The 57,671-nt window shown below is 52.7% G+C and carries 51 protein-coding genes, 5 tRNA genes and 1 other annotated feature (2 of these 57 only partly in view); of the genes, 31 read left to right on the top strand and 25 right to left on the bottom strand.

The window, feature by feature from the left end:
• The 11 genes from rfbA to ugd all read left to right on the top strand — a co-directional run.
• Positions 1-786, top strand: the 3' portion of a protein-coding gene (rfbA, locus tag BN3796_RS17595; RefSeq protein ID WP_061709646.1) for a glucose-1-phosphate thymidylyltransferase RfbA. The gene continues 93 nt to the left of window position 1, outside the view; 786 of the gene's 879 nt are visible here — the last part of the coding sequence; its start codon lies off the left edge, out of view; it ends in the stop codon at positions 784-786.
• 1 nt (position 787) lies between these two features.
• Entirely contained in the window at positions 788-1,327 is a 540-nt protein-coding gene (gene rfbC, locus BN3796_RS17590) for a dTDP-4-dehydrorhamnose 3,5-epimerase (protein ID WP_061709645.1), read from the top strand.
• Positions 1,328-1,409: 82 nt separating this feature from the next.
• Positions 1,410-2,936 (top strand): lipopolysaccharide biosynthesis protein, encoded by a 1,527-nt coding sequence (locus BN3796_RS17585; RefSeq protein ID WP_061709644.1) that lies wholly within the window; start codon positions 1,410-1,412, stop codon positions 2,934-2,936.
• A gap of 1 nt (position 2,937) precedes the next feature.
• A complete protein-coding gene (locus tag BN3796_RS17580) occupies positions 2,938-3,801 on the top strand; it encodes a glycosyltransferase family A protein (protein ID WP_061709643.1) in 864 nt (287 codons plus the stop codon).
• 9 nt (positions 3,802-3,810) lie between these two features.
• Complete coding sequence (locus BN3796_RS21215) at positions 3,811-4,848, top strand: EpsG family protein (protein WP_061709642.1); 1,038 nt, start codon at positions 3,811-3,813, stop codon at positions 4,846-4,848.
• 2 nt (positions 4,849-4,850) lie between these two features.
• Positions 4,851-5,702: a glycosyltransferase gene (locus BN3796_RS17570; RefSeq protein ID WP_061709641.1), complete on the top strand. Its 852-nt coding sequence runs from the start codon at positions 4,851-4,853 to the stop codon at positions 5,700-5,702.
• Complete coding sequence (locus tag BN3796_RS20415; protein ID WP_073885271.1) at positions 5,699-6,439, top strand: glycosyltransferase; 741 nt, start codon at positions 5,699-5,701, stop codon at positions 6,437-6,439. Before BN3796_RS17570 ends, BN3796_RS20415 begins: the two co-directional genes overlap by 4 nt.
• 27 nt (positions 6,440-6,466) lie before the next feature.
• Complete coding sequence (locus BN3796_RS17565; RefSeq protein ID WP_061709640.1) at positions 6,467-7,573, top strand: glycosyltransferase family 4 protein; 1,107 nt, start codon at positions 6,467-6,469, stop codon at positions 7,571-7,573.
• Positions 7,574-7,610: 37 nt separating this feature from the next.
• Positions 7,611-9,230: an LTA synthase family protein gene (locus BN3796_RS17560; RefSeq protein ID WP_061709639.1), complete on the top strand. Its 1,620-nt coding sequence runs from the start codon at positions 7,611-7,613 to the stop codon at positions 9,228-9,230.
• A gap of 197 nt (positions 9,231-9,427) precedes the next feature.
• On the top strand, positions 9,428-10,834 hold the full coding sequence (gndA, locus tag BN3796_RS17555) for an NADP-dependent phosphogluconate dehydrogenase (protein WP_061709638.1): 1,407 nt from the start codon (positions 9,428-9,430) through the stop codon (positions 10,832-10,834).
• 252 nt (positions 10,835-11,086) lie between these two features.
• Positions 11,087-12,253: a UDP-glucose 6-dehydrogenase gene (ugd, locus tag BN3796_RS17550; RefSeq protein ID WP_061709637.1), complete on the top strand. Its 1,167-nt coding sequence runs from the start codon at positions 11,087-11,089 to the stop codon at positions 12,251-12,253.
• 54 nt (positions 12,254-12,307) lie between these two features.
• On the opposite strand, the gene BN3796_RS17545 is transcribed toward ugd, so the two are convergent.
• Positions 12,308-13,312, bottom strand: coding sequence for an NAD-dependent epimerase (locus tag BN3796_RS17545; RefSeq protein ID WP_061709636.1), 1,005 nt, complete (start codon positions 13,310-13,312; stop codon positions 12,308-12,310).
• Between the two features lie 192 nt (positions 13,313-13,504).
• On the opposite strand from BN3796_RS17545, the gene wzzB reads away from it, so the two are divergent.
• Positions 13,505-14,482, top strand: coding sequence for an LPS O-antigen chain length determinant protein WzzB (gene wzzB / locus BN3796_RS17540; RefSeq protein ID WP_061709635.1), 978 nt, complete (start codon positions 13,505-13,507; stop codon positions 14,480-14,482).
• 84 nt (positions 14,483-14,566) lie between these two features.
• Here wzzB and hisIE read toward each other — a convergent pair whose 3' ends face one another.
• From hisIE to hisL, 9 genes are all read right to left on the bottom strand, one after another.
• Positions 14,567-15,178 carry a bifunctional phosphoribosyl-AMP cyclohydrolase/phosphoribosyl-ATP diphosphatase HisIE gene (gene hisIE, locus BN3796_RS17535; RefSeq protein ID WP_061709634.1) on the bottom strand — a complete coding sequence of 204 codons (612 nt, stop codon included), beginning with the start codon at positions 15,176-15,178 and terminating at the stop codon, positions 14,567-14,569.
• Positions 15,172-15,948, bottom strand: coding sequence for an imidazole glycerol phosphate synthase subunit HisF (hisF, locus tag BN3796_RS17530; protein ID WP_061709633.1), 777 nt, complete (start codon positions 15,946-15,948; stop codon positions 15,172-15,174). The genes hisIE and hisF overlap by 7 nt, the downstream gene beginning before the upstream one ends.
• Entirely contained in the window at positions 15,930-16,667 is a 738-nt protein-coding gene (gene hisA, locus BN3796_RS17525; RefSeq protein ID WP_061709632.1) for a 1-(5-phosphoribosyl)-5-[(5-phosphoribosylamino)methylideneamino]imidazole-4-carboxamide isomerase, read from the bottom strand. The genes hisF and hisA overlap by 19 nt, the downstream gene beginning before the upstream one ends.
• Positions 16,667-17,257, bottom strand: coding sequence for an imidazole glycerol phosphate synthase subunit HisH (gene hisH, locus BN3796_RS17520; RefSeq protein ID WP_061709631.1), 591 nt, complete (start codon positions 17,255-17,257; stop codon positions 16,667-16,669). Before hisH ends, hisA begins: the two co-directional genes overlap by 1 nt.
• A complete protein-coding gene (hisB, locus tag BN3796_RS17515) occupies positions 17,257-18,324 on the bottom strand; it encodes a bifunctional histidinol-phosphatase/imidazoleglycerol-phosphate dehydratase HisB (RefSeq protein WP_061709630.1) in 1,068 nt (355 codons plus the stop codon). The genes hisH and hisB overlap by 1 nt, the downstream gene beginning before the upstream one ends.
• Positions 18,321-19,382 carry a histidinol-phosphate transaminase gene (hisC, locus tag BN3796_RS17510; protein WP_061709629.1) on the bottom strand — a complete coding sequence of 354 codons (1,062 nt, stop codon included), beginning with the start codon at positions 19,380-19,382 and terminating at the stop codon, positions 18,321-18,323. Before hisC ends, hisB begins: the two co-directional genes overlap by 4 nt.
• Positions 19,379-20,683 (bottom strand): histidinol dehydrogenase, encoded by a 1,305-nt coding sequence (gene hisD, locus BN3796_RS17505; protein ID WP_061710053.1) that lies wholly within the window; start codon positions 20,681-20,683, stop codon positions 19,379-19,381. Before hisD ends, hisC begins: the two co-directional genes overlap by 4 nt.
• A 5-nt stretch (positions 20,684-20,688) precedes the next feature.
• Entirely contained in the window at positions 20,689-21,588 is a 900-nt protein-coding gene (gene hisG / locus BN3796_RS17500) for an ATP phosphoribosyltransferase (RefSeq protein ID WP_061709628.1), read from the bottom strand.
• Positions 21,589-21,632: 44 nt separating this feature from the next.
• Positions 21,633-21,756 (bottom strand) — a sequence feature (His leader region).
• Positions 21,732-21,782, bottom strand: coding sequence for a his operon leader peptide (gene hisL, locus BN3796_RS20785; RefSeq protein ID WP_001364200.1), 51 nt, complete (start codon positions 21,780-21,782; stop codon positions 21,732-21,734). It overlaps the preceding feature by 25 nt.
• Positions 21,783-21,957: 175 nt before the next feature.
• Here hisL and BN3796_RS17495 point away from each other — a divergent pair, with 175 nt between their 5' ends.
• From BN3796_RS17495 to tsuB, 6 genes are all read left to right on the top strand, one after another.
• The gene (locus tag BN3796_RS17495; RefSeq protein WP_061709627.1) at positions 21,958-22,782 is read left to right on the top strand and encodes an SDR family oxidoreductase; all 825 of its coding nucleotides are present in this window, start codon (positions 21,958-21,960) and stop codon (positions 22,780-22,782) included.
• A 41-nt stretch (positions 22,783-22,823) separates the two neighbouring features.
• Complete coding sequence (locus tag BN3796_RS17490; protein WP_061709626.1) at positions 22,824-23,741, top strand: LysR substrate-binding domain-containing protein; 918 nt, start codon at positions 22,824-22,826, stop codon at positions 23,739-23,741.
• A 230-nt stretch (positions 23,742-23,971) separates the two neighbouring features.
• Positions 23,972-24,034, top strand: a complete 63-nt coding sequence (gene yoeI, locus BN3796_RS21210; RefSeq protein ID WP_148381825.1) for a membrane protein YoeI — start codon at positions 23,972-23,974, stop codon at positions 24,032-24,034.
• On the top strand, positions 24,024-25,382 hold the full coding sequence (locus tag BN3796_RS17485; protein WP_061709625.1) for an APC family permease: 1,359 nt from the start codon (positions 24,024-24,026) through the stop codon (positions 25,380-25,382). Before yoeI ends, BN3796_RS17485 begins: the two co-directional genes overlap by 11 nt.
• 182 nt (positions 25,383-25,564) lie before the next feature.
• Complete coding sequence (tsuA, locus tag BN3796_RS17480; protein ID WP_061710052.1) at positions 25,565-26,620, top strand: thiosulfate utilization transporter TsuA/YeeE; 1,056 nt, start codon at positions 25,565-25,567, stop codon at positions 26,618-26,620.
• Positions 26,621-26,638: 18 nt separating this feature from the next.
• Positions 26,639-26,866 carry a thiosulfate utilization sulfurtransferase TsuB/YeeD gene (tsuB, locus tag BN3796_RS17475; protein WP_049848280.1) on the top strand — a complete coding sequence of 76 codons (228 nt, stop codon included), beginning with the start codon at positions 26,639-26,641 and terminating at the stop codon, positions 26,864-26,866.
• 28 nt (positions 26,867-26,894) lie between these two features.
• Here the strand turns inward: tsuB and sbcB are convergent, their stop codons facing one another.
• Positions 26,895-28,331 carry an exodeoxyribonuclease I gene (gene sbcB / locus BN3796_RS17470; protein WP_187374043.1) on the bottom strand — a complete coding sequence of 479 codons (1,437 nt, stop codon included), beginning with the start codon at positions 28,329-28,331 and terminating at the stop codon, positions 26,895-26,897.
• Between the two features lie 198 nt (positions 28,332-28,529).
• Here sbcB and dacD point away from each other — a divergent pair, with 198 nt between their 5' ends.
• From dacD to BN3796_RS17450, 4 genes are all read left to right on the top strand, one after another.
• Complete coding sequence (gene dacD / locus BN3796_RS17465; RefSeq protein ID WP_061709623.1) at positions 28,530-29,696, top strand: serine-type D-Ala-D-Ala carboxypeptidase DacD; 1,167 nt, start codon at positions 28,530-28,532, stop codon at positions 29,694-29,696.
• A 124-nt stretch (positions 29,697-29,820) separates the two neighbouring features.
• Positions 29,821-30,294: a DNA gyrase inhibitor SbmC gene (gene sbmC, locus BN3796_RS17460; RefSeq protein WP_061709622.1), complete on the top strand. Its 474-nt coding sequence runs from the start codon at positions 29,821-29,823 to the stop codon at positions 30,292-30,294.
• Positions 30,295-30,394: 100 nt separating this feature from the next.
• Positions 30,395-31,453 (top strand): FUSC family protein, encoded by a 1,059-nt coding sequence (locus BN3796_RS17455; protein ID WP_061709621.1) that lies wholly within the window; start codon positions 30,395-30,397, stop codon positions 31,451-31,453.
• Positions 31,454-31,622: 169 nt separating this feature from the next.
• Complete coding sequence (locus tag BN3796_RS17450; RefSeq protein ID WP_061709620.1) at positions 31,623-31,958, top strand: DUF496 family protein; 336 nt, start codon at positions 31,623-31,625, stop codon at positions 31,956-31,958.
• A 107-nt stretch (positions 31,959-32,065) separates the two neighbouring features.
• On the opposite strand, the gene BN3796_RS17445 is transcribed toward BN3796_RS17450, so the two are convergent.
• Positions 32,066-32,141: transfer RNA gene (locus BN3796_RS17445), tRNA-Asn, on the bottom strand.
• A 193-nt stretch (positions 32,142-32,334) separates the two neighbouring features.
• Between BN3796_RS17445 and BN3796_RS17440 the strand changes: the two genes are divergently transcribed.
• Together BN3796_RS17440 and BN3796_RS17435 are read left to right on the top strand one after the other, a co-directional pair.
• Positions 32,335-33,810 (top strand): EmmdR/YeeO family multidrug/toxin efflux MATE transporter, encoded by a 1,476-nt coding sequence (locus tag BN3796_RS17440; protein ID WP_061709619.1) that lies wholly within the window; start codon positions 32,335-32,337, stop codon positions 33,808-33,810.
• 80 nt (positions 33,811-33,890) lie between these two features.
• Positions 33,891-33,966 (top strand) — tRNA-Asn (locus BN3796_RS17435).
• A gap of 77 nt (positions 33,967-34,043) precedes the next feature.
• Here BN3796_RS17435 and BN3796_RS17430 read toward each other — a convergent pair.
• The 3 genes from BN3796_RS17430 to shiA form a co-directional block, all read right to left on the bottom strand.
• Positions 34,044-35,819, bottom strand: coding sequence for an aminopeptidase P family protein (locus tag BN3796_RS17430; protein ID WP_061709618.1), 1,776 nt, complete (start codon positions 35,817-35,819; stop codon positions 34,044-34,046).
• Between the two features lie 15 nt (positions 35,820-35,834).
• Positions 35,835-37,289, bottom strand: coding sequence for an AMP nucleosidase (locus BN3796_RS17425; RefSeq protein WP_061709617.1), 1,455 nt, complete (start codon positions 37,287-37,289; stop codon positions 35,835-35,837).
• A gap of 74 nt (positions 37,290-37,363) precedes the next feature.
• Positions 37,364-38,665, bottom strand: a complete 1,302-nt coding sequence (gene shiA / locus BN3796_RS17420) for a shikimate transporter (protein ID WP_061709616.1) — start codon at positions 38,663-38,665, stop codon at positions 37,364-37,366.
• A 237-nt stretch (positions 38,666-38,902) separates the two neighbouring features.
• Between shiA and BN3796_RS17415 the strand changes: the two genes are divergently transcribed.
• Entirely contained in the window at positions 38,903-39,289 is a 387-nt protein-coding gene (locus BN3796_RS17415) for a VOC family protein (RefSeq protein ID WP_061709615.1), read from the top strand.
• A 154-nt stretch (positions 39,290-39,443) separates the two neighbouring features.
• Here the strand turns inward: BN3796_RS17415 and BN3796_RS17410 are convergent.
• Positions 39,444-39,519 (bottom strand) — tRNA-Asn (locus tag BN3796_RS17410).
• 319 nt (positions 39,520-39,838) lie between these two features.
• On the opposite strand from BN3796_RS17410, the gene nac reads away from it, so the two are divergent.
• Together nac and cbl are read left to right on the top strand one after the other, a co-directional pair.
• Positions 39,839-40,756, top strand: a complete 918-nt coding sequence (gene nac, locus BN3796_RS17405) for a nitrogen assimilation transcriptional regulator NAC (protein ID WP_061709614.1) — start codon at positions 39,839-39,841, stop codon at positions 40,754-40,756.
• A 96-nt stretch (positions 40,757-40,852) separates the two neighbouring features.
• On the top strand, positions 40,853-41,803 hold the full coding sequence (gene cbl / locus BN3796_RS17400) for an HTH-type transcriptional regulator Cbl (protein WP_061709613.1): 951 nt from the start codon (positions 40,853-40,855) through the stop codon (positions 41,801-41,803).
• Positions 41,804-41,834: 31 nt separating this feature from the next.
• Here the strand turns inward: cbl and BN3796_RS17395 are convergent, their stop codons facing one another.
• The 3 genes from BN3796_RS17395 to mtfA form a co-directional block, all read right to left on the bottom strand.
• The gene (locus BN3796_RS17395) at positions 41,835-44,024 is read right to left on the bottom strand and encodes a TonB-dependent siderophore receptor (RefSeq protein WP_061709612.1); all 2,190 of its coding nucleotides are present in this window, start codon (positions 44,022-44,024) and stop codon (positions 41,835-41,837) included.
• 439 nt (positions 44,025-44,463) lie between these two features.
• Positions 44,464-44,539 (bottom strand) — tRNA-Asn (locus tag BN3796_RS17390).
• Positions 44,540-44,639: 100 nt separating this feature from the next.
• Positions 44,640-45,437: a DgsA anti-repressor MtfA gene (mtfA, locus tag BN3796_RS17385; RefSeq protein WP_061709611.1), complete on the bottom strand. Its 798-nt coding sequence runs from the start codon at positions 45,435-45,437 to the stop codon at positions 44,640-44,642.
• 92 nt (positions 45,438-45,529) lie between these two features.
• On the opposite strand from mtfA, the gene BN3796_RS17380 reads away from it, so the two are divergent.
• Positions 45,530-45,619: transfer RNA gene (locus BN3796_RS17380), tRNA-Ser, on the top strand.
• Positions 45,620-45,701: 82 nt separating this feature from the next.
• Here the strand turns inward: BN3796_RS17380 and iraM are convergent.
• The 4 genes from iraM to BN3796_RS17360 all read right to left on the bottom strand — a co-directional run bounded on the left by iraM (position 45,702) and on the right by BN3796_RS17360 (position 50,595).
• Positions 45,702-46,073, bottom strand: coding sequence for an anti-adapter protein IraM (gene iraM / locus BN3796_RS20405; protein ID WP_073885270.1), 372 nt, complete (start codon positions 46,071-46,073; stop codon positions 45,702-45,704).
• Positions 46,074-46,583: 510 nt separating this feature from the next.
• A complete protein-coding gene (locus BN3796_RS17370) occupies positions 46,584-47,255 on the bottom strand; it encodes an SOS response-associated peptidase family protein (protein ID WP_061709609.1) in 672 nt (223 codons plus the stop codon).
• Between the two features lie 127 nt (positions 47,256-47,382).
• Positions 47,383-49,032: a class I fumarate hydratase FumA gene (gene fumA / locus BN3796_RS17365; RefSeq protein WP_061709608.1), complete on the bottom strand. Its 1,650-nt coding sequence runs from the start codon at positions 49,030-49,032 to the stop codon at positions 47,383-47,385.
• A 54-nt stretch (positions 49,033-49,086) separates the two neighbouring features.
• Positions 49,087-50,595: an anion permease gene (locus tag BN3796_RS17360; RefSeq protein ID WP_061709607.1), complete on the bottom strand. Its 1,509-nt coding sequence runs from the start codon at positions 50,593-50,595 to the stop codon at positions 49,087-49,089.
• 612 nt (positions 50,596-51,207) lie between these two features.
• Here BN3796_RS17360 and BN3796_RS17355 point away from each other — a divergent pair.
• Both BN3796_RS17355 and BN3796_RS17350 read left to right on the top strand, forming a co-directional pair.
• Positions 51,208-53,985: a flavocytochrome c gene (locus tag BN3796_RS17355; RefSeq protein ID WP_061709606.1), complete on the top strand. Its 2,778-nt coding sequence runs from the start codon at positions 51,208-51,210 to the stop codon at positions 53,983-53,985.
• A gap of 96 nt (positions 53,986-54,081) precedes the next feature.
• A complete protein-coding gene (locus BN3796_RS17350) occupies positions 54,082-55,047 on the top strand; it encodes an FAD:protein FMN transferase (protein WP_061709605.1) in 966 nt (321 codons plus the stop codon).
• On the opposite strand, the gene dcuR is transcribed toward BN3796_RS17350, so the two are convergent.
• The gene (gene dcuR, locus BN3796_RS17345; protein WP_061709604.1) at positions 55,028-55,747 is read right to left on the bottom strand and encodes a two-component system response regulator DcuR; all 720 of its coding nucleotides are present in this window, start codon (positions 55,745-55,747) and stop codon (positions 55,028-55,030) included. The genes BN3796_RS17350 and dcuR overlap by 20 nt on opposite strands.
• Positions 55,744-57,351 carry a sensor histidine kinase gene (locus tag BN3796_RS17340; protein WP_061709603.1) on the bottom strand — a complete coding sequence of 536 codons (1,608 nt, stop codon included), beginning with the start codon at positions 57,349-57,351 and terminating at the stop codon, positions 55,744-55,746. Before BN3796_RS17340 ends, dcuR begins: the two co-directional genes overlap by 4 nt.
• 165 nt (positions 57,352-57,516) lie before the next feature.
• Here BN3796_RS17340 and BN3796_RS17335 point away from each other — a divergent pair, with 165 nt between their 5' ends.
• Positions 57,517-57,671 carry the 5' portion of an N-acetylmuramic acid 6-phosphate etherase gene (locus BN3796_RS17335; RefSeq protein WP_061709602.1) on the top strand. 709 nt of this gene lie beyond the right edge of the window, so 155 of the gene's 864 nt are visible here — the first part of the coding sequence; its start codon is at positions 57,517-57,519; its stop codon lies off the right edge, out of view.

Below are 57,671 nucleotides of genomic sequence, written 5' to 3'. Positions count from 1 at the left end.
TACGACAAACCAATGATTTACTATCCATTGTCTACGCTGATGCTGGCGGGGATTAAAGACATTCTGATCATCAGTACACCTCAGGATACGCCGCGTTTTGAACAGCTTCTGGGTGACGGCAGCCAGTGGGGGCTGAATCTGCATTATAAAGTGCAGCCTAGTCCGGATGGTCTGGCACAGGCATTTATTATTGGCGAAGAGTTCATTGGTGAAGATAACTGCGCTTTGGTACTGGGCGATAATATTTTCTACGGGCATGATCTGCCTAAACAGCTTGAAGCCGCAGTTAACAAAGGCGATGGTGCTACGGTATTTGCTTACCACGTCAACGACCCTGAGCGTTATGGCGTCGTGGAATTTGATAAGAACGGTACCGCAATCAGTCTGGAAGAAAAACCTTTAGATCCGAAGAGTAATTACGCCGTTACTGGTCTGTACTTCTATGATAAAGATGTGGTAGAAATGGCGAAAAATCTGAAGCCTTCTTCACGTGGTGAATTAGAAATTACAGATATAAATCGTATATATCTTGACCGAGGCCTTTTGTCTGTGGCAATGATGGGGCGTGGATATGCGTGGCTGGATACGGGTACTCATCAGAGTTTGATAGAAGCAAGTAATTTTATTGCGACTATTGAAGAGCGCCAAGGGTTAAAGGTTTCGTGCCCTGAAGAGATAGCTTTTCGTAAAGGTTTTATCGATGCAGAACAAGTTAATCGCTTAGCACAGCCATTATCTAAAAATGCTTACGGTCAATATTTATTAAAAATGATTAAAGGTTATTGAAATGAACGTTCTGGAAACTGAAATTAGTGACTTATTAATCTTTGAACCCAAAGTTTTTGGCGATGATCGTGGCTTTTTTATGGAGAGCTTCAACCAAAAAGTGTTCGAGGAAGCAGTAGGGCGGAAAGTTGATTTCGTTCAAGATAATCATTCTAAATCAGTAAAAGCAGTACTACGGGGATTACACTTACAAGTTCCTCCGTTTGCGCAAGCTAAACTCGTACGTTGCATTGTAGGGGAAGTATTTGATGTTGCAGTAGATGTTCGTAAAAACTCTCAAACTTTCGGGAAGTGGGTCGGTGTTAATCTTTCAGCTGATAATAAACGCCAATTTTGGATACCTGAGGGTTTTGCTCATGGATTCCTAGTTTTAAGCGAAACGGCTGAGTTTGTTTATAAAACTACAAATTATTATTCGCCAAAACATGAGCGTAGCGTTTTATGGTGTGATCCCGACATTAATATATTATGGCCAAATTTAGAGCAGGATTTTATACTTTCTGATAAAGATCGATTGGGTGTGGAAATAAAAGCACTATAATACCCGTAACTAGGTAAGCATTGCATTTATCGTGCAGTGCTTTCTTTTCTTGTAATATTAATGATAAGCTAATAAAAAGCTCATGAGAAAAAAAAATGTTGTGAAGTCATTTAAATATGGGGTTATCTTTTCTATTTTAATAATGTTAATGACTTTTTGGGTCAGGAAAGTATTTTTTGATACACTTGGCACTGAATTGACTGGCTATTATTTGCTTATAAATCAGATGCTGGGTTTTTTAAATTTAGCTGAATTAGGATTAGGGACCGCCTCAACTTACTTATTATTTAAACCTTTAAGTGATAATGATAATGTAAAATTGGCTACGACAATTCAGGCTATAAAAAAAATATACTCTATAATCCAGAAGGTTATTTTTGGTTTTGGAATATTAATAGCCGCATTATTACCATTTATTGTTAAATCACAGATAGACATTTACCACTTATATATACCTTGGTTACTATTTGTTTCAAGTACGGCATTATCATATAGTTATAGCGCTGAATCCATATTATTAACTGCTGATCAGAAAGTATATTATATCAGAATAATCAATGGATTTGGGCGTGTATTATGTTTTCTATTACAAATAATAGCTTTAAAATTTAGTTTTGGCTTTATAACATTTAGTATTTTAGAAGTGGTTTCAGTTTTATTGCAATTATTTGTCTTTAAAAAACTAATTAAGCAAAATTATTCATTTTTATCCAATATTGATACTGGAAAACTACAAGGTATTCAAAAAAAAATTTTCTCAGAAGTTAAAAAAACATTCATACATAAAATTTCTGGCGTATTAATTTTTAATACTGATTACATTATAGTGTCAATTTTTTTAGGTCTGGCATTTGTAACGTCTTATTCTTCGTATGTTATGCTGCTTCAGGCAATGTCTTTTCTAATTACTACACTAAGCGTTCCTTTGAATTCCGCACTAGGGCATCATTTACAAGAAAAAGGAAATGACGCTACTGTAATTAAATTCATGCAAATAAATAGTATATTTATGTGTATATCTTCAATATTAGCTTTTTGTTATTATATAGCATCTAGCGGATTAATATTTCATTGGTTGGGTAAAACTGTAGTTCTGCCTCAACTAACAGTTGTTCTGTTAGCAATTAATTGCTTCTGTCTTATAGCAAGAACATCTGTTGATATATTTAAAGTTGCTTACGGATATATGTCTGACACGCATTTGCCAATCCTTGAGGGTGGGCTAAACCTTTTGTTCTCACTAATACTAGTGCAGTTTCTAGGAATAAATGGCGTTATAATAGGAACAATTATATCAAACATTTGTGTTATTATGATCGCCAGACCTTATTATTTATTTAATAAAGCGTTTAAGAAAAATAATAGCGAGTTTATCATACATCATGGTTCAGTCTGGTTTTTGTCAGCTCTAAACGTTTTTATTTTATATATTATATTCATTAAATGTATGAATTTCATGGACGCCATACAAAAAAGTTCATTTGGCGAATTTATTATTAATTGTACAATACTGGGGATACTGTCATCTTTTATAGGTGGCTTAATCTTCATTATTGGAAGTAATGACTTTCGCACTTTCATAAAACAACAACTCTTGATAAGGTTATAAAATGAGTGGTGATATTCCAATTGTAATTATGACGAGGAATGAAAATAAATTTTTAAAAAAATGCATTGACTCAATTATTGAGTATACAAAACTTCCTTATCATATCTATGTCATAGATAATAATTCTGAAGATGAAGAGCAAAAAGAAATTCTCAACAACTATTCAAGTCATAATAGTATTACTATAATAAGAAATAAAGATAATTTTTGGGTATTAGGTTTAAATAAACACTTGGAACATATAAATAAAATAAAAAACTCCAAATATTTTGTGCTAACTGATGGTGACATAGAGTTTAATAATTATAATTGTGAAAGCTGTTGGTTAGAAAAATTAGTATCCTTTATGGAACAATATAAATGCATTGGTAAAATAGGACTTTCTCTAAATTGGGAGCTCATTTCTAATGATCCTTTTTACCAAGAAATATATGAACAAGAAAAAAAATTATATGATGAAGGGCTGAAAATAGGGCCTCTTTATATTTCACCAGTTGATACGACAGCTGCTATATATCGATGGGATTGGTCTATTGATGGTTATAAATTTTATCCTGACCATATTAGATATCTTCGTCCAGAATTATACTCGTGTAGAACACCTAGAAATTTCATAGCTGAACATCATGGCTGGATTAATTACAAAGAAAAAATTGACAAGTCAAAATTAGAGGAGAAAGTAAAATGCTTCACTATAATGGGAGCAGATCTTAAAAAAACACAATTAAATCAGGTTAATACCAAAATAAGATTGTTTTATCTGTTTTTAGCAAAGCCAATGAAGTTTTTATGGGGGCTACGGAGACGCTGTTATGTATTGAAATATTGTCTTCGTAAAGGAATAAGAAAGTTTGATAATCATTAGTAGGTCAGAATGCTTATTTATATAATTATTTTGTTTTTTTTATTGATATGCTGTTATTGTGAAAATAACAAAGCGTTCTTTTATACTGGCATTGTGATTCTCTTCATTTTGGCAATATTAAGAGGGGAAGGTGTAGATAGAGATTATGAAACTTATATAAGTATTTATGGCTATTTAATCAATGGCGAGCCCTATACCATAGAACCAACATTTATATTAGCAGCCTATATTTCTCATTACTTAACCGGGTCTCCTGTACTGATCTTTTTTGTTTTCGCACTCATTGCGATATATTATAAATCGAAGTTTATTATTACATTTTCTCCCTATATTTGTTTGTCTCTCTTAATATATTATTCCAATTTCTATTTTGTACACGAGTTAACTCAAATAAGAATAGGAGCCGCCAGTGCAATTGGTTTCTACGCGATAAAATATCTGGTTAAAAACGAGCAGAGAAAATTTATTATATTAGTATTATTTTCTTCACTTTTCCATTTTTCAATGGTCATATTACTAATAACCTTACTTTTTGATAAGCGAAAAATCAATATTTATTATATCTTAACTATTTATTGTCTTATAATTGCTGGCTATCTATTAATCTATCTAAATATTAGCCCGCTTAGGGTCCTACAGTATATTCCTATTTCAGTGCTTCGAGAAAAACTTGCAATTTATACTTATCAAACTGAAAATGGAATGATCGAACCAGTGAATGTTACATCTATTATGCAGTTGGTAAGGCTTTGCGTAATAACTTTCATTTTTGCGAATTCGAGAAAATTCGAAAATAATACTCCCATGGTGTTGCTGAGCAAATTATATTCATTATCTCCTGTTTGTCTCGTACTGTTTTCCTCTCTCCCTGCTTTTGCTATTAGAGTTAGTGAATTATATTCGGTAGCTGATATTGTGGTATTGCCTATTTTAGCTACTTACTGTAAACAAGCCAGGATGATTCGACTTGGAATAGTAGTCTTAACAATTTGCATTCTGCTAATGAATTTGTTTCATAATGGAATTGTAAACGGATATCATTTTTAAAAATGAAAAAAATTATATTACCTATAGTAGTTTTATATAAAAAAAGACTTATTCACGCTGAGAGTATTAATACGCTTTTAGATAGTGACGTTGCAGGCTCGATATGTGATATTTATGTATATGATAATACACCAGGAGAGAACAATAACTTTAGTTCAAATCAAAAGGTATATAGAGGAAGGAATATAATATATTTTCACAATCCTAATAACGCAGGGGTAAGTACTGCTTATAATACCGGTCTGAAAATAGCCAAGCAGTTGGGATATAAATTCGTCTTAATATTAGATCAAGATACCCATTTTCCATTCGGAGCTGTGGAGAGCTATTTAAGCGCAATTAATAACTATCCAGAAATAAAAATTTATGTGCCAAGTCTGGTTACAAAGAATGGAGAGCATTGTTCCCCTCTAAAATATGCATTTCATCGCGGTTTCGTCATTGGAAAATTAGAATCAAATATTTATTCGTTAGATAAATACTCGCCTATTAATAGTGGTATGTTACTTGATGTAGAAACCGCACTTCGTAGTGGCGGTTACAAAGAGGATGTTTATTTGGATTTTAGCGATTTTCAATTTATTGAAAGGCTCAAGAAATATACTTCTCATTTTTATCTCATACCTCTATCGCTACAACAAGATTTATCAAATGAAGATGAGAACTACGAAAACCTCGTAGTGAGATATGAAATATATTGTCAATGTGCCAAGCGATGCCATAGAGAGAGTATATTAGATGATGCCATTTATTTTGCTATGGTCTTGATTAGAGGGTTAAAGCTCCTTATGAGAACTAAAAAAATAATTTTCTTGAAAGTTTTTCTAAAAAGTTATATTAGAGGAAAAAAATGATTTCTGTTTGCATTCCAACTTTTAATGGTTCTAAATATATAAAACAACAAATTAATAGTATTCTGTCGCAAATTTCTAATGATGATGAAATAATCATATCAGATAATTCATCAACGGACGATACAATAGATATTATTAAAGGTTTAAATGATCCTCGAATTAAAATTTACAACTTCAAATCTGAATCAAATTCAAAACTTAATAACAACATCCTCGGCAGAGTTTCACTAAATGTCCAAAATGCGCTTTCAAAATCCTCTGGTGATTATATCTTTCTTTCAGATCAAGATGATATATGGCTTGAAGGCCGCATCAGTAATACCCTTTTACACCTGAAAAGCGATAAACCAACTGTTGTTGTCTGTAATTGTAGTGTTGTGGATGAAAATAATAATGTTTTGATTGAATCTTATTTTTCATATATTAAACCTAGTCAAAGTATAATTCGGACAATATATAAAAGCTCTTTTCATGGCTGCTGTATGGCTTTCAATAGATCAGTATTAAAAAAAGCTTTTCCTTTTCCTCAATACGCTATAGGACATGATCTTTGGCTCGGAATGATAGGAGCTTATTATGGTGAAGTATTTTTTTTGCAAAAGCCTTTAATATTATATCGACGTCACAGTTCGACAGTAACTACTACTGGATTTGCAAGTAAAAGAAGCTGGTTAGACAAAGTTAAATATAGATTTTTAATTATAATTTCCCTTTTTAAAGGAATTCTAATTAATTAGCTAATTTGTTTTTTATAGGTTATTTGTATGAAAATTGCCCATGTTCAGGTTATCCCAAAATTATCTGGTGTCCAGCAAATTACTTTGGATATTCTCTCAGGTTTAGACAGAAACAGTAAATGTGCTGGAGAAATTACTGATAAGACTGTTATATGCGGGGAAATATTTGATAATGATTTTGTAGAGTTGTTTTCAGTTCAAGGAATAAAAATAATTTCTATTCCTTCTTTGAAAAGAGAAATTGGATTACATGACGTTAAATGCTTTTTTGAACTTTATAAACTCTTTAGAAATGAGCAGTATAATATTGTTCACACCAATTCTACAAAACCGGGAATTATCGCTAGAATAGCTGCAAAATGCGCAGGGACGAAGAGAGTCATTCATACCGTTCACGGCATAGCGTTTCACGCACATGCTAATATTATTTCAAGGCTCATATTTTATATTTTAGAAAACATAGCAACATTATTTGGTGATGTAAATATCACTGTTAACAAACTTTATACAAAATATTACCCTTTTGTAAAAAGTAAAGTTATTTATAATGGTGTAGATTTTGAAAAGCTAACGCCTGTTAAAAATACTAAAATTAATGAAATGCATTTTGCTTTTTTTGGTCGACTGGATGAGCAGAAAAATCCTTTAGAATTTATCAAAGCAGTCAAAATTGTATTAAATACATATTCTGGTCCGATCAAGCCGAAATTCACTCTTGCAGGTGATGGAGAATTACGCAATAAATGCTGCCAGATGATTGCTGATTTTAATCTCCAAGATAAGATATATATGCCAGGTTGGATTAACGATAAAAGTAAATTCCTAAATGAAGTCGATGTATTATGTCAGCCTTCGAAATGGGAGGCTTTTGGGCTCGTTTTTGTTGAAGCTGCTTATTTTGGTATACCATCTATTGCCACTAATGTTGAAGGAATTCCAGAGGTAGTGCTGCCATCTGAGACAGGAATTCTTTATGATGGTGGGGCTGAGGCATTAGCTGCGTGCATGTTATCTTATCTTACGGATCGCCAATTATTAGCTGAACATGGTATTAATGCTAAAAAATATGTCACGCAAAATTTCACTAAAGAAAAAATGGTATCCGAATATTGCTCAGTTTATTTTGAAAAGTAATATTCTAAGTGATTAATATTATCGTCTGGCGAACTAAATGCAATTCTATAAAATACATTACCCATCGCGCTATTTTCCATTATTTGTTATACTAACACTCACCTTTGCAATATTTTCATTCTCACCTGTTAGCTTTCATAAAGCAATGGTTTTTTTAGGCGAAATAGTTTTGTTTTTTTTAGGTGTTCTCTTTTTTAAAAGAAGGGTTATAAGGGTTAGCTTATGGATGGTTTTTTGTATAATAATTGGCTCACAAGTTAGTTCCATTGTTAGTAGTGGCGACTATATAATCCCTCTCACCTTAAGTAATTTGTCAGAGTTTCAGGCTGTTGGATATAAAGTTGTTTTGCAAAGTTTAATCATAATAATGTTGTATATTTTCTTTTCATTATTTATCTACAAAAGTGACTATAGGACATCTAAAAGACATTTTTTATTATTTTGTTTATTGTTTATTGTCATTGATGGGCCAGTGCATCATCTTACGAGGACAGCCTGTCAATATTACAAGCAAATTTCTTACAAACCTAATTATAACTATCCTGAAATAGCGAATAAATTCCTTAAATTTGATTTTTACAAAGCGCAGGATCTTTCTCGCTATTTTCCAAATGGCGCGCCTAAAAATATAATTATATTATTTACTGAAGGAATGTCTTCAAAGGTTATTGACTCTGAGAATGAGCGTGACTTAAATGTAACTCCGAATATTGATTCTCTTTACGAGGAAGGATTGATTTTTAAAAACTATTTCAATCATACTGCTGCTACTTTTAGAGGTTTGAGGGGACAGCTAAATTCATCTTATCAATATCGTGATGGAGTTGATGTTAAAGGTGAAGGTTTTTTCCAAATAGATAATGCGACTGTTTCTAAAAATTATATAAATCGTTTGATTGCTTTACCAGAAATTTTGAATGCATATGATTATGATTCATATTTTATTGCTGCAACTGCTAAACATAGCAATCTTAATACATTGATAGGGACCATGCCCTTCAAAAAAGTATATGGTATGGAAGATTTTAATTGGCACAAAGACGACAGGATGTCTGACAAAAAAATATTTACAGCTCTTAAAGAGATTGTCTCCAAACAGAATAGCACTCCCTTCTTTATCGGAGTCTATTCTTCTGGAACTCACCATGGAATGGACAGTCCCGATGAGAAGTTTAATAATGGTGAAAATATTTATTACAATAAATTTTATAATTACGATTATCAGCTAGGCCACTTCATTGATTGGTTTAAGAAAAGTTCATATTATAAAAATACTCTTTTGATTATTACTGCTGATCACTCTACGTTTCCTGCACCTGACTTTAAAAAAAGCTTCAATACTACATCTGATTACTTTGTAGATACCATACCTTTGATTATGGTTGGGGCCGGTGTGAATCACCAAATCATAGATGCTAATGGAAGCAATAGCCTCTCTCTAGCGCCGACAATTTTGCAAATACTCAATATTAATTATGGGCCAAATTATTTTTTAGGATGTTCATTATTTGATAATAAATGTTCAAGTAAATATTCTCACATATCAGTGATTGGTGAGCATTTTTATAAGATCCTTAAAGAAGAAGATGGCAAATATCAAGTTACACCAGCTGACAGTCAGAAGGATATTATCGATTTTTATAATGTTAGTGGATGAGTTCAACTATTAAGCCTAGGTCAGGTTGCGGATTAATGCTAAATATGTTTATTGACTGCTTATATTCTTTAGAGCATCTAGGCTGTATCGTAGATCGGAGCTTGAAAACTGAGTTAACATTCATTTTACCCTTTACCCTTTACCCTTTGCCGTAGGGCAAGTTCCCTAGGCGATCAACTGTAAGACAGGAGTATGTAATGTCCAAGCAACAGATCGGCGTTGTCGGTATGGCAGTAATGGGGCGCAACCTGGCGCTCAACATCGAAAGCCGTGGTTATACCGTCTCCGTATTCAACCGCTCCCGTGAAAAAACCGAAGAAGTCATCGCTGAGAACCCAGGTAAGAAACTGGTTCCATTCTATACGGTGAAGGAGTTCGTTGAGTCTCTCGAAACGCCTCGTCGTATCCTGTTAATGGTAAAAGCGGGCGCGGGTACCGATGCTGCCATCGACTCCCTGAAGCCTTACCTTGAAAAAGGCGACATCATTATTGATGGCGGTAACACCTTCTTCCAGGACACCATCCGTCGTAACCGTGAACTCTCCGAAGAAGGCTTCAACTTCATCGGTACCGGTGTATCCGGTGGTGAAGAGGGCGCCCTGAAAGGGCCTTCCATTATGCCTGGCGGCCAGAAAGAAGCTTACGAGCTGGTTGCACCTATCCTGACCAAAATCGCCGCTGTCGCAGAAGATGGTGAGCCGTGCGTCACCTATATCGGACCCGACGGCGCGGGTCACTATGTGAAGATGGTGCATAACGGCATTGAATATGGCGATATGCAGCTCATTGCAGAAGCTTACTCCCTGCTGAAAGGCGGCCTGAATCTCTCTAATGAAGAGCTGGCAGAGATCTTCACCGAGTGGAACAACGGCGAGCTGAGCAGCTACCTGATCGACATCACCAAAGACATCTTCACTAAGAAAGATGAAGAGGGTAACTACCTGGTCGATGTGATCCTTGATGAAGCGGCGAACAAAGGCACCGGTAAGTGGACCAGCCAGAGCTCGCTGGATCTGGGTGAACCGCTCTCCCTGATCACGGAATCGGTATTCGCGCGTTATATCTCCTCTCTGAAAGAGCAGCGCGTAGCCGCCTCCAAAGTACTTTCTGGTCCGCAGGCTAAACCCGCTGGTGACAAAGCGGAGTTCGTTGAGAAAGTGCGTCGCGCCCTCTACCTGGGTAAAATCGTCTCCTACGCACAGGGCTTCTCCCAGCTGCGTGCTGCGTCTGATGAAAATAACTGGGATCTGAACTACGGTGAAATCGCGAAGATTTTCCGTGCCGGCTGCATCATCCGCGCGCAGTTCCTTCAGAAAATCACCGATGCCTATGCAGAAAACGCCACTATCGCGAACCTGCTGCTGGCTCCGTACTTCAAGAAAATCGCGGACGATTACCAGCAGGCGCTGCGTGACGTAGTCGCTTATGCGGTGCAGAACGGTATTCCGGTTCCGACCTTCTCCGCAGCCGTTGCCTATTACGATAGCTACCGTGCAGCAGTGCTGCCAGCTAACCTGATCCAGGCCCAGCGCGACTACTTCGGTGCCCACACCTATAAGCGCACCGATAAAGAAGGTGTGTTCCACACCGAGTGGCTGGATTAATCTGATTTAGCCTGTTTTATGCTAATGCCCGGCAAATATTGCCGGGCTTTTTTTTGACTGTAAAAGCTATCTTTGTGCTGCCGTTCTGGACTCATTTGTAACGAAGTAGCATAAAACCCTGATTTTTCCGGCTATCCCAGCTCTTTGGTGGCCTTGACAGCAGTTCAGGATAAGAGGTAAAACCCCAAAAGTTTATTATTGCGGTAGCGCTGTTATCGCCTCCTGACACTCAAACATGAAGACGTTGAACGAATGAAAATAACCATCTCAGGAACAGGCTATGTTGGTCTTTCAAACGGTATCTTAATAGCGCAACACCATGAAGTTGTCGCTCTGGATATTGTCCAGGCAAAGGTAGACATGCTTAACCAAAAGATTTCTCCCATTATGGACAAAGAAATCCAGGATTACCTCGCCAACAAGACGCTCAATTTCCGCGCGACCACCGACAAGCAAGATGCCTATCGCGATGCGGATTACGTCATCATCGCCACGCCGACCGATTACGATCCTAAAACCAACTACTTCAACACCTCCAGCGTTGAGGCGGTAATTAAGGATGTGATCGCCATTAACCCGAACGCGGTGATGATCATTAAATCCACCATTCCGGTCGGTTTTACCAAAGCGATCAAAGAAGAACTCGGCATCGACAACGTTATCTTCTCCCCGGAGTTCTTGCGCGAGGGTAAAGCGCTCTATGACAACCTGCATCCGTCACGTATTGTGATTGGCGAGCGCTCTGAGCGCGCAGAGCGTTTTGCCGCGCTGCTGCAGGAAGGAGCCATCAAAAAAGAGATCCCGGTGCTGTTTACCGACTCTACGGAAGCCGAAGCCATTAAGCTCTTCGCTAACACCTACCTGGCGATGCGCGTCGCCTACTTTAACGAGCTGGACAGCTACGCTGAAAGCCTGGGGCTGAATACCCGCCAGATTATCGAAGGGGTCTGTCTCGACCCGCGTATCGGCAACCATTACAACAACCCGTCGTTTGGCTATGGCGGTTACTGCCTGCCAAAAGATACCAAGCAGCTGCTGGCCAACTACCAGTCGGTGCCTAATAACCTGATCTCAGCGATTGTCGATGCGAACCGCACCCGTAAGGATTTTATCTCTGACTCCATTCTGGCGCGTCAGCCGAAAGTGGTGGGCGTTTATCGTCTGATCATGAAGAGCGGCTCTGATAACTTCCGTGCATCTTCTATTCAGGGGATCATGAAGCGTATCAAGGCCAAAGGTGTGCAGGTGATCATTTACGAACCGGCGATGAAGGAAGATGAGTTCTTCCACTCCCGCGTGGTGCGCGATCTGGATGCGTTCAAGAAAGAGGCGGATGTCATCATCTCTAACCGGATGGCAGACGACTTAGCTGACGTGGCGGATAAGGTCTATACCCGCGATCTGTTCGGCAGCGACTGACTTTCATCAGGCCAAAAAAACCCGGTATCGTACCGGGTTTTTTTATATTAATGCTTATACCTTATAAAACTCGCGATACCACTCCACGAAGTTCTTCACCCCTTCCTTGACAGAGGTCTGCGGCTTAAAGCCAATCACCTCATACAGCGCCTGAGTATCGGCGCTGGTCTCCAGCACGTCGCCTGGCTGGATCGGCATCATATTTTTTTCCGCTTCAATGCCCAGCGCCTCTTCCAGCGCTGTGATGTAATCCATCAGTTCAACCGGCGAGCTGTTGCCGATGTTATAGACGCGGTACGGCGCAGAGCTGGTGGCCGGAGAGCCGTTCTCTACCGTCCAGCTGGCGTCGGCCTGCGGGATCACATCCTGCAGGCGAATAATCGCCTCGGCAATATCATCGATATAGGTGAAGTCACGCTTCATCTTGCCGTAGTTGTAAACGTCGATGCGCTTGCCTTCAATCATAGCTTTGGTGAATTTAAAAAGCGCCATATCCGGGCGACCCCACGGGCCGTAGACCGTAAAGAAGCGCAGGCCGGTTGTCGGCAAACCGTAGAGATGGGAGTAGGTGTGCGACATCAGCTCGTTTGCTTTTTTGGTCGCCGCATAGAGGGAGACCGGGTGATCCACTGAGTCATCGGTAGAGAAGGGCATCTTGCGGTTCAGGCCATAGACGGAGCTGGAAGAGGCGTAGAGCAGATGCTGCACCTTGTTGTGGCGACAGCCTTCCAGCACGTTAAGATGGCCCACCAGGTTGGCATCCGCATAGGCGTGCGGGTTTTCCAGCGAGTAGCGCACCCCGGCCTGGGCGGCAAGGTGGATGACGCGGTCGAACTGCTCTTCAGCGAACAGCGTAGCCATGCCTTCGCGGTCCGCCAGATCAAGCTGACGGAAGGTAAAACGCTCGTTTGCGAGGCGATCAAGGCGCGCCTGCTTCAGGCTGACGTCGTAGTAATCATTCAGGTTATCAATACCAACGACCTGATGCCCGGCATCTAGCAGACGCTTGCTGACGTGTGAGCCGATAAAACCTGCCGCGCCGGTGACCAGAAATTTCATACCATTCCTCATTCATTCTCTTTCTTACGGGTACCTGAAGGGTACCTGGATGGCGGTTATCATAGCCTGCTGCCCGCGCCTTACCAAACCAATCTTTTCGATATAACTGACCGAATTCCTATAGAAAAATCTTCATCAGGCGATACACTAGATGAATAAATTTCTTTTTGCGCTTTTCTCTTTAAGGATCGTATGACGCAGAACAATAATGTGGTCAGCCGCAATAATGACCCGGAACAGATCGACCTGATTGATTTAGTGATGCAGTTATGGCGGGGTAAGTGGGTAATCGGTGCCTTTATCATCGCCTTTATTATTCTTGCCGTGGGCTATCTGGCTATTGCCAAAGAGAAATGGACCTCTACGGCAATTATTACCCAGCCTGACGCTGCGCAAATTGCCACCTATAGCACTGCGCTCAATATCCTCTATGGCGGCGCGGCGCCCAGCATGCCTGATGTACAAGGGCGAGCTATTGGGCGTTTCAACTCTGCCTTTAGCGCCCTTGCCGAAGCGCTGGATAACCAGGAAGTGCCGGAAAAATTAACTATCGAGCCCACTGTAAAAGGGCAAAGCCTGCCCCTGAATGTGAGTTACGTCGGCGAATCCGCCGAGGCGGCGCAAAAGCAGCTTGCCCAGTATATTCAACAGGTGGATGAGCAGATTGCTAAAGAGTTGGTGGTTGACCTTAATGATAACATTAAGCAGCAGATCACTACGCTCAACAGCTCTATCGAGAACATGGAGAAGGTGTCGCAAGAGCAGAAAGATCTGCGCATCAAGCAGATTGCCGAAGCGCTGAAGTATGCTGAAGCGGCCAAAGTGACTACGCCGCGTATCCAGCAGACCCAGGATGTGACGCAGGAGAGTATGTTCTTACTGGGGAGCGATGCGCTCAGCTCCATGATGGCGAATGAAGCTTCGCGTCCGCTCACCTTCTCTGGCGCTTACTACCAGAACAAACAGAACTTGCTTGATATCGAGAAGCTGAAGGTCGATCCGGCAACCATCCATGCCTATCGTTATGTCATGAAGCCGAATCTGCCGATTCGTCGCGATAGCCCGAAAAAAGCGATTACCCTTATCCTTGCCGTTCTGCTGGGGGGAATTATCGGTTCCGGGGTCGTGCTGGGGCGTAACGCGCTGCGTAACTATCAGGCAAGAGCCTGATAATTACGCTTGCCTGGATAGGGCTTACAGAAGCTCTAACCAGCATTGTTATCCAAAAAAAGACCGGGTCTCCCCGGTCTTTTGTTATTTATGACGCTTACGCAGATTATCGATTACCGTTGTTAAATCGAGCTCCTGATCCTGCAGGAGAACCAGCAGATGGTAGAGCAGGTCAGAGGCCTCGTTAGTGAGCTCCTCGCGATCGTGGACCGTCGCGGCCAGCGCGGTTTCGACTCCTTCCTCACCTACCTTTTGGGCAATACGCTTGGTGCCGCTGGCATAGAGCTTCGCCGTGTAGGAGCTTGCCGGGTCTGCCGTTTTACGTTCTGCCAGCAGTTGCTCCAGCTGATAGAGAAACAGCCAGCGGTGGCTGGTGTCGCCAAAGCAGCTGGAGTGGCCGAGGTGGCAAGTGGGGCCAATGGGGTTCGCCAGTACCAGCAGGGTGTCGTTGTCGCAGTCGGGGGCGATACTGACCACGTTCAGGAAATGACCTGAGGTTTCGCCTTTGGTCCACAGACGTTCTTTGGTGCGGGAATAGAAGGTGACTTTGCCGCACTCCAGCGTTTTGTCGAGGGCGTCGCGGTTCATATAGCCCAGCATCAGCACTTCCCCTGAGAGGGCGTGTTGAACCACCACCGGCATCAGCCCGTTAGTTTTTTCCCAGTCCAGCTGTGCGCGTTGTTGCTCTGTTAACATATCCTTATCTCCACGCCCTGGCTTGCCAGGTACGTTTTTAACTCGCCAATATTGATAATTTGTTTGTGGAATACCGAGGCCGCCAGCGCGCCGTCCACGTCCGCATCGCGGAACGCTTCCAGAAAGTGCTCCATCGTACCTGCGCCGCCGGAGGCGATCAGCGGGACATGGCAACGCTCGCGCACCATTTTCAGCTGCGCCAGATCATAGCCGTTACGCACGCCATCCTGGTTCATCATGTTAAGCACGATTTCTCCCGCGCCGCGCTTTTGCACTTCTTCCACCCAGTCGGGTGTCTCCCACCGGGTGATGCGGGTGCGGCTTTCGTCACCGGTGTATTGATTCACATGATATTTGCCGGTTGCCGCGTCGTGCCAGGTATCGATACCCACGACAACGCACTGTACGCCAAAGCGGTCGGCGAGACGGGTAATCAGCTCCGGGTCGGCCAGCGCCGGGGAGTTGACGGAAATCTTATCTGCGCCGAAGGAGAGAATTTTGGCGGCATCATCCACGGACTTAATGCCGCCCGCCACGCAGAAGGGAATGTCAATCACCTCTGCCACGCGCGCCACCCAGCTTTTATCCACCACGCGGCCATCGCTGGAGGCGGTGATATCATAAAAGACCAGCTCGTCGGCGCCTTCTTCGGCATAGCGTTTCGCCAGCGGCACGATATCGCCGATGATCTCATGATTGCGGAACTGCACCCCTTTAACCACCTGGCCGTCGCGCACGTCCAGGCAGGGAATTATCCGTTTTGCCAGCATTGAATCGCCTCCGTTACCGTAAATTTGCCTTCCAGCAGGGCGCGCCCGACGATCACGCCGCGTACTCCCGTTCCGCGCAGGGCGGCGATATCATCAAGGCCGCCGATGCCGCCAGAGGACTGAAACGCCACCTGCGGATAGCGGGCGCATATCTCCTCATAAAGCGCGACGTTGGAGCCCGCCAGCGTGCCGTCGCGGGAGATGTCGGTGCAGAGCACATGCTTCAGCCCGACCGCGGCGTAGGTATCAACCAGCGCCTCCAGCGTGACGCCGGAATTTTCCTGCCAGCCGCTTACCGCCACCTGCTTGTTGCCCTGTTCGTCGATGCGTACGTCGAGCGCCAGCACCAGCGCGTCGGCGCCGAAGCGGCGAAACCAGCCCTTAACGGTCTCAGGATCTTTCACCGCCGTGGAGCCAACCACCACGCGCGCCACGCCAGCCGCGAGCAGGGCGGCCACATCCTCTTCGCTGCGCACGCCGCCGCCAACCTGCACCGGCACGTTTACCCCCGCCACCAGCGTTTTGAGCAGCGGGATCTGGCGCCTGGCTGGATCTTTCGCGCCGGTTAAATCGACCAGGTGCAGCACCTCTGCGCCCTGGTCCGCATAGGCCTGCAGGCGCGGCAGCGGATCGTTACCATAGTCGCGCTGCTGGCCGTAGTCACCCTGATGGAGACGGACAACTGTGCCGTCAATTAAATCTAACGCGGGAATAATCATCACATCTCCAGGAAATTTTTCAGCAGCTGCGCGCCCGCGGCGCCGGAGCGTTCCGGGTGGAACTGCACGCCAAAGAAGTTATCTTTCTGCACCGCGGCGGTAAACGGCTCGCCGTAGTGGCACTGGGCGATGGTGTAGGGATTAACCGGCATGGCGTAGCTATGGACAAAATAGAAGTAAGAGCCGTCCTCAATACCGCGGAACAGTCGATCCCCCGCTTTCGGGTAGACGCGGTTCCAGCCCATATGGGGCAGCGGCAGGCCGTGGTCGGTCATCTTCGGCACATCCTCATCGATAATGCCCAGCAGATCGACCCCCTGCGTCTCTTCGCTGCGGCGCCCTAACAGCTGCATGCCGAGGCAGATCCCCAGCACCGGCTGGGTACAAGCTCGGATCAGATCTGCCAGATCGCGCTGGTGGATCTGATCCATTGCCGCCTGTGCGGTGCCGACGCCCGGCAGAAAGAGTTTGTCGGCGCGCAGCACCACATCCGGGTCGCGGCTGACCACAGGCTCATAGCCGTGACGGATAATGGCCGACTTCACGGAGTGAAGATTGGCGCAACCGGTATCCAGGATAACCACGTTCATCACAGCACTCCTTTGGAGGAGGGGAGCGTATCGCCTTCCACGCGGATCGCCTGGCGCAGTGTGCGGCCAAACGCCTTAAAGAGGCTCTCCACGCGATGGTGATCGTTCTTGCCTTTGGTTTTCAGGTGCAGCGTCACCCCCATGGTATAGGAGAGCGAGCGGAAAAAGTGTTCCACCATCTCGGTGCTGAGGTCGCCCACCCGCTGGTAGGTGAACTCCGCCTTATACTCCAGGTGCGGGCGGCCGGAGATATCCAGCGCGCAGCGCGCCAGGCATTCGTCCATCGGCAGCACAAAGCCAAAGCGATTGATGCCGCGCTTGTCGCCCAGCGCCAGCTTCAGCGCTTCCCCCAGCGCCAGGCCGGTATCTTCCACGGTGTGGTGATCGTCGATATAGAGATCGCCCTTGACGGTAATCTCCATGCGAAAGCCGCCATGGGTGGCAATCTGGTCGAGCATGTGATCAAAGAAGCCTACGCCGGTGTTGATTTTGCTGCTCCCTTCGCGATCCAGCCAGACCTTCACGTCAATCTGCGTCTCGCGGGTGTTACGCTCCACGTGGGCGTAGCGGTCGCGCTTCGTCAGCTGTTCGCCAATCTGCTGCCAGGTGAGATCGTTTCGGCTGTAGCGCAGCCCGGTGATGCCCATATTCTCCGCCAGCGTGATGTCGGTGACGCGATCGCCAATCACGTAGCTGTTAGCTTTATCCAGCGCCTCGTCGGCGAGATAGCGCTCCACCAGCTTCACTTTCGGCTTGCGGCAGTCGCATTCGTCCGCCGGCAGGTGCGGGCAGATCAGCACTTCATCAAAGACCACCCCTTGCGAGGTAAGGATCTGCATCATCAGGTTGTGCGGGCCGTCAAAGTCGGCCTGCGGAAAGCTGTCGGTACCCAGCCCGTCCTGGTTGGTGATCATCACCAGCTTAAAGCCCGCCTTTTGCAGCTTCAGCAGCACCGGGATCACGTCCGCTTCAAAGGCCAGCTTGTCGAAGCGATCGACCTGATAGTCGCTCGGCGGCTCGGCAATGATCGTGCCGTCACGATCGATAAAGAGATACTTCTGACTCATACTTTCTCCGCTTTCAGGGCGTCAATCACGCGCTGGCTCTCTTCCCGGGTGCCAACGGTAATGCGCAGGCAGCCGCTCAGGGAGGGTTGTTTATTCTGGTCTCGTAGAATAATGCCCTGATCCCACAAAGATTTAAATATCGCACTGGAGGCGGTGAAGCGTGCCAGGATGTAATTGGTTTCGGAATCGAATACCTGCTCGACGCAGGGAATGGTTTTCAGCGCCTCTACGAGATACTGACGCTCGGCCAGAATTTGCGCCACCCGCTCGCGCATGGCGCTAATGCCCGCCGGGGTCAGCGCCTGGGCGGCGATATCCGCCACCGGGGTGGAGAGCGGGTAGGGGGCGATGACCTTTAACAGCAGATCGATCACCTCTTTATTCGCCAGCGTAAAGCCGCAGCGCAGTCCCGCCAGGGCGAAAGCTTTGGAGAGCGTGCGCAGCACAACCAGATGCGGATACTCCGTAAGCCAGCCGGCGAGCGTCGCCTGCGGGCAAAATTCAATATAGGCTTCATCCGCTACCACCAGCGCTTTGCCGCGCGTCATCTCCAGCAGGGTACGGATATCCTGCGGGTCGATAAGCTGCCCGGTCGGGTTGTTAGGGCTACAGACAAAGACCATTTTTACGCCGTTCAGGCTGGCGGCGATCCCTTCCAGATCAAGCTGCCAGCTATCCCGCGCCGGCACGTTGCGGCATTCCACGCCAATGGTTTCAGCGCTGACGCTATACATGCCGTAGGTCGGCTGGCAGTAGAGCACCGCGTCCTGCCCCGGCTCGCAAAAGGCACGGATCAAAAGCTCGATGCCTTCATCCGCGCCGCGGCTGACCAGCACCTGCTCCGGTTTGACGCCAGCGTAGCGGGCATAGTTTTCGATTACCGCTTTGGGCTGACACTCCGGGTAGCGGTTCAGCGTCTGCTGCGACAGGGTAAATTCAACCGCGGTCGGAAATTCATTGGCGTTGAGCCAGACGTCGCCGTTACCGCCCAGACGACGGGCGGACTGATACGGGGTCAGGCGGCGGACATTCTCCCGGGCTAACTCTTCGATGCTCATGCTTGCTCCTTCAGGGCTGCAACGCGCAGCGTAACGGCGTTCTTGTGGGCGGTAAGGCGTTCGGCCGCCGCCAGCGTTTCAATGGTGGAGGCCAGGGCGGCGAACCCGTCGCGGGAGAGCTCCTGCACCGTCATCCGCTTCTGGAAATCCGCCAGCCCCAGGCTGGAGCAGGTGGAGGTGTAACCGTAGGTCGGCAGCACGTGGTTGGTGCCGGAGGCGTAATCGCCTGCCGATTCCGGCGACCAGTCGCCGAGAAACACCGAGCCGGCGCTGGTGATGCTCTCTACCAGCTCACGCGCGTTACGGGTCTGAATAATCAGGTGCTCCGGGCCATATTGATTAGAGATGGCGATGCACTGCTGCAGATCGCGCGTCACGATAAGCCGGCTGGCGGAGAGCGCCTGGCGCGCCGTTTCGGCACGCGGCAGCGCGGCGAGCTGACGCTCCACCGCTTCGCCCACCCGTCTGGCCATCTCTGCGTCCGGGGTCAGGAGGATCACCTGCGAATCGGGGCCGTGCTCGGCCTGGGAGAGGAGGTCGGAGGCGACAAAATCGGGCGTGGCGCCGCTGTCGGCAATCACCAGCACCTCGGATGGCCCGGCGGGCATATCAATCGCCGCGCCGTCCAGCCGCTGGCTCACCTGGCGCTTGGCCTCGGTGACAAAGGCGTTGCCCGGGCCAAATATTTTATCCACTTTCGGTACGGACCCGGTGCCGAAGGCGAGCGCGGCAATCGCCTGGGCGCCGCCCACTTTATAGACGGCCTGGACGCCGCACAGTTTTGCTGCGTAGAGGATCTCATCGGCAATCGGTGGCGGAGAGCAGAGCACCACCTTGCGGCAGCCTGCAATGCGCGCCGGGGTTGCCAGCATCAGCACGGTGGAGAAGAGCGGCGCCGAGCCGCCCGGAATATAGAGGCCGACCGAGTCAACCGGGCGGGTCACCTGCTGGCAGCGCACGCCGGGCATCGTCTCAATATCCACTGGCGGGAGCTGCTGGGCATTATGGAAGGTTTCGATGTTATTGACCGCCACCGACATCGCCTGCTTCAGCTCCTCGCTCAGCCGCGCACTGGCTTCGGCTATCTCCTGTTCGGTGACCCGGAGTGTCTCCACGTCGGTCTTATCAAATTTCGCGCTGTACTCCCGCAGGGCATCGTCGCCGCGAGCCTTCACGTTATCCAAGATCTCGGCCACGGTGCGGGAGATGCTGTCGGAGGCGGAAATCGCCGGACGCATCAGCAGTTCGCTTTGCTGCGCTTCGGTGCAGCTGTTCCAGTCGATGAGAGTATTAAAACTCATGGCCATCACTCCATCATCTTCTCAATCGGCAGCACCAGAATGGAGCTGGCCCCCAGCGCTTTTAGCTTCTCCATGGTTTCCCAGAAGAGGGTTTCGCTGCTGACCATATGCATCGCCACGCGCTGCTGATCGCCTGCCAGCGGCAGGATTGTGGGGCGCTCGGCGCCCGGCAGCAGGGCGATGACTTCGTCCAGGCGTTCGGTTGGCGCATGCATCATGATATATTTTGACTCGCGGGCCTGGATAACCCCCTGAATACGGGTCAGCAGCTTGTCGATCAGCTGCTGTTTCGCCGCCGGCATCTCGCCGTCGCGCTGGATCAGGCAGGCTTTGGAGCGATAGATCACCTCCACTTCCCGCAGGCCGTTGGCCTCCAGCGTCGCGCCGGTGGAGACCAGGTCGCAGATGGCGTCAGCCAGCCCCGCGCGGGGAGCCACTTCCACCGAGCCGTTTAGCAGGCAGGATTTAAACTGGATCCCTTTCTGATCGAGATAGCGCTTAAGCAGGTGAGGATAAGAGGTGGCGATGCGTTTACCGTTCAGCGACGCCGGGCCGTCCCACGCCTCATCCACCGGCGTAGCCAGCGACAGGCGGCAGCCGCCGAAGTCGAGACGGCGCAGAGTAAAATAGCGCGGGTCTTCGCCCTGGGCGCGGCGGGTTAACAGCTCCTCTTCCAGCACGTTTTCGCCGATGATGCCGAGATCCACCACGCCATCCATTACCAGCCCCGGAATATCGTCATCACGCACGCGCAGAATATCGACAGGCATGTTTTCCGCCAGCGCAATCAGACGCTGGGTGTGCAGGTTGATTTTGATCCCGCAGCGCGCCAGCAGTTCGCGTGAATCGTCGCTCAGTCGGCCTGATTTCTGCATAGCTATGCGTAAACGTGAGTTATCTAACATTTTTTATCCTCGTGATCCTGTTAAAGCCTGTCTGAATGCGGTCCAAAAAAAAGCCCCCGGAAGAAGATCTTCCGGGGGCTTTCTCTTGCGTTCATGCACCACTGGAAGATCTGAATGTCTCCCAGCACACATCGCCTGAAAGACTAGTCAGGATGATGGTGATGATGGTGGTGTTTAAATTGAACGCGTGTCATATAAATTCTCGATGAATGCTTATTCACTTGATGTCTTTTAACCTAAACCACTTAGGCTGCAGAAAGCAAGGGCTTTTTTTAATCATTAATTCATTTCATATTGGTGCTATGAATTGTCAGCTCCGCGGTGCTGGCGTAGCCTTATAGCAGACGCGTGAAAGCCAGGAGAAAACGCATGAAAAAGGTCGCAATTGTCGGTTTAGGATGGTTAGGCATGCCGTTAGCGATGTCGCTCTCGGCCAAAGGATGGCAGGTAACCGGCAGCAAAACGACGGTGGATGGCGTCGAAGCCGCCAGAATGTGCGGCATCGAGAGCGTGGAGCTGCGCCTGGAGCCGGAGCTGGTATGCGATACGGACGATCTGGACGCGTTAATGAATGTGGATGCGCTGGTTATCACGCTGCCCGCCCGGCGCACCGGCCCGGGGGAGAACTTTTACCTGCAGGCGGTGCAGGAGATTGTTGATAGCGCGTTAGCCCATCATATTCCGCGCATCATTTTTACCAGTTCCACCTCCGTTTACGGCGAGGCCGAGGGCAACGTCAAAGAGAGCAGCGAGCGCAACCCGGTAACCGGCAGCGGGCGCGTGCTAAAGGAACTGGAGGACTGGCTGCATAATCTTCCCGGCACCCAGGTGGATATCCTTCGTCTGGCGGGGCTGGTTGGCCCGGGGCGTCATCCTGGCCGTTTCTTTGCCGGAAAAAGCGCGCCGAACGGCGGGCACGGGGTGAACCTGGTTCATCTGGATGATGTGGTAGCCGCCATTACCTTACTGCTGCAGGCTCCAAAAGGCGGACACATCTATAATATATGTGCACCCGTTCATCCAGCCCGCAGCGCCTTCTATCCCGTCATGGCCCGGCAACTGGGACTGGAGCCGCCGCAGTTCCGTGATGTGGCCGGGGAAGGGCAGGGCAAGCTGATCGACGGCAGCCGTATCTGCCATGAGCTGGGATTTGAATATCAATATCCCGATCCGCTGGTGATGCCGATGGAGTAACGTCACCCGCGGGCGCGATCGCACACCGCGAGGGGGCAAGCATGAAACCGCTGCTGGACGTTCTGATCATTCTCGATGCGCTGGAAAAAGAGGGCAGCTTCGCCGCGGCGTCGGCCAGGCTCTATAAAACGCCCTCGGCGCTGAGCTATACCGTGCACAAGCTGGAAAACGATCTGAATATCCAGCTTCTTGACCGCTCCGGCCACCGGGCGCGTTTTACCCGCACCGGGCAGATGCTGCTGGAGAAGGGGCGGGAGGTGCTGCAGACGGTGCGGGAGCTGGAAAAGCAGGCCGTCAAGCTGCATCAGGGCTGGGAAAATGAGCTGGTGATCGGGGTGGATGATACTTTTCCTTTCTCCCTGCTGACGCCGCTTGTCGAAGCGTTTTACCAGCGCCACAGCGTTACCCGGCTCAAGTTTATCAACGGCGTGCTGGGGGGCTCATGGGAGGCGTTAACCCAGGGGCGGGCGGATATTATTGTCGGCGCGCTGCATGAGCCGCCCGAGCTGAGCGCCTTCGGCTTTGCCCGTCTGGGGACGCTGGAGCAGGTCTTTGTCGTCGCCCCGCACCATCCGCTGGCCCAGGAGCCCGAGCCGCTGAACCGCCGTCTGATAAAACAGCATCGCGCCATTGTGGTGGGCGACAGCTCCGCGGCAGGCTGCGCCGTCTCGTCTCAACTGCTGGACGATCAGGAAGCGATCACGGTTTTCGATTTTAAGACTAAACTTGAGTTACAGATAAGCGGGCTGGGATGCGGTTATCTTCCGCGGTATCTGGCGCAGCGGTTTATTGAGAGCGGAGCGCTGGTTGAAAAACAGGTGCAGTCGCAAAACCGTAACGAAGCGGTATGGGTGGGGTGGAATGAACAGACTGCCGGGCTGGCCAGCGCCTGGTGGCGTGATGAGATTTTAGCAAATAGTGCTATTTCCACCGTTTACGCCCCGGCCGACTGTGAGTAATCAGTCGGTTAGAAAAGAAAAAATTGTAATCAGCTTCGTAAAGTATTGCCTTTTGTATCAAAAATGATGCAGAATGCGCCGCTGCAAAACACAGGAATAATCGACGATATAAAAGGCGTCGGTTATTTTTTTTTGCATGTAAGAAATGTCATTTAATCCAAGAGGCCGGGCTCGTACCGGATAGATATTTACTAAAAACCGACAGTTGTTGTCGCTGAGGAATAAACAAAATGGGGCAATATTTCGCTTACGCGGCGGAGTTCACCGTAAAGGAGAATCACCATGTCGCTTAATGCAACTCCAAAAACCTCTCGCGTGGAATTACGTAAAACGCTTACGTTAATTCCGGTTGTCATGATGGGCCTTGCCTATATGCAGCCGATGACGCTGTTCGATACGTTTGGTATCGTTGCAGGCCTCACTGACGGTCACGTCGCAACGGCATACGCCTTTGCGCTGGTCGCTATTCTCTTTACCGCCCTGAGCTACGGTAAACTGGTTCGCCGTTTCCCGTCGGCGGGCTCTGCCTACACCTACGCGCAGAAATCCATCAGCCCGACGGTGGGCTTTATGGTGGGCTGGTCATCCCTGCTGGACTACCTGTTCATGCCGATGATCAATATTCTGCTGGCGAAAATTTACTTCGAAGCGCTGGTGCCATCCGTGCCGTCGTGGATCTTCGTTGTGGCGCTGGTGGCCTTTATGACCATCTCTAACCTGCGCAGCATCAAGACCGTGGCTAACTTCAACACCCTGATTGTCGTGCTGCAGATGGGGATTGTTGCGGTGATTGTCGGCCTTATCATCTATGGCGTTTTGCATGGGGAAGGGGCTGGCACCCTGGTGAGCTCCCGTCCGTTCTGGTCTGAAGGGGCGCACGTGGTGCCGATGATTACCGGCGCGACTATCCTCTGCTTCTCGTTCCTCGGCTTTGACGGTATCTCTTCGCTTTCCGAAGAGACCAAAGACGCGGAGCGCGTGATTCCGCGCGCGATTTTCCTGACGGCGCTGATTGGCGGTCTGATCTTTATCTGCGCCTCTTACTTCCTGCAGCTCTACTTCCCGGATATTTCGCGCTTTAAAGATCCGGATGCGTCACAGCCGGAGATCATGCTTTACGTGGCGGGTAAAACCTTCCAGTGGGGCGTGCTGATCTTCTCCAGCGTGACCGTACTGGCTTCCGGTATGGCGGCACATGCGGGCGTCTCTCGCCTGATGTATGTCATGGGCCGCGACGGCGTCTTCCCGACCCGTTTCTTCGGCTATGTTCATCCGAAGTGGCGTACCCCGGCCTGGAACGTGCTGCTGGTGGGCGCGATTGCGCTGCTGGCGATCAACTTTGACCTGGTAACCGCAACGGCACTGATTAACTTCGGCGCGCTGGTGGCCTTTACCTTTGTGAACCTCTCGGTGATCTCCCAGTTTTGGATCCGCGAGAAGCGTAACAAGACGCTGAAAGACCACTTCAACTACCTGCTTCTGCCGGTGTGCGGTGCTCTGACCGTTGGCGCGCTGTGGATCAACCTGGAAGAGAGCTCCATGATCCTCGGCCTGGTGTGGGCCGGTATCGGTCTGGTCTACCTTGCCTGCGTAACCAAAAGCTTCCGTAATCCGGTTCCGCAATATGAAGATGTCGCGTAACGTTTAGCGTTTCGCTTAAAGAAAAAAACCGGAGATATTCTCCGGTTTTTTTATGCCTGCTATTTCATGTCTGACAAAGAGTAATAACCAAATGGACTATGTTAGACAATTTGGTTATTGGTTCCATGCGTTCACCTCATTAATAATTCGCATTCTGATATATTGCTCACTTATTAATTATGATGCCTTCAATGATATTAAGCGGACTGTTCTGCGGCGCGCTGCTGGGTTTTGTTATGCAGCGCGGACGATTCTGTCTGACCGGCGGCTTTCGCGATATGTATATCGCTAAAAACAACCGTATGTTTTACGCCCTGCTGATCGCTATTGCCATTCAGAGTGTAGGGGTATTTACCCTTATTCAGCTTGGCGTGGTGCAATATGACGCGGGGGCGTTTCCGTGGCTCGGCACGATCGCAGGTGGTTACATTTTTGGTCTCGGTATTGTCTATGCTGGCGGCTGCGCCACCGGTACCTGGTATCGCGCGGGCGAGGGGCTGATCGGCAGCTGGATTGCGCTCGCGACCTATATGGTAATGAGCGCCGTAATGCGCTCCCCGCATGCGGAGGGGCTGAATCAGGTGCTGAAAACATACAGCACTGAACATAACTCTATTGCCGCAACCCTGGGCCTCTCCGTCTGGCCGCTTATCGCGCTGCTGGTGGCCGTAACGCTGTGGGTGGTGCGCAAAGAGCTGAAAAAACCGAAGCTCAGGGTCGCCACGCTGCCGCCGCGTCGTCGCGGGCTGGCGCACCTGCTGTTTGAAAAACGCTGGCATCCGTTTGTTACCGCTGTCCTGATCGGGCTGATTGCGCTGCTGGCGTGGCCGCTTAGCGAGGCTACCGGGCGTATGTTCGGTTTAGGCATCACCTCGCCGACGGCAAACATCCTGCAGTTTCTGGTGGCCGGACAGAGCAAGTTCCTCAACTGGGGAGTGTTCCTGGTGCTGGGGATCTTTCTCGGGTCGTTTATTGCCGCCAAAGCCAGCCGGGAGTTTCGCGTGCGCGCCGCGGATGCGCAAACCACGCTGCGCAGCGCGGCTGGCGGCCTGCTGATGGGCGTCGGGGCGAGCATGGCGGGCGGTTGTTCTATCGGCAACGGGCTGGTGATGACCGCAATGATGACCTGGCAGGGCTGGGTGGGTCTGGTATTTATGATCCTTGGCGTATGGACCGCGTCATGGTTCTTGTATGTTCGTCCGCAGCGCAAGGCGAAACTTGCGGCGGCGACGGCTTAACTGAAAACAGGAGCTGTTATGGCTGTAAAAAAACTCGACGTGGTCACCCAGGTGTGCCCCTTTCCGCTGATTGAAGCAAAAGCGGCGCTGGCAGAGATGGCCAGCGGTGATGAACTGGTTATTGAATTTGACTGCACCCAGGCGACGGAAGCCATTCCGCAGTGGGCGGCAGAAGAGGGCCACGCCATTACCGACTATCAGCAGGTCGGCGATGCCGCCTGGAGCATCACCGTTCAGAAAGCGTAATACGCCGCCCTCCCGCCAGCCGGGAGGGCTAAACAATCTCCTGCATATACTGCCAGAGCGCCTTCAGCTGCACCTGTTTCTCGCTATCTCCCTGATGTTCGACAAACAAACTCTCCAGCTCACCCACATATGCCTCGAGAAACGCTGGTGTGAAGAGAGCACGGCGATGTTCCAGCCAGCGCGCCTGCTCCGCCTCGTCGAGCGTGCCGGGATAATTTCGCGCCCGGTAGTTGAAAAGCAGCTTCTCAATACGCGGATCGACAAAGGTGATATCCAGCGCCGGCAGGTTACGCGGATCGGTTTGCAGCACAATCTTCATGGCGGCGCGGTCCGCGTCGCTGAAAAAGCCGTTATAGAGCTGCGTATCAACATTATCCTGGGGCACAAAAGGCTCCGCTTCGGCAAAGAGGGCGACCGCCTTCTCTCTTACCTGCGGGTTTTCCCGGAGGATTTTCAGGTTCTCCAGACACTGCTGCCGGTCAATGCCCAGCCGTTCGGCATCCTCCGGACGCAGGGTATTGGCCTGCGCCAGCACCGGACATTTATTGATATGCACCAGCTTGAGCGGGACGGCTGCCCGCTCCCCCAGCGACGCTTTCGCGGTATAGAGCCGCTCGCGCAACTCTGCGCTCTCAAGCTCCAGCAGGGGAGTAATATCACCCGCGAGATCGACCATAATCACCGCGTTGCGGTTATCGGGATGCCAGGCCAGCGGAGCGACCCAGCTGGTATTGCCGCGCAGGGCGCCAAACATGCCGGAGACATGCACCAGCGGCTTCATCTGCGGCACGTCAATCAGGGTCATCAGTTTCTGCTTGCTGCGGTGGCTCAGCAGATAATCAAACAGGCGCGGCTGGGCGGCCTTTACCTTTTTTGCCATGGCGATAGTGGCATAGACATCCGCCATCGCGTCGTGGGCGTTACCGTGCTCAATATCGTTGGCGCGGGTCAGATGTTCCAGGCGGAAGCTCGGCAGGCCGTCGTCGTTTTCCGGCCAGTTGATCCCCTCAGGGCGCAGGGCATAGCAGGCGCGCATCACATCCAGCAGATCCCAGCGCGAATTGCCGTTCTGCCAGCTCCAGGCGTAGGGATCGTAGAAGTTGCGGTAAAAAATATTACGCGTTACCTCGTCATCGAAGCGCACGTTGTTATAGCCCACCACGCAGGTCTCGGGAACGGTGAAGAGGTCGTGAATGCGGCGGGCGAACTCCGCCTCAATAACCCCTTTCTCCCGCGCTTCCTGGGGCGTGATCCCGGTAACCATCACCGCGCCGGGCTGCGGCAGGTAGTCGTCGGCGGGCCTGCAGTAGAACACCTCCGGCTCGCCAATGACGTTAAAGTCGGCGTCGGTGCGGATCGCGCCGAACTGGGCGGGCCGATCCAGCGACGGGCTGGTGCCGAAGGTTTCGTAGTCATGAAAGAGAAATGTGGGGCGCGGGGCGGAATCAGACACCGGTAATACCATCCTGTTAAAAAGTTTCACCTCTATGGTAAACCATCCCTCTCAACACGCGCAGGAAAAGCGTGACCTGAGACCAAAAATGCGAGGCCTGTGCCGGTAAAAACTTGCTGTCTGTCACATTTCTTTGCAATTTACTCAGGTAAGGACACAGGAAGTTCCGTAAAAAGGTCTGCGATTTTAAACGACCCCGAGGATACACCGTTGAAACGCCGCCTGTTTATTGCTGTTTCTTTAATTACTCTCAGCCTCTCATCCGCGCGGGCTGCTGTTCCCATGGATTTCACACCGCAACCGCCTGCCATTCAGGCCGGCTCCTGGGTGCTAATGGATTACACGACTGGTCAAATACTGACGGCAGGCAATGAGCATCAGCAGCGCAATCCAGCGAGCCTTACCAAGCTGATGACGGGCTATGTGGTCGACCGCGCCATCGACAGCCACCGCATCACCCCGGATGATGTCGTAACCGTCGGACGTGACGCCTGGGCGAAGGGCAATCCGGTTTTTGACGGCTCCTCTTTGATGTTCTTAAAACCGGGTGACCGTGTCACCGTGCGCGATCTGAGCCGCGGCCTGATCGTCGATTCCGGCAATGACGCCTGCGTGGCGCTGGCTGACTATGTGGCGGGCGGCCAGCCGCAGTTTGTGCGCATGATGAATGACTACGTGCAGAAGCTGCACCTGCAGGATACCCACTTTGAAACGGTGCATGGTCTGGACGCGCCGGGGCAGCACAGCTCCGCCTACGATCTGGCGGTCCTCTCCCGCGCCATTATCCACGGCGAGCCCGAGTTTTATCACATGTACAGCCAGAAAAGCCTGACGTGGAATGGCATTACCCAGCAGAACCGCAACGGCCTGCTGTGGGACAAAGAGATGAACGTCGACGGGCTGAAAACCGGGCACACTTCAGGCGCGGGCTTTAACCTTATCGCCTCGGCGGTGGACGGACAGCGTCGCCTGATTGCCGTGGTGATGGGCGCTGAGAGTTCCAAAGGGCGTGAAGAGCAGGCGCGTAAGCTGCTGCTGTGGGGACAGCGCAATTTCGACACCGTGCAGATCCTGCGTAGCGGTAAGCAGGTAGGAACGGAGCGGATCTGGTATGGCGATAAAGAGAAAATCGCCCTCGGCACCGATCGTGACTACTGGATGGCGCTGCCCAGGGCTGAAGTGTCAAAAATCAAAGCCAAATATGTACTGGACAAAAACGAGCTGGATGCGCCCATCAGCGCCCATCAGCGCGTCGGTGAAATTGAGCTCTATGACGGCGACAAGGTGGTCGCCCACTGGCCGCTGGTCACGCTGGAGAGCGTGAAAAAAGGGGGCATGTTCTCCCGCTTTAGCGACTATCTGCATCAGAAGCTCTAAAGCCACACCTCCCGGGCAGACTGGTGGTTCTGCGAGTCTGCTCGCATTTTGACCAAAAGCACGTTGTCGCGCGGGCAAATCCCACCCTATACTGGCTATTCATACAGTATGCGTGGGAGGCGATATGGACTACAACATCAGACCGCAGCAAAAACGTAAAATAGCCGGCTTTCATCTTGTCGGGCCGTGGGATCAAACCCTTCCGCAGGGATTTGAGCAGCTTGTCATGTGGGTGGACGGGCGTCACATTGAGCCGCTGGAGTGGGTGGCCGTCTACTATGATAATCCCGATGAGGTTCCCGCTGAAAAGCTGCGCTGTAATACCTCGGTGACCGTCCCGGACGATTTTGTTATTCCCGAAAACAGCGAAGGGGTCATCCTCACCGAACTGGCGGGCGGGGAATATGCCGTGGCTGCCGCGCGCGTGGAAGATCATGACTTCGCCACCCCCTGGTATCAATTCTTCAATAGTCTGCTGCAAGATACGCACTATGAAATCGCTCCCCGGCCCTGTTTTGAGCGCTATCTGAATGATGGCAAGGCGGACGGTTACTGGCAGATCGAAATGTTTGTGCCGGTGCAGAGCCGGGTCGTTTAAGCGATTTGTGCCTGATTTCAGAAGGGGGGGGCGGCACAGTTGATGCGCCACGCGCAAAACGCAGTACAATTACGGTTTGCCGAGTTGCTGGAGAGCAGGTGTGCGTCCGGACAAATCCTTAACCCCCTTCGAAATTCGTCTCTATCAGCACTATCGAATCGTGCACGGGTGCCGCATCGCCCTGGCCTTTATCATCACCTTTGTACTGGTGCGCATGGCGGCGATCCCCGAAGGCACCTGGCCGCTGATTACGCTGGTGGTGGTGATGGGGCCCATCTCCTTCTGGGGAAACGTGGTGCCCCGCGCCTTTGAGCGGATTGGCGGCACCATTTTTGGCTCCGCGCTCGGCCTGATCGCGCTTCGCCTGGAGCTGTTCTCCATGCCGGTTATGCTGGTGTGGTGCGCCGCCGCGATGTTTCTCTGCGGCTTTCTGGCGCTGGGGAAACGGCCCTACCAGGCGCTGCTGATTGGCATCACCCTGGCGGTGGTGGTCGGCGCTCCGGCGGGGGATATGGCAACTGCCCTCTGGCGAAGCGGCGATGTCATATTAGGATCGTTGCTGGCGATGCTCTTTACCGGCATCTGGCCGCAGCGGGCCTTTCTGCACTGGCGCATTCAGATGGCGAGCTACGTTACCGCCTTTAATCGCGTCTATCAGGCGGGATTTTCGCCGAATCTGGTCGAGCGGCCACGTCTGGAAAAACATCTGCAAAAAATTCTCAACGATGTGGTGAAAATGCGCGGTTTAATCACTCCCGCCAGTAAAGAGACCCACATTCAGAAGTCGATATTTGAGGCGATCCAGACCGTAAGCCGCAATCTGGTCTGCATGCTGGAGCTGCAAATCAACGCGCACTGGGCCTCGCGCGCCAGCCACTTTGTGCTGCTTAACGCGCAGACCCTCAGGGAGACGCAGCAGATGACGCAGCAAACTTTGCTGACCATCGCCCACGCCTTGTATGAGGGGAATCCGCAGCCGGTGCTGGCTAATACCGAGCGTCTGAACGACATTGTGGTGGAGCTGCGGCAGCTTATCAGCGAGCATAAGGGGGATAACGTGGCGGAGACACCGATCCACAGCTATGTCTGGCTGAGTATGGAGCTGGCGCGTCAGCTGGAGCTGCTTTCCCATCTGATCTGCCGCGCGCTGCGCAAATAAAAAGCAGCCATTTTCCGATGTGATGCAGGCTGCTTCGATTCAGCACCGTTTGAGGTTATGATAGATTCAAACGCTATAGACATTGTCATTCGCAACCGCTGTCAGTTAAGGTGATGGCCACAGTGGTTGCTTTAACGAATCCGAATCTCACATTATCAGGGGTGTAAAAATGGAAACTACTAAACCTTCGTTCCAGGATGTTCTGGAGTTCGTGCGTCTGTTCCGCCGCAAAAACAAACTGCAGCGTGAAATTCAGGACGTAGAGAAGAAGATCCGTGACAACCAGAAGCGCGTACTGCTGCTGGACAACCTGAGCGACTACATCAAGCCGGGCATGAGCGTGGAAGCGATCCAGGGCATTATCGCCAGCATGAAAAGCGACTATGAAGACCGTGTGGATGATTACATCATCAAAAACGCTGAGCTCTCCAAAGAGCGTCGCGACATCTCCAAGAAGCTGAAGGTAATGGGCGAAATGAAAAGCGCCGAAGCCAAAGGCGAATAATCCTTTTCAGTGCCAGAAAAAAGCTCCCTCATCAGGGAGCTTTTTTATTTTCTTTCTGACGGCGCAGAAAAGCAAAAAGCCCGCTAAAAAGCGGGCTTTTTTGAATCTGGCTCCTCTGACTGGACTCGAACCAGTGACATACGGATTAACAGTCCGCCGTTCTACCGACTGAACTACAGAGGAATCGTTGTGGAGGCTAATCTTAGCGGCGAAAAAAGTTTTGTCAAACCCCATCTTACCTACTTTTGTTCAACTGCCGATTCTGTCGACAGTTTGTTGTAATTCCCAACAATTTTTTTAAGGAAATACTTTGCAGGATATTGGTTTCTGCCCCATCATTTGAAATGAAGTTTCAACTTTATCCCTAAGGTCCATTTTGAACGTCACTGCCGCTTTACACCGGGCCGTCGCACGCACGCCCTGGTATGCCAAACGCAAAAGTTATCGTGTGCTTTTCTGGCGTGAAATCACCCCGCTTGCGATCCCCATTTTTCTGGAAAATACCTGCGTTCTGCTGATGGGGGTGTTGAGTACCTTCCTGGTAAGCTGGCTGGGTAAAGAGGCAATGGCCGGCGTGGGGCTTGCCGACAGCTTTAACATGGTGGTGATGTCCTTCTTCGCCGCCATCGACCTGGGGACCACGGTGGTGGTCGCCTTCAGCCTGGGTAAGCTCGATCCGAAGCGGGCGCGCGAGGCGGCACGCCAGTCGCTGATGATCATGACCCTCTTTTCCATCATCCTGGCGGGAGTAGTTCACTATTTTGGTCAGGAGATTATCGACTTTATCGCCGGGGAAGCGACCCCGGAGGTCAAAGCGCTGGCGCTGACCTATCTTGAGACGACCGTTCTGAGCTATCCGGCGGCAGCCATCGCGCTGATTGGCAGCGGGGCGATGCGCGGGGCAGGGAACACTAAAATTCCGCTGATGATCAACGGCGGCATGAATATCCTCAATATCATGATCAGCACCGTGCTCATCTACGGTATTTTCTCCTGGGACGGGCTGGGCTTTATCGGCGCGGGCCTCGGGCTGACCATCTCCCGCTACATCGGCGCGGCGGCAATCGTGGTGGTGCTGATGGTGGGCTTTAAGCCGGAGCTGCGCATCACCCTCAGAAGCTATTTCCGTCCACTTAATTTCGCCATTATCTGGGAGGTGATGGGCATCGGGGTTCCTGCCAGCATTGAGTCGGTGCTGTTTAATGGCGGTAAACTGCTCACCCAGATGTTTGTGGCCGGTATGGGCACCGACGTTATCGCCGGTAACTTTATCGCCTTTTCCATTGCCTCGCTCATCAACCTGCCGGGTAACGCCCTCGGGTCGGCTTCCACTATCATCACCGGCAAACGACTGGGAAAAGGGCAGATAGGCCAGGCGGAGCGCCAGCTGCGCCACGTCTTCTGGCTCTCCACCATCGGGCTGACCCTTATCGCCTGGGGAACGGCGCCGTTTGCCGGGCTGATGGCCTCGTTTTACACCCATGAAGAGGATGTAAAAGAGGTGGTGAAAATCCTCATCTGGCTCAACGCCGCCTTTATGCCCATCTGGGCGGCGTCGTGGGTGCTGCCCGCCGGGCTGAAAGGGGCGCGCGACGCCCGTTTCGCCATGTGGGTCTCGATGTTGGGAATGTGGGGCTGTCGCGTGGTGGCCGGTTATACGCTGGGGATTGTGCTCGGTTGGGGCGTGGTCGGCGTCTGGCTGGGGATGTTCCTCGACTGGGCGGTGCGTGGCGTGCTCTTCTACTGGCGAATGGTCAGCGGCCGCTGGCTATGGAAATATCCGCGGGTTAAACCCGCCCTAGCGTCAGCGCCCCCGGCAGAACGGCTGCCAAATGCGCAAGGTGGAGAATAAATCGGCAAACGATCGGTTTTGCGCATTCAACCTTTGACAACGGGGAGTGCCATCGATAATATGCGCCCCGTTCACACGATTCCTCTGTAGTTCAGTCGGTAGAACGGCGGACTGTTAATCCGTATGTCACTGGTTCGAGTCCAGTCAGAGGAGCCAGATTCAGAAAAGCCCGCTTTTCGCGGGCTTTTTGCTTTTCTGCGTTTACCGGGCCGCTTAAGCCGCCCGGCCACATCTTAACTGCCCTGAACCCGTATCGGGGCGGTGGCGGCAAAGAGCCATGGTCGCGCATCGCTCTCCACTCGCGGCGACAGCGCTTCCCGCACCCGCTGGTGATACTCATCCAGCCACTGTTTCTCCCGCTCGCTCAGCAGGTTTAATTCCACCTGGTTGAGGTCGATGGGGATCAGCGTCAGGGAGGCGAACCGACAAAAGCCCGGCGCGCTGTCGACAATCTCCACCTGGTTCTCAATGCGGATGCCGTGGCTTCCCTCCTGATAATAGCCCGGCTCAATGGTCATAATGCTGCCCGCCACAAGCGGCCATGGATTGACCTTTTTGGCGATACGCTGCGGATTTTCATGGATCAACAGCTGATGCCCCACGCCGTGGCCGGTGCCGTGGTCATAATCCAGCCCCAGCGCCCACAGCGGCTGACGCGCAAATGCATCCAGCTGGTGGCCATGGGTGCCGGAAGGAAACTGCAATCCAATCAGCGCTAAAAAGCCTTTCAGCACGGCGGTGTAGTGCAGGCGCTGCTGCGGGGTCACTTTGCCCCAGGCAAGCGTGCGCGTGGCGTCGGTAGTCCCGTTCTGGTACTGGCCGCCGGAATCGTTCAGATAAAACTGGTCGCGGGTCAGCGGCAGGCTGGTCGCCTCGCTGGAGTGGTAGTGACACATCGCCGCATTACTGCCTGCCGCGGAGATAGTAGAAAAACTTGGCTCAATAAAGCCCGCCTGCTGCTGGCGAAACGCCAGCTGGCGGTCTTGTACCTCCAGCTCGGTAAGGGGATTGCCGTCAGCCTCCCGCAGGGGAACCTCCCGCGACAGCCAGGCCAGGAAGTTCACCCACGCCGCCCCATCCGCCAGGTGACACTCCCGGTATCCCGCCAGCTCCACCGGATTTTTGATCGCCTTTATAAAGGTGATGGGATCCGCCTGCCAGAGAATTTCGCCCTGCGGCTCGATAGCAAAGCGCAGCGCCACCGGGGCGGCGTTTTCATCCAGCCAGACGCGCCTGCCCGCGCTGAGTTCGCGGCAGCGTTCAACAAACGCCTCCTGCGGAGCGACGGTGACCCCCTCCAGCACGCTGGCGGGCAATGTTCGCAGCTTCGCCTGGGCTACAAACCATTCCACCTCTCCGGTGCGGCTGAGGAGCGCAAACGAGAGCGGTACCGGGTTCATCGGCACATCGGCCCCGCGAACGTTCAGCAGCCAGGCGATATTATCCGGCAGGGTAATTGCCAGATAATCCACGCCGACCTCGGCCAGCCGCTGCGCCACCCGCTGGCGCTTCTCCGCGCTGCTCTCTCCGCTCACCGCCAGCGTCATCTCGCGGATTTCTCCTGCGGGCGCCGCCGGGCGATCGTGCCAGAGGGTATCAAAGGGCGAGGCCTCAAGCGGGGTCAGCTGGCACGGCGTGGCGGTCAGCAGCGCATATTCCGCGTTGGTCATCAGCAGCGGTTCGAAGGCGATGCGGCTGCCCGCAGCCACGTTCTCCTGCAACCACTGCGCCAGCGGCTCGTTATGCAGATGGTGGATCTCAAACGCATCGGTATTAACCTGCAGGCGCGCCTGCACCTGGTAGCGTCCGTCCACAAACAGCAGGGCGCGATCGGGTAATACCAGCGCCAGCCCGGCGGAGCCGTCAAAGCCGGTCAGCCAGGCGAGCTTGTCATCATGCGGCGCGCTGTTCTCGCTCTGCCACGGGTCGGCGCGCGGGACGATCATTCCGTCCAGGCGGTTTTCCTGTAACCAGCGGCGCAGCGAGGATAAAGCTGAAGTGGTTTGCATAGGGTGGCCTTTTAGTTAGCGGAACGGCGGTTCGTTAAAGGTACGCAGCTTGCGCGAATGGAGCCGATCGCCTTCCGCCCGCAGAAGATCGATAGCGCGGATGCCGATCTGTAAATGTTCGGAAATAGCCCCCTCATAGAAGCGGTTTGCCTGCCCCGGTAGCTTGATCTCTCCATGCAGCGGTTTGTCGGAGACGCAGAGCAGAGTGCCGTAAGGGACGCGAAAACGGTAGCCCTGGGCGGCGATGGTGGCGCTCTCCATATCGATCGCCACCGCGCGGCTCAGGTTAAAGCGCAGGGCGGAGGCGGAGTAGCGCAGCTCCCAGTTACGATCGTCAGTGGTAACCACGGTGCCGGTGCGCAGGCGCTGTTTTACCTCTTCCCCAGGCATAGCGCTCACCTCTTTGGTGGCGTCGTAGAGGGCGCGTTGCACCTCCGCGATGCTTGGAATAGGAATATCCGGCGGCAGCACCGCATCCAGCACGTGATCGTCGCGCAGGTAGGCGTGGGCCAGCACATAGTCGCCAATCAGCTGGCTTTCACGCAGCCCACCGCAATGGCCGATCATCAGCCAGACGTCCGGGCGCAATACCGCCAGGTGATCGCAGATGGTTTTGGCATTTGACGGGCCAACGCCGATGTTGATAAGGGTAATGCCCTGACCGTCGGCGGTGATGAGATGCCAGGCGGGCATCTGATGTTTTTTCCACGCCAGATCGGAAATGGCCTCTTCCGGCGCTTCGGTTTCGGCAGTGATCCAGATCCCGCCCGCGCAGGAGAGGGCAATGTAGGGGCTGTCCGGGTCGAGGATCTGACTGCATCCCCAGCGCACAAACTCATCCACGTAGCGGGTATAGTTGGTAAACAGCACGAAGGGCTGGAAATGCTCTGCGGGGGTGCCGGTGTAGTGACGCAGGCGCGCGAGGGAAAAATCGACGCGGCGGGCGTCAAAATGCGACAGCGGGGCGAACTCTGCCGGGTGGTAGATCCCGTCGGCGGTCTCATCGCCAATCTGCGACAGCTCCGTGGTCGGGAAGTGGCGAGTCAGCCCCGCGCTCATCGAGCGGTCCAGGGTCAGAGCCGAGCCGTCAATCACGTAGGGATAGGGGATCTCATGCCGGGACGGTTCTACCGCAATATGCGCGCCGTAATCCCGGTAGAGCAGGGTCAGCTGCTCTTCAAGATAGGCGCGAAAAAGCGACGGACGGGTGATGGTGGTGGAAAAACAGCCGGGATGGGTGAAACGGGCCCAGGCGCGGGTTTTGGGCGGGTTGGTGGTGCTGCCGTCCCAGGTGACCGAGAGGGAGGGATAGACAAAGAGGCCGTTGTTTCTGGCCTCTTGTTCGGGAAGCGTACCTTCCTCAATGTAACGGCCAATCGCGTCGCGTAACGCGTTGACCGACTGCTCATATAACGCTTCCAGTTTATCCAGCGCCTGAGTCGGGGTCAGGCTGGAGCCCTTGTTAATCATCTCTGTCTCCTTGTTCCACAGGTGTGCGGCTTACCCGATAGTATGTCACACGTTTGTGAAACAAAAGTCAGACTTCAGGGCGTCTCCTTCATCAGCAGCGCCGTCGCGGCGGAGATAAGACAGCCGACCAGCAGGTAGAGTGCCACGCTGTGCCAGTCGCCGCCGGAGAAAGTGACCAGCGCCGCGGCGATAAACGGCGTAAAGCCGCCGCCCACCACGCTCGCCACCTGATAACCGACCCCGGCGCCGCTGTAGCGGTAGCTGGCGCCAAACATACTGGTAAACATTGGCTGTTGCACGCAGACCACCATGTCGTGGGCGACGTTGGCGAGCATAATGGCGAAAAAGACAATCCAGAAAAGCGACTGCGACTCCAGCGCCAGAAAGAAGGGCCAGGCGCTCAGGGTGCCGATAAGCGCCCCGGTAATATAAACACGCCGACGGCCATACCGATCCGCAAGCCAGGCGAAGCAGGGGATAGTCAGGCAGCTCAGTCCGCCCACCAGCAGACCAATATTCAGAAAAAGCTCACGCGGCAGGCCGAGATTCTGGGTGGAGTAGTTCAGCGCGAAGGCGGTGACGATATACATCGTCAGCAGTTCACACAGGCGCAGGGCGATGATCTTCCCGAAGGCGGCGGGATGTTTTACCAGCGCTTCCACCACCGGCAGCGACCGTTTTGCTGCGGGCTTGTTCTGCTCAAACTCTTGCGACTCTTCCATACCGTTGCGCACCCACAGGGCGGCCAGCACCAGCACGATGCTGAACAGGAAGGGGATCCGCCATCCCCAGCTCAGAAACTGCTCATCCGTGGTATAGACGCTGATAAGCGAGACCAGCCCGGTGGAGAGTAACAGCCCCACGCCGTAGCCCACCTGGACGCCGCTGCTGTAGAACGCTTTTTTATGCTTTGGCGCGCTTTCAACGGAGAGCAGCGCCGCGCCGCCCCATTCGCCGCCCACCGCGAAGCCCTGAACGGCGCGCAGCGTTACCAGCAACACGGGCGCCCACCAGCCGATAGCGGCAAAGGAGGGAAGGAGGCCAATGAGCGCCGTGGCGATACCCATCATCCAGACGGTGAGCATCAGCATGCGCTTGCGGCCCAGCCGGTCGCCGAAATGACCGAAGATCACCCCGCCGAGCGGACGAAAGAGGAAGCCGACGCCAAAGGTCGCGAATGCCGCCAGCGTGCCCATAGCCGGGCCGATCTGCGGGAAAAATTCGCGGTTAAACACCAGCGCGGCGGTAATGCCATACAGCAGAAAATCATACCAGTCGACGACGGCGCCCGCGAAGCTGCCCAGGGCAGCGCGGCGGGCACGGTTAAGCGAAAGGGTCTCCTCGGCCAGGCGATCGGATGAGAGAGTGGAGTCCATAGTTGTCCTGTCTTTAGTTTTTTAGTTATTAGAATATTGAAAGGTTACTCACACTGCGTGGGTCTTAACGACGCAGGCAATGAGACTACCGCGACAGGCGACAGGAGGAAACGATTTATTTGCGGGCGGCGCGGAAAACGTGCAATGACCGGCAGGCACTAACCGACAAATCGGATGGGGCATTTTCTGTAAGCTAAGCAGGACAATATGAACATCTGCTGAAAAGGAGCGTACCGGATGGTTATGCACATGCGTATTGCCAGACCCGTTTCGAATCTTTACCGATCATTTTTAATGTACAGCCAGGGGCTGAAACTCAATAAGATTGCCGACTTCAATGATCATGAAGGATTTGACGGAATCATGCTCGGGCATGAAGCGCTGGGCTGGCATATCGAGTTTACCTGGTGCCGCCGTCATCCGCTGAAGCCCTCACCAACAGAAGAGGATTTGCTGGTGCTCTATTACCCTGATAAAGCGGAGTGGGAACAAGTTTGTGACAGAATGCGTGCTGCTGGCTTTAGCGTGGCCACCGCATTTAATCCGTACTGGGATGTGAATGGCATAACGTTTGTCGATTCTGATGGTTACAGGGTCGTTATCCAGAACCGGGCGTGGGGTTAAGGTAAACGTTGGGTTTGAAAGTTTAACCAGCCTGGCAGGAGAAGACGCTAAATAAAATATCCCGGAATCGTTGCCAGAAAGATTATTCATGTCGACCCGCGCGCATAAACGCAGAAAAGCAAAAAGCCCGCTAAAAAGCGGGCTTTTCTGAATTTGGCTCCTCTGACTGGACTCGAACCAGTGACATACGGATTAACAGTCCGCCGTTCTACCGACTGAACTACAGAGGAATCGTGTGAACGGGGCGCATATTATCGGGGTGAGGGGACCTTGTCAAAGGGTGGAACGTCTTAAGTTGTTCGTTTGCTGACAAAATCAGCAGGGCGACGATTTTTTAACACGGCACGCCCTCTTTTGGTGCAAATTTACCCCTTATGGGGCAGATCGGAATCCGCTGTTTGCCTGCAAAACCCGGGTTGGGGATTAGTTTCTCTTATTTTCAGCCGCTTAACGCCGTTAAACGTTAATGCTTAAAAGTGGCATTCATATTGCAAAACCCTTTCATCACTTTGCGTCAGCACCGGCGCGTTATTTTGAACAGGGGGCAACATGAACTTAAGACGACTGAAATACTTCGTGAAAATTGTCGATATCGGCAGCCTGACCCAGGCCGCAGAAGTGTTACATATCGCACAGCCTGCGCTCAGCCAGCAGGTCGCCACTCTGGAAGGTGAACTGAATCAGCAGCTGTTAATCCGTACCAAGCGCGGGGTGACGCCTACCGAGGCCGGTAAGGTGCTCTATACCCACGCGCGGACCATCCTGCGCCAGTGTGAGCAGGCGCAGCTGGCGGTGAATAACGTCGGGCAGACTCTCAGCGGCCATGTCTCTATTGGCCTGGCGCCGGGAACGGCTGCCTCCTCCATTACCATGCCGCTGCTGCAGGCGGTCCGCGCCGAGCTGCCGGAAGTGCTGGTCTATCTGCACGAAAACAGCGGGGCGGTGTTAAACGATAAGCTGCTGAGCGGCCAGCTTGATATGGCGGTACTCTACGATCGCGCGCCTATCGCGGGGATCACCAGCCAGCCGCTGCTGAAAGAGGATCTCTATCTGGTCGGCACGCGCGACTGCCCGGGGCAGAGCGTCGATCTGGCGGCGGTGGCGGAGATGAATCTCTACCTGCCGCGCGACTACAGCGCCGTGCGTCTGCGCGTGGATGAAGCTTTCTCCCTGCGTCGCCTGACCGCAAAAATTATTGGCGAGATTGACTCTCTCTCCACGCTGACCGCCGCGATTGCCAGCGGAATGGGGGTAACCGTGTTGCCTGAATCGGCGGCGCGCTCGCTCTGCGGAGCGGCAAACGGCTGGATGGCGCGCATCACGACCCCTTCCATGAGCCTGCCGCTGTCGCTGAACGCCTCCGCGCGCGGCTCGCTCTCCCCGCAGGCCCAGGCGGTAAAAGAGATCCTCATGTCGCTGGTGAGCCGCCCGATGCTGGAAAACCGCGAGCTGCAGCTGGTGAGTTGATATTCCCTTAAAGCATAAGATACGGAGTTTTATTATTTGTTCTGCGGGCCAGCTGACTTTAACAATAACGTTATGTCAGATGGTCCGGAGCGAATCGTGAACTTTCAGCAGCTTAAAATTATCCGTGAAGCGGCAAGGCGGGACTACAACCTGACCGAAGTCGCCAGTATGCTTTATACCTCCCAGTCGGGCGTCAGCCGCCATATCCGCGAACTGGAGGAAGAACTGGGTATAGAGATCTTCATCCGGCGCGGTAAACGGCTGCTGGGGATGACGGAGCCGGGGAAAGCGTTACTGGCGATTGCCGAGCGTATCCTGAACGAGGCCAGTAACGTCCGTCGTCTGGCGGATCTCTTCACCAACGACGCCACCGGCGTGCTGACTATCGCCACCACCCATACCCAGGCGCGCTACAGCCTGCCTTCTGTCATCAAGGCCTTCCGCGAACTTTTTCCCGAGGTGCGTCTGGAGCTTATTCAGGGCACGCCGCAGGAGATCGAAACGCTGCTGCAAAACGGTGGGGCGGATATCGGCATTGCCAGCGAACGGCTAAGCAGCGATCCGCTGCTGGTGGCTTTCCCCTGGTTTCGCTGGCATCACAGCCTGCTCTTGCCAGCGGATCACCCCCTGACGCAAATTTCCCCCTTAACGCTTGAGGCGATTGCTAAATGGCCGCTGATTACCTATCGGCAGGGGATTACCGGCCGTTCACGTATTGACGAGGCGTTTAAACGCAAGGGGCTGACGCCAGATATCATTCTCAGCGCCCAGGATTCAGATGTCATAAAAACCTACGTTGAACTGGGGTTAGGTATTGGCCTGGTGGCCGAACAGTCCGGCGCAGAACGGGAGGCGGAAAATCTGGTGCGGCTGGATACCCGGCATCTCTTCGATGCCAATACCGTCTGGCTGGGGCTGAAGCGCGGGCAGCTGCAGCGTAACTACGTCTGGCGCTTTATCGAGCTGTGCAACGCTGGTTTATCGATGGAGGAGATCAGGCGACAGGTGATGGAGCCGGAAGAAGTGGCGCTTGACTGGCAGATCTAAGCGCCGCCCGCACAACGGGCGGCGCCGTTTATCAGAACAATACCGAGTAGTTCAGGCCAAAGGTCCGACCGCGGCCCTTATAGGTATAGAGGCCCGGTGCGCCGTAGGTCGGGCTGTAGAGCCCCGGCGCACGCTGTCCCCAGGCGGTGGTGTAATCTTTATCCAGCACGTTCTCCACGCTGAAGCTCAGCTTGCCCACCGGCAGGGCGTAGCTGCCGAGGAGATCCACGGTGTTATACCCGTCAATCTTCTTGCCGTCGGCATCGGAGAGATCGAAGGTCTGGGTACTCTGCACGCGCAGCGTCCAGTCACCCGGCGCCCAGTTAACCCATGCGCTGGCTTTTGAGGGGCTGGCGCTGTCTACGGTCAGTTTTTGCCACTTTCCATCCTGCTGCGTTTCGGACTTAATGGCGTTAAAGTTCGCGCCGGTGCTCCAGTCGCTGTCAGTAAAGAAGTAGTCCACCTGGCCTTCCACCCCATAGATACGCCGTTTGTCATCTTCGAGGTTGATGGTCATATCTGACTTGTTGATGGTGATGGTCTTGTCGGAAAGCGAGTAGTAGGCGGCAATCTGCGTGCGCAGGTTATCGCCGGTGAAGCGCCAGCCCAGCTCGTAGGCGTTAACCTTAATGCCGTCGAGCGTCGAGTCGTTAACGTTGACGCTGTTCAGCAGACGATAGTGACCATCCACCAGCTCGTAAGTACCGGAACCGTAATATTTCGCCAGATCGGGGATCTCGAAGCCCTGCGAGAAGTTAAACCACAGCTGCTGGCGTTCGGTCAGGCGGCCCAGGATCCCGGCGTTAAACAGAAGATTGTTATAGTCGGTTTTGCCGCCCGGTACCGCATCCGCCGAGGTGGCCCTGCCGGTGGCGATGCCCTGCTGCTGGGCATAGCCGACAAACTCGTCCACCTTGTTTTCCGTGTACTGGTAGCGCACGCCGCCGCTCAGGGTAATGGCTTCGATGTCGTAGCTCGCCTGCAGGAAGGGCGCGAGGTTGGTGATGCTGTAGCTCGGGTAGCGGCCCACGTTATAGGCGTTATCCAGCTCCATGCCGCCGCTCGCCGCCGCTTTCGCCAGATCGAAGAACTGCTGGTTGGCGTCGAAGGTTTCATGTTCCGCGTCCACCCCCCAGGTCAGCGTCAGATCCTCCACCGGTTCGCTGTTGATCGTCAGCTTGCCGCCGTAGAAGTCGGTGTTCTGCTGCGATGCACCGATGCTGGTTACGCTGCCCCTGGTCAGGGTCGGAAAGGGGTAGTAAGTCAGACTCTCGTCGCGATAGTAGATCTGCGCCACCAGATCCTGCCCGAAGAAGTCGGTACTGGAGTATTGCAGGTTAATCAGGTGACGCTCGGTGCCTGGAATACGGTCCGAATCGAGGTTGCCTTGATTTCTGGCGTTGCCCTCGCCGGTGACTGCTGAGAAGTTCTCGCCGAGGAAGAGGCCATGCTTGCCGTCAGACTCGCTATTATAGTACTGCGCGGTCAGCTGCAGCTGCTGATGATCGTCGATGGTCAGGGTGCCGGTGCCCATTACATCCAGACGGTCAGAGTACTGCAGCCCCGTCTGGGTATTATCGATAATCACCTCGTCGCCGTTGCCGTCGTACCAGCCGCCGTAGCGCTGGTAAGAGACGGAGAGCCGTCCGGAAGCGTTATCGTTGCCGCCGCTGACCGCCGCCGAGACGTTCTCGTCGTGGTCGTTATGGCTGTTAAAGCCGCTTTTCGCCCCGGTCTGGAACTCCACCTCTCTTTCCGGCTGGCCCTTTTTGGTGACGATGTTAATCAGGCCGCCGGTGCTGCCGCCGCCATACAGGGAGGTGGCGCCGGAGATGACTTCAATATGATCGATATTAAAGGGATCGATAGCGTCAAGCTGGCGGCTGTCGCTGCGCGATGAGTTCAGACGCACACCATCCACCATCACCATCATCGAACGCCCGCGCATGTTCATGCCGTAGTTGGTGCGTCCCTGGCTGCTGACGTCCATGCCCGGTATCAGCTGCGCCAGCACCTCTTTAATCTCTTTGCCGCCCTGAACCTGCTGCTCAATTTCAGCCTGTTCAATAACCCAGGTGGTCTGCGCCATCTCCGCCACGCTGCGGTGCGCACGGCTGGCGGAGACGACCATATCTTCTTCCTTTTTTTCTTCCGCCCACGCAGAGGCAGAAAGCATCGCAAGCAGGCACGGATTCAATACCCAGAGATGAGAACTTTTCATTGTTATGTTGATCCTGAATGTGTGTCAGTACGCAATGTTGCTAAGGCGGATGAGCCGGGTGGGGAGCAAGCGACCGGGATCATAGTTGCCTTACTTGATAATTGTTATCGTTATCATAGAGATTCCGTTTACGCTAGCAACTGTTTTTGTAATATTTGTTTTCATTAACTTCATATTTTCCTCACATTTTCTGGTGCTATATAGATGCTTTGCTTGCAATCAGCGTTATTAGCTCGCTATAACGCCGGAAAAAGAGGGCAGGTATCAGCCATGCGGCCAGCAGATGGAGGTGTGAAACGGGTCGTGCGAATGGTGTTGCGATAGCGTCGAAACGGCCGAAAAGGGAAATTGCGGTGGGGGCGTGAAGGCCCAAAGCTACAAGTCAGAAGCAGAAAGCAGAAAAGCAAAAAGCCCGCTAAAAAGCGGGCTTTTCTGAATTTGGCTCCTCTGACTGGACTCGAACCAGTGACATACGGATTAACAGTCCGCCGTTCTACCGACTGAACTACAGAGGAATCGTGTGAACGAGGCGCATGTTAATGGCCTCGCTATTTTGTGTCAACACCTAATTTAAAGTGCTGATTCAACTGGCTAATTATAGCTCAGAATGGCGTTTTAATGTACTTGAGCGGAAGAAAGGGGATCAGGGCGCTCGTTATCACGTAAACGCTGCAGCGGATCCTGCTGATAAAATTGGCAGAAGCGTTGCCACAGGGCCGGGAAGCGGGGGGCAAAAAGCTCCGGCGCGCTGAAAAAATACTCCGACAGCACCGCGAAACATTCCGCCGGATCGGTCGCCGCATAGGCATCAATACTGGCGGCGCTTTCGCCAACCAGGTCGATCTCATCCTGGATGTTATTCATCGCCGCATGTAAATCATGCTCCCAGCCCGCCACTTCGCGTAGCGGAATAAAGGGTACGCCGCTGGCGCGATCGCCGTTGCGGCTGTCGAGCTTGTGCGCCACTTCGTGAATAATCAGGTTAAAACCGGAAGCGTCGAAAGAGTCCTGAATATCGAGCCAGTTGAGGATAATGGGACCCTGCTGCCAGCTCTGGCCGGACTGCACCACGCGCTGGCTGTGTACCAGCCCAATATCATCTTCCCATTCATCATCCACCACAAAGGGGGCCGGGTAGATCAATACTTCATGGAAGCCATCCAGCCACTCAATGCCCAGTTCCAGTACCGGCAACGCGAATAAAAGCGCGATGCGCGCGCTGTTCAGATCGTTGAGTTCGAAGCCCTGTAGCGGAACCAGACGCTTTAGCTGCAGAAAACGTCCGGCAAGCTGTACCAGACGGGCCTGTTCCGCCGAAGAGAGATTCGCCAAAAGAGGGATGGCCAGCGCGTCTTCCCACGGTAACGCCACATTTTTAGCGGGTTCATTCGACTTCCAGGGCCACTTTATCATCGCTTTGCTCGCAAACTCATCACTTGAACAAAATTGCAGGGTCAGGAGCTGTTAAAATGCCAAATTTCCTGGCATTATGGCAACCCTAAAACGGAGAGATGCCGGAGCGGCTGAACGGACCGGTCTCGAAAACCGGAGTAGGGGCAACTCTACCGGGGGTTCAAATCCCCCTCTCTCCGCCACTATTCAAGCACTTACGCTCGCGATTTTCAGTGATTCAAATCCCATTGAGATAAAAACCTACTTTGTACGCCAGCTGGCGTATCAATGACGCATTCTGACTACATTCAGCGCATGGGGATTGGTGACGAACCCATGAGGGCATTTTTGTGCGCGGCACTGGTGGGAGTAATGACAGGTGCCCGCGGAGGGGTGTCTGTTATAGGGGCAGGACATCTTATCCTCAAGTTCCAGCCAGAAATTTTTGCGGTACGGGGAAACATTATAAAGGGTAAGACGCTGAAACCGGCCGTTAATGATTACGCCTGACTGCGTAGGAGTGATGATATCTCCAGGGTATAAATAAACATCACTCTCATACCAGATAATGAGCTTAAGCAATTTCATACTGGTAATACTCGAATATACGATTCCCGTGTCAGGACAAATAATAGAACTCATGACTTTCCATGCCATTCGTATACCTCATGCAGAACTTAAGCTAAAAATAATTTAATCAAGATATGAATATATTTAGCACGTGAACCATTAGACGGCAACATTACCACTGTCTTAAAACTGGTATGATTTTAAGGGCTTACACAAAACTCTTTATAATCATAAGGATATAGTAAATTCTTACAAAGTAAAAAAATGTATTTATAAAAGTAATATTAATATTTCTGATCAATTTATGATCAGGGTTTAAGCAGCACATGTAATCATGCTTTAAACTATTAGGCTGATATTCAAAAAAATTTTATATTTCTCTCTACCTGTAATTCCTGAAATAAAGACAATTATTAGTGAATGGTTTCCTGAAGAAATAGTTTCTCCATGCATATATCAGGGAGAAAGGAAATCTCCCCTGGAAGCCGCAGGAATGTTACGCTGTTCTGTTTAATGCGCCAAAAAAAGAGAATAACACTACGGAATAGTGATGAAGGAAGGGAAAGGTCTTATCATTGGTAACAAAGCAGTACAGAATTACGTCAGAGGAGCGATAAGTTCCGGGCCCTGATTTTTAATATTCCCTACTGCCCGCGTAACGGGGTGCCAGACGAACTCCTGGGCCGCCACTGCGCCCTCCCTGGCAAGGGTTTGTGCCTGCTGGCTATCGGTATCCTGACGCAGCCACTCCCTGGCGGCCTCAGGGGAGAGCACCAGAGGCCGCCTGTCGTGTATATCTACCAGCCCTTTATCGGCGGCGGACGTCACGATTAAAAACCCCTCATGTTCATTCGCCTGCGCAAAAGGCCGCTTTCCGATGGCTGCCATAAAGATGGGCTGGCCGTCTGCGCGATGAATAAACCAGGGCTGTTTAATATCACCTTCCCGTTTCCATTCAAACCAGCCGTCAGCGAAGCAGATGGCCCGGCCATGCTGCCAGAGCGGCTTAAACATGCGGCTGGTGGCGGCAGTTTCGACGCGGGCATTAATGAGGGGCGCTTTATGCCACCAGGCGGGGGCATAGCCCCAGAAGACCGGATCGAGACGCAGCTTTTCCTCCTGCTCATAAAGCAGCAGGACTTTTGTACCGGGCGCAACGTTATAGTGCGCCAGAGGAAGCGGATCCCAGGGAATATCCCGATCGGTTTCATCCGTGATCAGGGTCAGATAGTCGTCACGACTCTGCGCCTGAGCAAATCGTCCACACATAACACCTCCGTTAACGTATTAACAGTATAGCTAACAGAGGAGGGTTAAAATTAATGCGTCGGGCGCGATCCCCGAAGCGACAGGGGAGCATTAAAAAAGCCAGGCGGCTGCCTGGCTTCGGGAGGGGTTAGCGCTGCGAGCAGCCCGCGCACTGTTTATTCTGGATCTGCTGGAAGAAATCGTTGCCTTTGTCATCCACCAGGATAAACGCCGGGAAGTTTTCGACCTCGATTTTCCAGATGGCTTCCATCCCCAGTTCAGGCCAGGCCACGCACTCCAGGCTCTTGATGCTGTTCTGCGCCAGGACCGCCGCCGGGCCGCCGATGCTGCCCAGATAAAAGCCGCCGTACTTATGACAGGCGTCGGTCACCTGCTGGCTGCGGTTACCTTTTGCCAGCATGATCATACTGGCGCCGTGGGACTGCAGCAGATCCACATAGGAGTCCATGCGCCCTGCGGTCGTCGGGCCTAAGGAACCAGAGGCATAGCCTTCCGGGGTTTTGGCCGGACCCGCGTAGTAGATCGGATGATCTTTTACGTACTGGGGTAGCGCTTCGCCATTGTCGAGCAGCTCTTTCAGTTTTGCATGAGCGATATCACGCGCCACGATAATGGTGCCGTTCAGTGAGAGACGCGTGGAGACCGGGTGAGCGGAGAGCTGCTCCAGGATCTCTTTCATCGGGCGATTAAGATCGATGTTAACCGCTTCGCCTTCACCCTGTTCACGCAGCGACGCCGGAATATACTGCGCCGGGTTGTGCTCCAGCTTCTCGATCCAGATGCCGTCGCGGTTGATCTTCGCTTTGATATTACGGTCTGCCGAGCAGGAGACGCCCATACCAATCGGGCATGACGCGCCGTGACGCGGCAGGCGAATGACGCGGATATCGTGGGCGAAATATTTCCCGCCGAACTGCGCGCCGAGGCCGAGGTTTTGCGCCTCCTGCATCAGCGCCTCTTCAAGCTGCACGTCGCGGAACGCCTGGCCGTGCTCGTTACCTTCAGTCGGCAGGCCGTCATAGTAGCGGGTGGAGGCGAGTTTGACTGTTTTCAGAGTGCTTTCCGCGGAGGTGCCGCCAATCACAAAGGCGATATGGTACGGCGGGCAGGCGGCTGTGCCGAGGGTGCGCATCTTCTCCACCAGGTAGTTTTTCAGCTTCGCTGGCGTAATCAGCGCTTTGGTCTCCTGGTAAAGATAGGTTTTATTGGCGGAACCGCCCCCCTTGGCGATGCAGAGGAATTTATACTCTTCGCCGTCCACGCTATAAAGATCGATCTGCGCAGGCAGGTTGGTGCCGGTGTTGACCTCTTTATACATATCCAGCGCGGCGTTCTGGGAGTAACGCAGGTTATCTTCAGTGTAGGTGTTATAGACACCCTGGCTGAGCGCCGCCTCATCGCCGCCGCCGGTCCAGACGCGCTGACCTTTTTTACCCATAATGATGGCGGTGCCGGTATCCTGGCAGGTTGGAAGCACCCCTTTGGCCGCGATTTCAGAATTGCGCAGGAACTGCAGGGCCACATATTTATCGTTTTCGCTGGCCTGCGGATCGTTCAGAATGGCAGCGACCTGCTGCTGGTGGGAGGGGCGCAGCATAAACGCCGCATCGTGGAACGCCTGCTGTGCCAGCAGGGTCAGCGCCTGCGGCTCGACCTTGAGGATCGGCTGGCCGTCAAAATCAGCCACCGAGACATGCTCTTTAGTCAGCAGATAGTATTCAGTCTCATCTTTTGCCAGCGGGAAGGGATCCTGGTAAACAAACGGTTTATTGGACATCGCTTTTCACTCCATAAAATAAAACCGCCGGATGTTGCCACCCGGCGGCGAGAATCAGAACATCATGGTCATCCACGGATAGCCAATCAGCAGCAGGGCGGCCAGGAAAATCGCACCAAAGATAGTGCCAAGGCGCCAGTAGTCTTTGGTCGGCAGGTAGCCGCTGCCGTAGTAAATCGGGCTCGGGCCGGTGCCGTAAGGGGTGATGATCCCCATGATACCCAGCGAGGTGACCATCAGCAGGACAAACACCTGCATATTCATGCCCGGAATGGTGGAGGCGATGGTCAGCATCGCAGGCAGCAGCGCGGTGGTGTGCGCGGTGGTGCTGGCGAAGAGGTAATGCAGCAGATAGAACGCCAGCAGCAGAACGATGGTCGCCACGCCCGGGGAGATGCCGCTCATCAGCATGCCGCCCTCTTTACCCAGCCAGCCGATAAAACCGGTGGCGGAAAGGCCGTCCGCCAGCGCCACCAGGGTGGCGAACCAGACGAAGGTGTTCCAGGCCGCTTTGTTGCCGGTAATATCGTTCCACTCCAGCACGCCGGTCCAGAGCATCAGGCCGATGATCAGCAGGGCCGCCATTGCCGGCTCAATCCACGCGGCAGCGAAGATCCACATGAGCAGGGCGCAGCAGACAAAGACCAGCAGCAGAATTTCATTGCGCGACAGTTTGCCCAGCTTCTCCAGCTCGCGGCTCGCCCACAGAGGCACTTCATCGTTGACTTTGACCTCAGGCGGATAGAACCAGTAGGCCAGCAGCGGCATGGCGAGGATCAGCAGCACGCCCAGCGGCAGGAAGGCGATAAACCAGGTGCCCCAGGAGATGTTGATGCCCACAATGCTCTTCACCAGCGCCAGGGCCAGCAGGTTTGGCGCCAGCGCGGAAAGGAACATCGAACTGGTGATACAGGCGGCGGTGATCGCCACCCACATCAGATAGGAGCCGATGCGGCGCGCGCTCGGGTCGTTGGGCTTCGAGCCATAAAGCGGCGGCAGGTTCGCAATGATCGGGTAGATGGTCCCGCCGCTACGCGCGGTGTTGGACGGCGTAAACGGTGCCAGCAGCAGATCCGCGAGCGTGATGGCATAGCCCAGCGTCAGGCTGCGGCGGCCCAGATATTTCACCAGGATCAGCGCCAGGCGGCGGCCGAAACGGGTTTTATCGTAACCGGCAGCAAACATAAAGGCGCCGAAAATCAGCCAGACGGTGGAGTTGCCGAAGCCGCTTACCGCCCATTTAAAAGAAGCGCCCGCGAGCTTGAACTTCGGATCGGCCAGCTGTTCGGGGCTGAAGAGCACCCACTGGCTGCACAGGGCGATAGCAACCACCCCGGTCAGGCCAATTACCGCGCCGGGCAGCGGTTCGAAGATCAAACCGACAATCACCCCGACGAAGATGGCGAAGTAGTGCCAGGCATAGGGCGGTAAGCCTGCCGGTACCGGAACAAACAAGAGCAGCACTGCGACAATAATCGGCAGCGCCAACATGAGCAGACGGTTTTTCTTCCCGTTTGCCGGCTTGCTCGCCGCAGAGGGCGTTACAGCTGTTTTTGCATTCATAGTTTCACGTCTTAAGTTGTCAGGAATGGGGTTAATAAAGCGAGGCGCGAGATCTTTTTTAATTATTTTGCTTTTTTTAGTTATTAAAGGTCTCTTTTTGCCATCGCTCTAATAGCGATTTAACGCTTTATTGGAAGCGCTAAATTAAAATGTGAACATATTTATATATTGCGCTTTTGAGGGCTGATTCTTTTGATCGCGATCAAAAAAACGCAATTACAGGAGTAGAAATAATCGAATGGGAATAACCCTGTTGAGTTATGTGGTTATTATTAACTGAATAACTAACAATGACGACTAAAATATCCCATAAGATCTGGATTTGTTTTATAAGTATATGTAAAATATAGATATTATTATTCCTGATGAGGTGATGCTAAGTAAACGAAAAGTTAACATTGTTTATTTTGATGTGAATGAAGTGAGTTATTGTCTCTAACACTTTTGTATTAACGATGTTATTGGTGGGATTAAATAGTTTTATAACTAACGTAATCACTTTTGTAATTAAAGATATCGCTATAGTAGGCATTATGAAATTCGGCGAAAAATAGAACCAAAACGCGGGCCGATACAGAATTTGAAAATTAATTTTAAGTTTGGAGTATTATTATGAACACTAACGATCGCCTGTTTAGCTCGTTCACTTTACCCAACGGTACAGAGCTGAAAAACCGATTATTTATGGCTCCGATGACCACCTGTACGGGGTATTATGACGGCTCCGTTACCAGTGAGCTGGTGGAGTATTACCGCGTCCGCGCAGGCAGCATCGGCACTATCATCGTTGAATGCTGCTTTATTGACGATCTGGGGCTGGCGTTTCCGGGAGCCATTGGTATCGATCACGATGACAAAATCCCAGGCCTTGCGAAAATCGCCGACGCCATCCACGGGGAAGGCTCCAGAGCGATTCTCCAGATCTATCACGGCGGCCGCATGGTCGACCCGAAGCTTATCGGCGGGCGTACACCAGTCGGCCCGAGCGCCGTTGCCGCACCGCGTGAAGGGGCTGCAACCCCTGTCGCCTTAACCGGGGAAGAAGTGGAAGGGATGATCGGTAAGTTCGGCGAAGCCGTACGCCGCGCCATTCAGGCCGGTTTCGACGGGGTGGAGATCCACGGCGCCAATACCTACCTGATTCAACAGTTCTACTCCCCTAACTCCAACCAGCGCAGCGACGAGTGGGGCGGCAGCCGTGACAATCGTGCCAAATTCCCCCTGGCGGTGCTGGATATCACCCACAAAATGGTGCGCCAGTACGCCGATGACGCCTTCATTATCGGCTATCGTTTCTCCCCGGAAGAGCTGGAAGTACCCGGTATCCGTTTCGATGACACCCTCTACCTGCTGGAGAAACTGGCGGCACGCGGGCTGGACTACCTGCATTTCTCCCTTGGCGCGGCGCTGCGTCCTTCCATCGTGAACACCGACGATCCGACCCCGCTTATCGATCGGTATTGCGCCCTGCGTTCCGAAACTCTGGCGCAAATTCCAATCATGGGCGTGGGCGGCGTGGTCAACGCCAGCGATGCCTGTGTGGCTATGGATCATGGCTATGACCTGATCGCCGTCGGTCGCGCTGCCATCGCCTACCCGGACTGGGCCGAACGCGTTCGTAACGGTGAGACTCTGGAGCTGTTTATGGACAGCACCCGGCGCGAAGCGCTGAACATCCCTGAACCGCTGTGGCGTTTCTCTCTGGTGGAAGCGATGATCCGCGACATGAGCATGGGGGAGTCGAAGTTTAAGCCGGGCGTATTTGTGGAAAACGTGCAGGACGACGCCAACGAACTGGTCATCAACGTTACGCTCGAAACCGACCGTATCGCCGATATTGAGCTGGCGGAAGGCCCGGATCAAAACGTCGAATTTATCACCAGTTTTGAAGAGATCCGCACCCGTATTCTGGATGCCAATACCCCGCATGTGGACGCGATTACCGGCGCCACCAGCCAGAGCGAGGCGGTGAAAAAAGCGGTCTCGAAAGCGATGGTGAAATCCAGCAAGGCGCTGGCGGCGGAAGAGGGCGTTGACCTGAATCAGGATCGCCGCGTTGACGTGGTGGTCGTGGGCAGCGGCGGGGCGGGGCTGGCAGCTGCTATCCAGGCCCATGACGAAGGGGCGAGCGTATTGATCGTCGAAAAAATGCCTACCATCGGCGGCAACACTATTAAAGCGTCGGCGGGGATGAACGCGGCAGAAACTCGTTTCCAGCGCGTCAAAGGCATTCAGGACAGCAAAGCGCTCTTCTACCAGGAGAGCCTGAAAGGGGGCGGTAACAAGAACAACCCTGAACTGCTGCACCGCTTCGTGGAGAACGCGCCGCAGGCTATCGAATGGCTGGCGACTCGCGGCATCATGCTGAACGACATTACTACCACCGGCGGGATGAGTATCGATCGTACCCATCGTCCGAAAGATGGCTCAGCGGTGGGGGGCTATCTGATCAGCGGCCTGGTGCGCAACGTCAACAAGCGCAACATTGAGGTGATGCTGGATACCTCCGTTACCGACATCGTGTTTGAAAACGGTGAAGTAACTGGCGTACGCCTCACCACGGAAGAGGGTGAAACGATAGTTGTCTCCACCCAAAGCGTGATCGTGGCGACCGGCGGCTTCAGCGCCAACAGCCAGATGGTGGTGAAATATCGCCCGGATCTGGACGGATTTGTCACCACCAACCACAAAGGGGCCACCGGCGGCGGCATCGCCCTGCTGGAGCGCATTGGCGCCGGTACCGTGGATATGGGTGAAATTCAGATCCACCCGACCGTGGAGCAGACTACCTCCTACCTTATCTCCGAATCCATCCGCGGCGGCGGAGCGATTCTGGTGAACCAGCAGGGCAACCGCTTCTTCAATGAGATGGAGACCCGCGACAAGGTTTCGGCGCAGATTATCGCCCTGCCGGAAAAATATGCCTATATCGTCTTTGACGAGCATGTGCGGGCGAAAAACAAAGCGGCGGATGAGTATATCGCGAAAGGGCTAGTCACCAGCGCCAGCTCGCCAAAAGCGCTGGCGGAGATGCTGGGCATGGATTACCACGCCTTCCTCGCCACGCTGGAACGCTACAATGGCTTCGTGGAAAAACAGCACGACGATGACTTCGGCCGTACCACCGCGCTGCGGGCGCCGATTAATGAAGGGCCGTTCCACGCGATCCGTATCGCCCCGGGCGTACACCACACCATGGGCGGCGTGACTATCAACACCGAGACCTGTGTGCTGAACAGGGAGCACCAGGTCATTCCGGGGGCGTTTGCTGCCGGTGAAGTGGTGGGTGGTATCCACGGCGGCAACCGTATCGGCGGTAACGCAGTGGCGGATATCATTATTTTTGGTACCCTTGCAGGACACCAGGCGGCGATGCGCGCAAAACGGTAAACGCCACATCGCTCAAGGCCGGGTAGCGAAACTGCCCGGTCCCTTCCTGAAGGGCCCGGGCAGCGCCATCCGGCAATGTTAACAGGGAACCATCGTATGTCATCTGACCATCGTATCTACAGCTACTCCGCCGTACTGATGGGCTCTCCCATCCTGCTCAAGCTTTACTCGCACAATGAAGCGCTCGCCGCGCAGGTCTTTCGCCTTATCAAGCAGTATGAAGATCTGCTTACCGTGAACCGCACCCCTTCGCAGGTCATGGAGATTAACCACGCCGCGGGCCGTCATCCCGTAACGGTAAGCCGCCCGGTGTTTGAGCTGATCCGCTGCGCGAAGGCGGCGAGCCTGGTGCCGGGCAGCGCCTTTAACCTGGCGATCGGCCCGTTGGTGAAGCGCTGGAAAATTGGCTTTAAGGGCGACAGCGTACCGCCTGCGGAGGAGATCGCCGCGCTGCTGGCGCTCACCAGTCCGGCGGAGGTATGCCTGGACGAAGAGGCGGGCAGCGTATTCTTAACCCGCCCCGGCATGGAGATCGATCTTGGCGCTATCGCCAAAGGCTATATCGCCGACCGGGTACGGGACTATCTGCGTAAGGCGGGCGAAACGGCAGGTCTCATCAACCTGGGCGGCAACGTGCAGACGCTCGGCTCCCCGGAAGGCGGCTGGACGGTGGGTCTGAAAAAACCGTTCAGCGAAGGGCAGGCGCTGGTGGGCGCGCTGGTGGTGAGCGACAAGTCGGTTGTCACGTCAGGCACCTACGAGCGCTACTTTGAGCGCGACGGCAAACGCTATCATCATATCCTCGATCCCCGCACCGGCTATCCGCTGGATAACGAGCTGGATAGCGTCACCGTGATCTCTACCGACTCGCTGGACGGCGATATCTGGACGACGCTCCTGTACGGCATGGGGGTGGCGAAAGGGTGTGCCGCGCTACGCGCACGGCCCGATATAGAGGCGATTTTTGTTACCCGTTCGCAAGAAGTGATCCTCTCCTCAGCGCGCCATTTCCGCTTTACGCTGCTGGATAATACCTTTCGCCTTACTGGCAATACTGTTTGAGCAATCCCGCCTGTTCCGGCTGTAGCCGGTAGCGATAGACCGGTCGCCCCGTCGCGCCGTAGTGAATGCTGGTAAACAAAATGGTGATTTGCGCAAGCCATATCAGATACTTGCGGCACGACACGCGGGAGATGCCCACCGCGTTCGCCAGATCGTCGGTGGAAAACTCCGCCTCCGGGTGGGCGTCGATCCACTGGCAGATGGTGCGCAGCGTCTGTGGCGTTAACCCTTTCGGCAGCCGTTTGCTGTCCGCCAGTTCCGGCGCGCCGCCGTGCAGGAGCCGGTCTACGTCCGCCTGCTCATAGTACTGGTGCGCCCCCATCATCTGTTTTTTCTCTTTCCAGCCGTTAAGCGCCTCTTCAAAACGCGGAAACTGGAACGGCTTGATCAGATAGTCCACTACCCCATAGTGCATAGAGGTCTGGATGGTGGCGGCGTCAGAGGCGGAGGAGATCATTATCACATCGATGGCGCGGCCTGAGGCGCGGATCGTCGGTAGCAGATCGAGACCATTATCCTGCTGCATATAGACATCAAGCAACACCAGATCGACAGGCTGGAGAGGATCGTAAATGACAGCCGTGGCCTGGGCGAGCGTAGAGGCCACGCCGCAGCAGCTAAACCCTTCTACCCGGTTTACATACAGGCGGTTAAGCTCGGCCACCATGGCGTCATCATCAACAATTAAAACATTTATCACGCGATTAACCTCTCGCTATCCCAGGGAATTTGAACAAAAAATTGAGTAAATACGCCAGGTTCCGACTCGACGGTGAGTTCACCGCCCAGTTTTTCAACCTCCTGACGAGCAAGAAACAGGCCTACGCCCCGGTGCTCCCCTTTAGTGGAGTAGCCTTTATTAAATATAGAGGCCAGGCGCGCGGGCTCAATACCGGGACCATCATCGCTCACTTCGGCGCTCAGCCAGCCGTTCTGATAATGTAACAGCAGCGTTACTTCGCCTTCCTGCTGGCCGGACATGGCGTCGAGGGCGTTTTCAATCAGATTGCCGAGGACGGTGATAAGCACCGTGACCTGCTGTTCGTTCGCCGTATCCGGCACCAGACACTCCTCTGCCAGCGTCAGCGTAACGCCCGCCTCTTTGGCACGATTAATTTTGCCCAGCAGAAAACCCGCGATCACCGGCGATTTGATCTTACTCTGAATGGCGCCGATATCGGTCTGGTAGTTGTGCGCCGTTTGCAGCACATACTCCTCCAGCTTGTCGTAGCGCTTCATATGCAGCAGGCCCAGAATAACATGCAGCTTATTCATAAATTCATGTGAGTGGCTGCGCAGAGCGTCAACGTAGTTCACCATGCCATCCAGACGCTGCATCAGCTGGCGGATCTCGGTTTTGTCGCGAAAGGTACAGATCGCACCGATAACGTCCTCGCGGCTTTTTACCGGCACGGTGTTGCAGACCAGCAGACGGCCGTTGCAGTTGATCTCCCTGTCCTGGCGGGCGACGCCGCTGCGCGCCACGTCGCGCAGGAGATCCATCATCGGCGTCTCTCCGGATTCGTCAGAGGGCAACAGCAGGATCTGCCGGGCGGTGTGGTTAACCATGGTGACGCGCCCGGCGCTGTCAATGGCCATCACGCCTTCCTTGAGCGACTGTAGCATCGCCTGGCGTTGTTCAAAGAGGGCGGATATTTCATACGGCTCCAGGCCAAACAGGATGCGCCTTATCACGCGCACCAGCGCCAAGGTGCCGAGAGTACCTACCAGTACGCTGAACAGCACCGTCCAGATCACGCTCCAGCGGCTGCGGCTCAACTGTTCATCCACCTTTTTGAGGGAGATGCCAACCACCACCACGCCGATCTGGCGATGAGCGGCATCATAAACCGGCGTAAATACACGCAGCGCCTCGGCAAGCACGCCGTGGTTAACCGAGACGTTCTCTTTGCCCTTCAGCGCTGGGGCGAGATCGTCACCGATAAATTGTTGGCCCAGCAGGCGGGTATCCGGGTGAGAAAAACGCACGCCCCGCATATCGGTCACCACCACATAGAGCAGGCCGTTGCGTCGGCTCACCGCGTCGGCAATTGGCTGAATAAGCGGGGTGGCGGGCGACAGCAAGAGGCCGCGCTTAATTTCCGGGTCATCGGCCAGCGTCCGGGCGATGGCCAGGGCGGTATCTTTCACGCCGTCGCGCGTCGCTTTCGTGATCTGCATAAAATAGAGGGCGCATAACACTAACAATACCGACCCAATCACACCGCAAATCATTAACGTGACCAGCGTGCTGAGCTTCATGGGGCGCTTACGCGTCATGGAAACAGGCTGTAAATCGCTCATGGAAACCCTGCTGCGAAGAGTAAAGGGGTAATTATCGCTGATGACGGCGCTTTCATAAAGGCATGTAAAAGCAGATAAAGGGCGCGCTTTTCGTGACCCCCCTCGCAGGTGAACCGGTAAAAACACTCTATAGTGTGTGGGAATTGTTAAAAAAGGAGGCGGTATATGAGTACTAAGCTAAATGGATTGGTCAGGGAAAGACGTCACGCGCAGACAGAGGATATCGACAGACTCTCTACGCTCGACATGCTTAGCGTCATCCACCGGGATGATAAACTGATTACCGATTCCATTACCCCTTTTCTGCCGACGATCGCGCG

This window comes from Pseudenterobacter timonensis, assembly GCF_900021175.1.
GTDB classification, from domain to species: domain Bacteria; phylum Pseudomonadota; class Gammaproteobacteria; order Enterobacterales; family Enterobacteriaceae; genus Enterobacter; species Enterobacter timonensis.
Note: the sequence above shows the minus strand (reverse complement) of the source record. Positions and strands in the feature narration are given on the sequence as shown.

Coding starts and splice junctions, on each gene's coding strand:
- rfbC (WP_061709645.1), top strand. CDS start 788: ATGAACGTTCTGGAAACTGAAATTAGTGACTTATTAATCTTTGAACCC.
- BN3796_RS17585 (WP_061709644.1), top strand. CDS start 1,410: ATGAGAAAAAAAAATGTTGTGAAGTCATTTAAATATGGGGTTATCTTT.
- BN3796_RS17580 (WP_061709643.1), top strand. CDS start 2,938: ATGAGTGGTGATATTCCAATTGTAATTATGACGAGGAATGAAAATAAA.
- BN3796_RS21215 (WP_061709642.1), top strand. CDS start 3,811: ATGCTTATTTATATAATTATTTTGTTTTTTTTATTGATATGCTGTTAT.
- BN3796_RS17570 (WP_061709641.1), top strand. CDS start 4,851: ATGAAAAAAATTATATTACCTATAGTAGTTTTATATAAAAAAAGACTT.
- BN3796_RS20415 (WP_073885271.1), top strand. CDS start 5,699: ATGATTTCTGTTTGCATTCCAACTTTTAATGGTTCTAAATATATAAAA.
- BN3796_RS17565 (WP_061709640.1), top strand. CDS start 6,467: ATGAAAATTGCCCATGTTCAGGTTATCCCAAAATTATCTGGTGTCCAG.
- BN3796_RS17560 (WP_061709639.1), top strand. CDS start 7,611: ATGCAATTCTATAAAATACATTACCCATCGCGCTATTTTCCATTATTT.
- gndA (WP_061709638.1), top strand. CDS start 9,428: ATGTCCAAGCAACAGATCGGCGTTGTCGGTATGGCAGTAATGGGGCGC.
- ugd (WP_061709637.1), top strand. CDS start 11,087: ATGAAAATAACCATCTCAGGAACAGGCTATGTTGGTCTTTCAAACGGT.
- BN3796_RS17545 (WP_061709636.1), bottom strand. CDS start 13,312: ATGAAATTTCTGGTCACCGGCGCGGCAGGTTTTATCGGCTCACACGTC.
- wzzB (WP_061709635.1), top strand. CDS start 13,505: ATGACGCAGAACAATAATGTGGTCAGCCGCAATAATGACCCGGAACAG.
- hisIE (WP_061709634.1), bottom strand. CDS start 15,178: ATGTTAACAGAGCAACAACGCGCACAGCTGGACTGGGAAAAAACTAAC.
- hisF (WP_061709633.1), bottom strand. CDS start 15,948: ATGCTGGCAAAACGGATAATTCCCTGCCTGGACGTGCGCGACGGCCAG.
- hisA (WP_061709632.1), bottom strand. CDS start 16,667: ATGATTATTCCCGCGTTAGATTTAATTGACGGCACAGTTGTCCGTCTC.
- hisH (WP_061709631.1), bottom strand. CDS start 17,257: ATGAACGTGGTTATCCTGGATACCGGTTGCGCCAATCTTCACTCCGTG.
- hisB (WP_061709630.1), bottom strand. CDS start 18,324: ATGAGTCAGAAGTATCTCTTTATCGATCGTGACGGCACGATCATTGCC.
- hisC (WP_061709629.1), bottom strand. CDS start 19,382: ATGAGCATCGAAGAGTTAGCCCGGGAGAATGTCCGCCGCCTGACCCCG.
- hisD (WP_061710053.1), bottom strand. CDS start 20,683: ATGAGTTTTAATACTCTCATCGACTGGAACAGCTGCACCGAAGCGCAG.
- hisG (WP_061709628.1), bottom strand. CDS start 21,588: ATGTTAGATAACTCACGTTTACGCATAGCTATGCAGAAATCAGGCCGA.
- BN3796_RS17495 (WP_061709627.1), top strand. CDS start 21,958: ATGAAAAAGGTCGCAATTGTCGGTTTAGGATGGTTAGGCATGCCGTTA.
- BN3796_RS17490 (WP_061709626.1), top strand. CDS start 22,824: ATGAAACCGCTGCTGGACGTTCTGATCATTCTCGATGCGCTGGAAAAA.
- BN3796_RS17485 (WP_061709625.1), top strand. CDS start 24,024: ATGTCGCTTAATGCAACTCCAAAAACCTCTCGCGTGGAATTACGTAAA.
- tsuA (WP_061710052.1), top strand. CDS start 25,565: ATGCCTTCAATGATATTAAGCGGACTGTTCTGCGGCGCGCTGCTGGGT.
- tsuB (WP_049848280.1), top strand. CDS start 26,639: ATGGCTGTAAAAAAACTCGACGTGGTCACCCAGGTGTGCCCCTTTCCG.
- sbcB (WP_187374043.1), bottom strand. CDS start 28,331: ATGGTATTACCGGTGTCTGATTCCGCCCCGCGCCCCACATTTCTCTTT.
- sbmC (WP_061709622.1), top strand. CDS start 29,821: ATGGACTACAACATCAGACCGCAGCAAAAACGTAAAATAGCCGGCTTT.
- BN3796_RS17450 (WP_061709620.1), top strand. CDS start 31,623: ATGGAAACTACTAAACCTTCGTTCCAGGATGTTCTGGAGTTCGTGCGT.
- BN3796_RS17430 (WP_061709618.1), bottom strand. CDS start 35,819: ATGCAAACCACTTCAGCTTTATCCTCGCTGCGCCGCTGGTTACAGGAA.
- BN3796_RS17425 (WP_061709617.1), bottom strand. CDS start 37,289: ATGATTAACAAGGGCTCCAGCCTGACCCCGACTCAGGCGCTGGATAAA.
- shiA (WP_061709616.1), bottom strand. CDS start 38,665: ATGGACTCCACTCTCTCATCCGATCGCCTGGCCGAGGAGACCCTTTCG.
- BN3796_RS17415 (WP_061709615.1), top strand. CDS start 38,903: ATGGTTATGCACATGCGTATTGCCAGACCCGTTTCGAATCTTTACCGA.
- nac (WP_061709614.1), top strand. CDS start 39,839: ATGAACTTAAGACGACTGAAATACTTCGTGAAAATTGTCGATATCGGC.
- BN3796_RS17395 (WP_061709612.1), bottom strand. CDS start 44,024: ATGAAAAGTTCTCATCTCTGGGTATTGAATCCGTGCCTGCTTGCGATG.
- mtfA (WP_061709611.1), bottom strand. CDS start 45,437: ATGATAAAGTGGCCCTGGAAGTCGAATGAACCCGCTAAAAATGTGGCG.
- iraM (WP_073885270.1), bottom strand. CDS start 46,073: ATGGCATGGAAAGTCATGAGTTCTATTATTTGTCCTGACACGGGAATC.
- BN3796_RS17370 (WP_061709609.1), bottom strand. CDS start 47,255: ATGTGTGGACGATTTGCTCAGGCGCAGAGTCGTGACGACTATCTGACC.
- fumA (WP_061709608.1), bottom strand. CDS start 49,032: ATGTCCAATAAACCGTTTGTTTACCAGGATCCCTTCCCGCTGGCAAAA.
- BN3796_RS17360 (WP_061709607.1), bottom strand. CDS start 50,595: ATGAATGCAAAAACAGCTGTAACGCCCTCTGCGGCGAGCAAGCCGGCA.
- BN3796_RS17355 (WP_061709606.1), top strand. CDS start 51,208: ATGAACACTAACGATCGCCTGTTTAGCTCGTTCACTTTACCCAACGGT.
- BN3796_RS17350 (WP_061709605.1), top strand. CDS start 54,082: ATGTCATCTGACCATCGTATCTACAGCTACTCCGCCGTACTGATGGGC.
- BN3796_RS17340 (WP_061709603.1), bottom strand. CDS start 57,351: ATGAGCGATTTACAGCCTGTTTCCATGACGCGTAAGCGCCCCATGAAG.